Raw genomic sequence first — 57,671 nt, forward strand, 5'->3', positions numbered from 1 at the left:
TGGCGATGGCCGACCAGCTCTTGAAGGAACTCGGCATTGAGGGCGTGACGCTGCACCTCAACACGCTCGGCGACGGCGACAGCCGCGAAGCCTGGCGCGCCGCGCTGGTGGAGCATTTCCGTGCGGTGAAGGACGAGTTGAGCGAGGATTCGCAGGAGCGGCTCGAAAAGAACCCGCTGCGCATCCTCGACAGCAAGGATCGCCGCGATCGGCAATTCGTCGCCGATGCGCCGAAGATCGACCAGTTCCTGTCCGACGATGCGCGCGCCTTCTTCGACGCGGTCACCGCCGGGCTCGACGCGGCGGGCGTGAAGTGGACGCGCGCCGAAAGCCTCGTGCGCGGGCTCGATTATTACCGCCACACCGCGTTCGAATTCATTCCCGACGAGGGCAGCGAGGCGGCCGGAAGGCTCGGCAGCCAGAGCACGATCCTCGGCGGCGGTCGCTATGACGGGCTGATGGAAAGCCTCGGCGGCGCGCCAACGCCCGCGGTCGGCTGGGCCGCGGGGATCGAGCGATTGGCGATGCTGGTGGGGGAGAAGATCGAGCCCATGACGGATGCTATCGTCGTCGTGGAAAATGATGAGAAACTTGCGGAAGCCGTGAAGATGGTCGCCGCAATGAGAAAGGCACATTTCTCGGCAGAGCTATTTGCGGCGGGTTCGCCCAGGAAACGCTTTGACAAAGCCAAGAAACTTCCGTCGCACGCCTTGGTTTCTTTCACGGTGACTGAGGGCGGCTCGCCGGTGAGAATCATGGGTAACGGCAGCGAGCGGGCAACTGCCGTCGAGAACTTCGTTTTGTCGATTTGATGACCATCCCCGCCGAACGCCTCGACCAGATTGCCAATCGCTTCGCCGAGCTCGAAGCGCGGATGGCCTCGGGCACGCTCGAGGGCGAGGCTTTCGTGCAGGCGAGCCGCGACTATGCCGAGCTCGAACCGGTGGCCAAGATAGCCAACGAGGTAAAGGCGATGCGCGCCGAGATCGCCGAGCTGTCCGAGCTCGTCTCCGATCCCGAAATGAAGGCGCTCGCCGAAGAGGAGCTGGTCGAACTCAAGGCAAAGCTGCCCGAGGCCGAACGCCGGCTCGCCGCGGCCATGCTGCCGCGCGACAGCGCCGATGCGAAGCCCGCCATGCTCGAAATCCGCGCCGGGACGGGCGGCGACGAGGCCGCGCTGTTCGCGGGCGATCTCTACCGCATGTACGAAGGCTATGCCGCCGAACGCGGCTGGAAGGTCGAGCCGGTCTCGATCAGCGCGTCGGACGTCGGCGGCTACAAGGAAATCATCGCCAACGTGAAGGGCACCGGCGTTTTCGCCAAGCTCAAGTTCGAGAGCGGCGTGCACCGGGTCCAGCGCGTGCCGGTGACCGAGAGCGGCGGGCGCATCCACACCTCCGCGGCGACCGTCGCGGTGCTGCCCGAGGCCGACGACGTCGACGTGCAGATCGACCCGACCGACCTCAAGATCGATACCTATCGCGCCAGCGGCGCGGGCGGCCAGCACGTCAACACCACCGACAGCGCAATCCGGATCACCCACCTGCCCACCGATACGGTGGTGACCTGCCAGGACGGGCGCAGCCAGCACAAGAATCGCGAGAAGGCGATGCAGGTCCTGCGCGCGCGGCTGTTCGAGAAGCAGCGCGATGCGCTCGAGGGGGCCGAGGCCGAGGCGCGCAAGGCGATGGTCGGCTCGGGCGACCGCTCCGAACGCATCCGCACCTACAATTTCCCGCAGGGCCGCGTGACCGATCACCGCATCGGGCTGACGCTGCAGAAGCTGCCGCAGATCCTCGAAGGGCCCGGGCTCGGCGAAGTGATCGACACCCTGATCGCCGAGGACGAAGCCAAGCGCCTCGCCGCGATGGAGGAATGACCGTCGGCGAAGCCCTGCGCGCCGCGGCGGATCACCTGTCCGCCACTAGCGACAGCGCGCGGCTCGACGCCGAATTGCTGATGGCGCATGCGCTCGATTGCTCGCGCTCGGACATGCTGCTCCGGCATCAGCGCGATCCGGCACCGGTGGGCTTCGAGGCGCTGGTCGATCGCCGCGCCCGGCACGAGCCGATCGCCTACATTACCGGCGAGCAGGAATTCTACGGGCGTTGCTTCGCGGTACGACCGGGCGTTCTGATCCCTCGCGGCGACAGCGAAACGCTGGTGCGCGCCGCACTTGAATCCTGTTCGTCGCTGCGCCGGGTGCTCGACCTCGGAACGGGCAGCGGTGCGCTCTTGCTGACCCTGCTTTCGGAGCGCCCCGCGGCAGCGGGCGTCGGGATCGATGCTTCGTCCCGGGCGATCGAAACCGCGACCGAGAATGCACGGGCGCTCGATCTGGCGAACGACTGGCGGTTCGAACGGCGCAGCTGGCTCGACCACGGCTGGCAAGACGATCTCGGGCGGTTCGACCTGGTGGTGTGCAACCCGCCCTATGTCGAGGCCGATGCCTTGCTCGATGCCGATGTGCACGATTACGAGCCCGGCGAGGCGCTGTTCGCCGGCCCCGAAGGCCTCGATGACTACCGCGTCTTGATCCCGAAATTGCCCGAACTGCTTGCCGAAAACGGTGTCGCAATCTTCGAAATCGGCCACCAACAGGCCGAATCGGTGGCGCAGATCGCCTCCGAGGCCGGGTTCTCGAGCGAATTGCGGCGTGATCTCGCGGGGCGGCCACGCGCACTTATCCTTCGCCCGAAACCATAGGGGGCTTGGCAAGGCGTCCTACAACCGCTACCTCTGGAGTTGCTCCGGCGGGAACCAGAGGGTTCGCCGGAGACAAGTCCCAGACCAGACCGGATACCAGCGCGCCGCTCGTCGACGTGCAGGAACCGGAAAGGATACCGGGATTGGCCCCGCGCGAAGAGCGTGCGGAGGAGGGATACCGCCGCGTATGACGGCGTCACAAAGGAACACGAATCCTTGAGCAACAATCGTGGTAACAACCGTCGTCGCGGTCGCGGCGGCAACAACCGGTCGCAGGGCAATCAGTTTCCGAACCGGATCGACAGTCGCGCGCGCGGCAACGCACCCCAGCTTCTCGACAAGTACAAGAAGCTGGCGAACGACGCGCAGATGAACGGCGATCGGGTGCAGGCGGAATACTACCTGCAATTCGCCGATCACTATTTCCGCGTCATCGCCGACAACAAGGCCCGGCAGGACGAACAACGCGCCAAGCGCGACGACAATCGCGGTGGCAAGCACGGCTCCGACGATGACGACGACGATCGCCGGGACGATCACGACAACGACGGTCGCGACGATCGCCCGAAGAAGCCGCGCCGCTCGCGCAAGAACGAAGGGCAGGAAGCCACCCAGGGGCGCGAACAGAACGAAGGTTCCGATGCCGACGGCGAGGAAAACCCCTTCGTGACCAAGCGCAAGCCGGCCAAGGCGAAGGCCAACGGCAAGGCGAAGCCGGCCAAGGACAACGGCCCCCACGGGCTCGATCCCAGCGCGCTGCCGCCCGCTATCGGCGACGACGCGGACGAGGCGCCCAAGCCGCGTCGCCGAACCCGTCGCGCCGCCAGCGAAGACGGCGAAGAAGCCGCTGCCTAGGAATTGACGGGTGGGCTCGCTCGACAGGCGCGCCCGCACCGGCGCGAACGCGATCGGTCGCTGGCTCGTCGCTCACCCGCGATTGAGCGCGCTGGCGGCCGGGCCGCTCGCCGCGCTCGGCTTCTCCCCTTACAATTTGTGGCCGCTGGCGCTCGCGGCGCTGGCGCTGTTCGTGGCGCTGGTCGCCCACGCACCGAACGGGAAGTCCGCCGCCTGGCGTGGCTGGATGTTCGGGTTCGGCCATTTCACGCTCGGCAATAGCTGGATCGCGGTCGCCTTCGGCTACCAGGCGAACATGCCTGCCTGGCTCGGCTCGATCGCGGTTTTGCTACTCGCGGTTTATCTCGCCGTATTTCCTGCGCTTGCCGCGCTTGCCGGCTGGTGGCTGGCGGGCCGGGCGCGCACCGGCTGGGTGATGGTTCCCGCATTGGCGGGAGGCTGGATCGTCGCCGAATGGCTGCGCAGCTGGGCTTTTACCGGCTATGCCTGGAACCCGCTCGCGATGATCGCACTCGGGCCGTTCGAACGACCGGGGCTCGCCGCGATCGCGCAGTTCACCGGGACCTATGCGCTGTCGGGCATGGTGATCGGATTGGGCGGTTGCTGGTGGCTGGCGGCGCGCTGGCGCGAACGGCGCGGACTCGCGATAGCGCTCGCGCTGCTGCCGGTGTTGGCGCTGCTCGTCCCGCGCCCGTTGGGAGAGCCGCGCGAAGGGACGCTGCGTTACACGCTCGTCCAGCCCGATATCCGCCAGGAAAAGCTCAACGAGCGCGAGTATTTCGAAGAGAATTTCGCGCGCACCGCGGCGCTTTCGCGCCCGCGCGACGATGAGCCGCGGCTGGTGCTGTGGCCCGAATCGGGCATCCAGGACTTCCTGCGCGAAGGCTATCCCTTCCGCTACTACCTGCGCTTCAACTACCTCGCCGACCCGCTCGCCTCGAAGCGCCGGATCGCACGCACGATCGGCGCCAACGCGCTGTTGCTGAGCGGTACGCAGGATCTCGAATTCGAGGATGGCGCGCTCGCCGGGGCGCGCAATTCCGTTACCGCGATCGACGGCAGCGGGCAGATCCGCGCGAGCTACAACAAGGCGCACCTCGTCCCCTACGGCGAATACCTTCCGATGCGCGACGTGCTGGAGCCGCTCGGGCTCTCGCGGCTGGTGCCGGGCGCGGTGGACTTTTTCCCCGGACCGGGGCCGCGCACGCTCGAGCTCGGCGAATACGGTCGCGCGGGCGTGCAGGTCTGCTACGAGATCGTGTTCAGCGGACAGGTGGTCGATCGTTCGGACCGGCCCGATTACATCTTCAACCCTTCGAACGACGGCTGGTTCGGCCCATCGGGACCGCCGCAGCATCTCGCGCAGGCGCGGATGCGCGCGATCGAGGAAGGCCTGCCGGTGCTGCGCTCGACGACCACCGGGATCAGCGCGGTGATCGACGCGCGGGGCGTGGTGCGCGAATACATCCCGCGCCACAGCGCGGAGCGGCGCGATGGGTTCGTCCCACCCGCCCACGCGCCGACCTTGTTCGCGCGGCTGGGGAATTGGCTGGCGATGGTGTGGGCGGTGCTATTTTGCGTGATTGCGCTGGTTGCCAGCCGCCGCGCGCGGGGCTAACACGCGCCCCACACATAAAGCTTTCTTTATATGAGGCTCAAATGCGCTCCGACTACCTGTTTACCTCCGAAAGCGTGTCCGAAGGCCATCCCGACAAGGTGTCGGACCAGATTTCGGATGCGATCGTCGACCTGTTCCTCGCGAAGGATCCCGAGGCACGGGTCGCCTGCGAGACGATGACGACCACCCAGCGGGTGATCCTGTCGGGCGAGATTCGCGGCCAGGGCATCATGGACGCCGATGGAAACTGGGCGCCCGGTGTCGAACAGGAGATCGAGGAAACCGTGCGGGGCGTCGTGCGCGAGATCGGCTACGAACAGGACGGCTTCCACTGGCAGACGCTGGTGTTCGAAAACCACCTGCACGGACAGAGCGTCCACATCGCACAGGGCGTCGATGCGAGCGGCAACAAGGACGAAGGCGCGGGCGACCAGGGCATCATGTTCGGCTTCGCCTGCGACGAGACGCCCGACCTGATGCCGGCACCGATCGATTACAGCCACAAGATCCTCCACCGACTGGCCGAGGACCGCAAGAGCGGCGTCGCGCCGTTCCTCGAGCCCGACAGCAAGAGCCAGGTCACGCTGCGCTACAAGGATGGCAAGCCCGTCGCCTGCACCGCGGTGGTGGTCAGCACCCAGCACGCGCCGGGCTATGACGAGGGCGAGAAGGAAGCCGAGCTCCACGCCTACGTGAAGGGCGTGGTGACCGAGATCCTGCCCGACGGCTTCGTCTCGGACGACACCGTGTGGCACATCAACCCGACCGGCACCTTCGAGATCGGCGGACCGGACGGCGATGCGGGCCTCACCGGTCGCAAGATCATCGTCGACACCTATGGCGGCGCGGCCCCGCATGGCGGCGGCGCGTTCAGCGGCAAGGATCCGACCAAGGTCGATCGCAGCGCGGCCTATATCACCCGTTACCTCGCCAAGAACATCGTTGCAGCGGGTCTCGCCTCGCGCGTCACGATCCAGCTCGCCTATGCGATCGGCGTGTCCGAACCGCTGTCGCTCTATGTCGACACGCACGGCACCGGGACGGTCGACGACGCGGCGATCGAAGACGCGATCCGCGGCATCGCCAAGCTCGGCGGCCTGACCCCGCGCGGCATCCGCACGCATCTGGGTCTCAACAAGCCGATCTACCGCAAGAGCGCCGCCTACGGCCATTTCGGCCGCGACGTCGACGGCGATCACTTCCCGTGGGAACGGACCGACCTGGTCGACGATCTCAAGGCCGCGCTGGCGTAAGCTTCAGTCTCACGCATACGAAGAGGGCGGCCCCGGCCGTGAGCCGCCCTTTTTCGTTTCAGTCGCCGTGCTCGCCCTGGCGCGGCGAGGGCTGGTCGAGCGCCAGCTCGGCATCGGAGAAGCGGAACGGGCTGCGCAGGCCGGGCACCCCGTCGCAATCGAGCTTCATGCCGCGCGCGATCACCTGCGGGTCGGCGAAGACCTCGTCGAGATCGTTGATCGGGCCGGCGGGGATTCCGGCCTCGGCACAATGGTGCAGCAGGTCGTCCCGGTTCCAAGATGTGGTCTCGACCGCGATCAGCGCGTCGAGTTCGTCGCGGTTGGCGAGGCGATCGGCGTTGGTGGCGAAGCGTCGTTCCTCGAGCAGGTCGTGGCGGTCGAGCACTTCGAGCAGCTTGCGGAACAGCTTGTCGTTGGCGGGGGCGAGCACCACCGGTCCGTCTTGGGTCGGGAACACGCCATAGGCGCTGACCTGCGCGTGACTGTTGCCCATGCGCGGCGGGTTCCGCCCGGTCGCGAACAGGCTCATCGCCTGGTTGGCGAGCAGCGAGACCGAGCAATCGAGCAGCGCCATGTCGATCCACTGACCCATCCCCGTGCGTTCGCGCATCAGCAGTGCCGACTGGATCGCGATCACCGACCACAGCGCGCAGGACAGGTCCGAGATCGAGACCCCCGCCTTCATCGGTTCGCCGTCGGGCTCGCCGGTCAGCCCCATGAACCCGCTCATCGCCTGGATCATGAAATCGTAGCCCGGCTCGTCGCGTCGCGGCCCGTCCTGCCCGAAGCCGGTGATCGAGCAATAGACTAGCGACGGATTGGCGTTCGAGAGCGCGGCGTAGTCGAGCCCGAATTTCGCCAACGCATCCGGTTTGAAGTTCTCGAGCACGACGTCCGCGTCCGCGGCGAGCTCGCGCACGCGAGCAAGGTCGCCCTCGTCGCGAAAATCGGCAACGATCCCGCGCTTGCCGCGATTGCAGGCATGGTAATAGGCGGCGGTGGTCTCGCCTTCGCGCTCGACGAAGGGCGGCCCCCACTGGCGCGTCGTATCGCCTTCGGGGCTTTCGACCTTGATCACGTCCGCGCCGAGGTCCGCGAGAATCTGTCCGGCGAACGGCCCGGCCAGAACCCGCGACAGGTCGAGCACCTTCACCCCCGCGAGCGGGGCGTTCGGCTTGCGCGGATTATCGAGCCACATGGCCGGTCAGCCCTACAATATCAGCCGAGAGCGACCTCGTACTCGGCGGTGGTCGCCGCGGCGATCTCCTCCTCGGTCACGCCGGGCGCGAGTTCGATCAGCTGGAACTTGCTGTCGTGATCCTTGCGACGGAACACGCCCATATTGGTCACGATCATGTCGACCACGTTGGTGCCGGTGAGCGGCAGCGTGCATTCGGGGATAAACTTGGGCGAACCGTCCTTGGCGGTGTGATCCATCACCACGATGATCTTCTTGACGCCCGCGACGAGGTCCATCGCCCCGCCCATGCCCTTGATCATCTTGCCCGGGATCATCCAGTTGGCGATGTCGCCGTTTTCGGCGACTTCCATCGCGCCGAGCACGGTCAGGTCGATATGCCCGCCGCGGATCATCGCGAAGCTCTGCGCACTGTCGAAATAGGCGCTGTGCTCCAGTTCGCTGATGGTCTGCTTGCCGGCATTGATCAGGTCGGCATCCTCCTCGCCCTCATAGGGGAAGGGGCCGATGCCGAGCATGCCGTTCTCGCTCTGCAGCGTTACGTGCATCCCTTCGGGTATGTGGTTGGCGACCAGCGTGGGGATGCCGATGCCGAGATTGACGTAATAGCCGTCTTCGAGCTCCTGCGCGGCGCGCGCGGCCATTTGATTGCGATCCCAGGGCATGAATTACTCTCCGCTCATGTCAGTCGGCAGCGCGCGGCCGGGGCCGGTCGCCTGCCAGAAAATCGATTGTACCTTCCAAATCCCGTCGATGCGGGCGAACTGGAAGGAATTGATCCCGCGCACGCTGCCAGGCGTGCCGTCGGGATTGGTGAATGTGCCTTCGTAGGACGACCATGCATGGGCGAGGTCGCCCCATACCTCGATTCGCCGCGAAAGCTGGCGTTCGGTGAAGCCGCGCTCGACGAGGAACGGGCCGCTGCGCGCGATGTAATCGTCGACCGTCCCGCCCGAAACGCCATCGGGCCCGATCGAGGAGAGACGCGCATCGGCGGTGAACAGCGAGCGCATCCGGTCGAATTCGCGCGATTGGCCGACGGGGCCGCTGATGACGCCGTAGACATCTTCGAGCAGCGCATCGATCGCTGCGACGTCGGCCGCGGGCGCTTCGGTGCGGGGCGTAGCCGGTGCCGCCTCGTAGGTGTTGTATGTGCTGGTCGAGCACGCCGCCAGCGGCAGCATTGCAATGGCGAGGATCAGATATCGCATGTCAGTCTCCCTCCGCGAGCACCGGGGGAACTAGGAACCACCCTTGGCCGATCAGCGGTTCGAGTGCGAATGCCGCGCTTTCGTCGCGCAGAAAACCGTAAAGCTCGTCGAAATCGGCGCGTCGGTCGCCCGCGATCGCCTCGATGCAGAATTCCTCGCCGAGACGGCGGCGAAGGCCCTGCTTGCGTTCGCTCGGCGCGGGCAATGCGAGCACGTCGCGCCCTGCCGGATCGAGCATGGTGCGCGCGAGCAGCTGGCGGATCGCCTCGGTCCGGCTGCGGTCGGCACCGCTCAGCCACACGATCGTCAGCCCCTTGGCGCGCAGTCGCGACAGCGCGGGCGCAAGCTCGACCGCGATTTTCGCCACCGCATCCGGATCGAGCACCTCGTCCTGCGGATCGAGATCGATCATCACGGCGGGGGCCTGGTCGGCGCAGGCGCGCGTCTCGGGCGAAAGCGCGTCGGGATTCGCCAGCACGGTCGAGCGGCGGGTCTCGTTGGGCAAGTAGGCACGCGCCTCGGCCAGCGCGTAGGCCACGAACGCGTCGTAGGGCGTCGGCCCCGACAGCGCAGCCTGTAGCGGGAGGGGTGTCGACGCCTCGAGGCCGGTCGCGGCGCGAGTGGCCGTCGTGTCGGGGGGCGTCGGTCGCGTGGCAACCGTCTCGGGTGCTGTCTTCGCGGTGCCGCCGCGCGCGGTGGACCCGGCGATCGCGCCGCCGGCCAGCACCGGGATCGCCGCCGCGACGCAGCCCGACAGGGCGGCCCCCAGCAGCGTCGCCAGACCGAGGCGGCCCGCGCGGATCAAGCCTCGGCGCGCTCGCGCGTGGTGCGGAACTCGATCTTCTTGTCGTAAGGCGCGCCGACGATCATCCGCTGGACGTAGACGCCCGGCAGGTGGATGCAGTCGGGATCGAGTTCGCCCGCGGACACCACTTCCTCGACCTCGACCACGCAGACCTTGCCGCAGGTCGCGGCCGGCTGGTTGAAATTGCGTGCGGTCTTGCGGAACACGAGGTTGCCGGTCTCGTCGGCCTTCCATGCCTTCACCAGTGCGAGATCGGCGAAGATGCCCCGCTCCATCACATAGTCCTCGCCGTCGAAGCTGCGAACTTCCTTGCCCTCGGCGACCTGCGTTCCGACCCCGGTCTTGGTGAAGAAGGCGGGGATGCCCGCGCCCCCGGCGCGCATGCGCTCGGCGAGCGTTCCCTGCGGACAGAATTCGACTTCGAGTTCGCCGGCGAGAAACTGGCGTTCGAACTCCTTGTTCTCGCCGACATAGGAGGAGATCATCTTCCTGACCTGCTTGGTGCGCAGCAGCTTGCCGATGCCTTCATTGTCGATTCCGGCATTGTTGCTGGCGAAGGTCAGGTCCTTGACCCCGCTGTCGCGCACCGCGTCGAGGAGGCGTTCGGGAATGCCGCACAGGCCGAAGCCCCCGGCGGCGATGATCAGGCCGTCTTCGAGCAATCCTTCGAGGGCGGCGGCGGCATCGGGATAGAGTTTCTGCATGCCGCGCGGATTAAGCGGCACGAACGCGATTGTCACGGGTCGAATTGTGGGCATTCCGCGGCGGAGTGTTGCGCAAGACGCAACACGCGGCCCGCATTTCGCACTTGCACAAATTTGCTGCACCGCACATAAAGACTGCGCCTATTAGGCATCCTCTCCCAAAACTTCCCAGCCCGGGAGCTTCGGCTCCCGGGCTTTTTTCTTGCTCGCTCGCTGGAACTGCAGGGCCCCCAAGGCACCTTTGCCTGGCTCGTTCATTTGCATTGGAGGGAGGGCGTTCCTAGCTCTCCCCGGCAAACGAGAACGATAACGGAGCGGGCTTTCCATGGCGGATGCGAAGAGGGCGGTCGAAGAGAAGACCGTCAAACTACAGGTCGCGAACGCCAAGCAGGAGGAAAGCGGCAGCGGCATGGCCCGCATCGCGCGCTCGGCGATGAGCGCGCTCGGAGTCACCGAAGGCGACGTGATCGAGATCGAGGGCAAGGATACTACCGTCGCACGCGTGCTTGCGCCCTATGCCGACGACGAGGGGCTCGAAGTGATCCGGCTCGATGGTCTCCAGCGCTCGAATGCCGAGGCGCGTGCGGGCGACCACGTCACCATCCGCAAGGTCGAATCGCGTCCCGCCAAGCGGGTGATCTTCGCTCCCGCCCAGCGCGAGATGAAGCTCCAGGGGCCAGGCGAGGCATTGAAACGCAATTTCTTCGGTCGTCCCTTGCTGACCGGCGATTTGGTCGCGACGCGTGGCCGCCAGCCGGTGCAGAACATGCCCCCCGAACTCGCGCGGATGGTCAACGCGCCGGCCTTCGCGCTGACCGAGATCCGCCTGTCCGTGGTGTCGACCGCACCGCGCGGCGTGGTCCATATCGACGAGACGACCGAAGTCGAATTGCGAACAGAGTTCGCCGAAGCGCAGGGCCCCGGCGCGGCGGTCAATTACGACGATGTGGGCGGGATGGAGGAGACCATCCAGCAATTGCGCGAGATGGTCGAACTCCCGCTGCGTTATCCCGAGCTGTTCACCCGGCTCGGCGTGGATCCGCCCAAGGGTGTGCTGCTCCACGGTCCGCCGGGAACCGGCAAGACCCGGCTCGCGCAGGCGGTCGCGAACGAGAGTGAAGCGGCGTTCTTCACCATCAACGGTCCCGAAATCATGGGCTCGGCCTATGGCGAGAGCGAAAAGCGCCTGCGCGACGTGTTCGAGGAGGCGGCGCGCAGCCAGCCCGCCATCGTCTTCATCGACGAGATCGATTCGATCGCCCCCAAGCGCGACCAAGTGCAGGGCGAAGCCGAAAAGCGCCTCGTCGCCCAGTTGCTGACGCTGATGGACGGGTTGTCGAACCGCGCCAACGTCGTGGTGATCGCAGCCACAAACCGCCCCGATGCGGTCGACGAGGCGCTGCGGCGACCCGGCCGCTTCGATCGCGAGATCGTTATCGGTGTGCCCGACGAGAACGGGCGCCGCGAAATCCTCGCGATCCACACCCGCGGCATGCCACTCGGCGACGAAGTCGATCTCGACGAGCTGGCGCGCGGGACGCATGGTTTCGTTGGCGCCGACCTTGCCGCGCTCGCGCGCGAGGCGGCGATCGAAGCGGTCCGCCGGATCATGCCCGAGCTCGATCTCGAGGCGCAGGCGATCCCCGAGGACGTCCTCGAGAAGCTGCAGGTCGAGCGCGACGATTTCCTCGAGGCGCTGAAGCGCGTCAGCCCCTCGGCGATGCGTGAGGTGATGGTCCAGGTCCCGCAGGTCGGCTGGAAGGATGTCGGCGGGGTCGACGAGGCGGCCGACCGCTTGCGCGAGACCGTCGAACTGCCGCTCAAGGATCCCGAGAGCTTCCACCGGCTCGGCATCCGTCCGGCCAAGGGCGTGCTGCTCTACGGCCCGCCCGGCACCGGCAAGACCCTGCTGGCGAAGGCCGCGGCGCGCGAGGCGCAGGCCAATTTCATCTCGATGAAGAGCTCGGACCTGCTCAGCAAGTGGTACGGCGAGAGCGAGCAGCAGATCGCCCGCATGTTCGCCCGTGCCCGCGCGGTGGCGCCCTGCATCGTCTTTATCGACGAGATCGACAGCCTCGTGCCCGCGCGCGGCAGCGGGAGCGGCGAACCGCAGGTCACTGCGCGCGTGGTCAACACGCTGCTCGCCGAGATGGACGGGATGGAGGAATTGCAGTCGGTGGTGGTGGTCGGCGCGACCAATCGCCCGACGCTGGTCGATCCCGCGCTGCTGCGCCCCGGGCGCTTCGACGAGCTGGTCTATGTCGGCCCGCCCGACCTCGAGGGACGCGAGCACATTCTCAGGATCCACACCAAGAAGATGCCTCTCGCCAAGGATGTGGATCTTGCCGCGATCGCCAGGAAGACCGCGCGCTTCACCGGGGCCGATCTCGAAGACGTGGTCCGCCGCGCCGGCCTGATCGCGATCCGCAAGGAAGGCTCGGAGGTGAATGAGGTGACCGCGGAGAACTTCGCCGAGGCGCTCGAGGATTCGCGCGCCACCGTCACCGCGCAGATGGAGAAGGAATATTCGAAGATGAAGGGCGAACTGAAGAAGCGCGCCAACGCGGTGCGTCCGATCGGCTTCGTCTGGCCCGACACGCTCGAACCCGAACGCGACGAGAAGCATCCGAACCCGACCCCGCCCGGGATCGAATAGCGCGTTCTGGTGCGGTTAGCGGTTCGCCAGCCGCCAGCTGGCCTCGACCCGAAGCAGGAAGGCAGGACGTGCGCTTTCGAGGCTCCGGCGCGCGAGCGCGTCGGCCGCACCGGTCATCGCCATTGCCTCGAGTGCGGCTTGCTGCGCCGACATCAACAGGCTCCGCGCGAGTGGCAACGCGCGCTGTTCGCGCACCAGCGGCGCGGCATCGAGCCGATAGAGCAAGGTCCGCAATTCCGCCGGAAACGATTGCGGGGCGCTCGCCAAGAGCGCGCGATTGCGGGCGAAGAGTTCGTCGGCCTCCGCCTCCTTTCCGCGCAGCGAAAGCACGCGCGCGGCCTGCGCGCGGGCGAGCAGCGAATTCACGTGTTCGGGCCCCATTAGCTCGTCGTGCGCGTCGGTTGCGATCCGCAAGACGCCTTCGGCCCGCTCGAGGTCACCGATCTCGATCAACGACTGCCCCCAGGCGAGCGAGCAGGTCGCGACGCCCCAGGTTTCGCCCATCGTCCGGTACATCGCCACGCAGGTGTCGGCATAGAGTGACGCTGCCTCGTCATGGTCGCCGCGCGCGGCGGCGAGCGCGGCTTCGGTGCTCCTGACCGAGATCGCGAACGGGTTCTGCCGCCATTCGCCGTCCGCGATGAAGGCGAGCACCGGGGCTAAATAGGCCTCGGCCTCGTCGAGCCGGCCCAGGCCGAGCATCAGCACAGCAAGGTGGCCGAGCGCGCTCATCTCGATCATCGCGTCGAGCCCGGCAGAGCGCTCGACCACGAGCCGCAGGCGATCCTCCGCCGCCTTCGCCCGACCGATCCGCGCGAGGTAGAGCCCGTAGGTGCGGTGAAGGTGGATCGGGGTCTCGGCGACAGGCCCATGCTTCGCTTCGGCAACCGCGATCGCGCGCTCATATCGCGCGCCGACCTGTTCTGCATCGAGCAGCGCCTCGCCCGAGAGGGCGGCGGACAGGTTGAACGGTTCCTCGCATACCGTCTTGTCGGCCTCGATCCGCTCGCAGCGTTCGGCTTCGGCGTCGATCCGCGCGAGTAGCGCACGCAGCGTAGCGAGGTCGGGGGACTCGCCGGCCTCATCGATCGCGGCATATATCTCGGGCGGCATTTCCCAGCGCGCGACTTGGCCGGGCGTACCCGACGCGAGGGCCAGCGCGGCGAGCATCCCGATCACCGTGCGCCCGGGCCTTTCGCCAATCGCCAGTCTGCTGCGACGGTCGCGAGAAAGGCCGGCTGCGCCTTCTGCATGACCTTGCGCGCCTCGCCATCATATTCGGGGAAGCCGGCCATCGCAGTGAGGAATTCCTCGGTCGACCGGCGCAGCAGCGTGCGGGCTCGCGCCAGCTGCTTCGCATGGCGGAGGTAATGTGCCCCCTCCTCGAAATAGATCGGACCTCGCTGCGAGGCAGGCGTCGTCGGCGGGGCATCGGCCAGCGCGGCCCGGTTGTCGCTGAACAGGGCTTCCGCGCGCTGCTCGTCGCCCTCAATGCTCGCCGCCTTGGCGGCCATGCTGCGCGCATTAAGCGTCCAGAGATTCTTTGCCCCGAGTACGGCGGTGGACCGGGCGAGCGCGACCTCGAAAAGCTTTCGGGCATCCGCGATCGTGCGGTACTCCATCGTCAGGATCCCGATGTCGAGCCAGCAGGTGAGTTCGGCCGTGCTGCCGGTCAGTTCGCGAACGAGAATTGGGCAGGCCTGTTCGTAGAGGCGGTCGGCCGTCGCGAAGTTGCCCGCCCGGTATTCGAGTTGGGCAAGATTGGCCAGGCCGACAACATAATTGAGTCGTTCGCCGGGGCCCGCGGCCAGTGCGAGTTCGTTCGATCGTTCGAGCAGCGCGCGCGCCTCCCTGTATTTTCCCCTGCGCATCAGGAGTGATCCCAGATCGCCCGTCGCCGCGATGAGATGCGGGCTGCGGATGCGCTCGCGGCGTTCGAGGACCAAGCGCTCGAGTGGTTCGGCCAGGTCGTCGCGTCCGATCGACTGGTAGTGCGTTGCCAAATGATCGATCAATTCGATCGTGAACTCGTCGCTGAGTGGGCCGTACAGGCGCTCTGCCAGCACGATCGCCCGCTGGAAGCGCCGCTGGATTTGCGCCGGTGTCTCCAGTGTCCGCGCCGAAAGGGCTGCGGCATAGAAGATCAGGTCCTGGCACGGTTCGAGATCGCGATGACGCGCCGAACACTTGGCAATCTCGCTGTCGACATCGGCGAGCAGCACGGTGAGTTCGGCCAGCATGTAGGTGTCCGACATCACCAGGATCCGCTGCGAGAGCGCGCGGTCGATCGGCCATCGATCCTTCGCCACCGCCGACGTCGGCGCGGAGAGCAACGAGAACAGGAGGAAGAGGCCGCACAGGAGCGTTCGGACGGTCGTCGCACCGCCTCTCTGGAAGGGTCCTCCGGTGCTCCGGATCAGGGCTCTCCGGCCTTGGGGTGGCCGCGCGGCACTTCGAGCCGATGGCGGATCAGCGCGTCGGGCTGGTTGTTGCGGATCCAGTCGAGCATGTGCTCGCGCACCGCGCAACGCAGGTTCCAAAGATCGCCAATGGTCGCCGCGCTGACGGCGATGCGCAATTCGATGCTTTCGGGATAAGCCTCGGTCATCAGCATGGCGGCGGTACGACCGTCCCACAGCTCGTGGCCTTCGACATAGCGCTCGAGCTCCGCGCGGATCGGGTCGACCTCGCTCGCCGGGTCGAGATGCAGGTAAACCGGCCCGGTCAGCATCTCGCTGCCGCGCGACCAGTTCTCGAAGCTCTGGTCGAAGAACTGAGCGGTCGGGACTACGATCAGCCGTTCGTCCCAAGTGCGTACGAGCACGAAGTTCATGCGGATCTCCTCGACCCGCCCGACATGTCCGTCGACCTTGACCATGTCGCCGATCCGGATCGGTTCGGTCAGCACCATCTGGATCCCCGCGATCAGCGATTTGAGCGCGGGCTGCGCGGCGGCGCCGACTGCGAGGGCGGCGAGACCGGCCGAGGCCATCAGCGTGATGCCGATATCGCGCACCCCCGGGATCGACAGCAGCATCAGCCCGACGGTGATGAAGATGATGATTGCCGAGACCAGCCGCGAGATGATCGTCAGCCGGGTCCGGCGGCGGCGTGCCGCAATATCGAAGGCAATGTCGCCCCCGCCGCGCTCCTCGGCCGCATGGATCAGCGCGCGGAACACCGCGAGCACCATCCAGCCTACGATCAGCGGCATCACGAAGCCGGCGATCTTGTCCCACACCGTCTCGAGCATCGGCACTTCGCGCGCGACCAGTACCAGCGCCAGCGCGACCATCGCATAGCGCGATGGACGGGCGATGTTGCGCACCAGCACGTCGTCGCTCTCGCTTTCGCTCTGTTCGACGATCTTGCGCAGTCCCTTGAGGAGGATGCGATGGATGACCAGGGCGAGCAGGACCGCCAGCCCCGCCGCCAGCGCGGCCACGAGCCAGTCCTGGGTCTGGTCGGGCAGGAGCTCGAGCTGTTGGCGGATCGTCTGCATCATGCCCGGGACCTAACGCGCAGGCCCGGCAATGCAACAGTCGGAACCTGTCGCGTCAATGCGCGTCGTCCCAGCTCGGCCCGATGCCGACCTCGATATCGAGCGGAACGTCGAGCGTGACGGCGGGCTCGGCGGCAGAGGACATGACGCGCGCTATGACCTTGCCCGCTTCCTCGGCCTGCGCCTCGGGGCATTCGAACACCAGTTCGTCGTGCACCTGCAACAGCATGCGCGTGTCGTGGAGGCCGGCCTCGCGCAGGGCCGGTACCATCCGCACCATAGCGCGCTTTATGATGTCGGCGCTGGTGCCCTGAATCGGCGCGTTGACCGCGGCGCGCTCGGACCCGGCGCGTTCGTTCGGGTTCTTCGCATTGATCCGCGGGAACCACGTCTTGCGACCGAACAGGGTCTCCGAATAGCCATTCTCGCGCACGCTCTCGAGGGTGCGGACGATGAACTTCTGGATGCCCGGGAAGCGCGCGAAATAGGTGTCGATCAGCGCCTGTGCCTCGTCGGCCTCGATCTTGAGGCGACCTGCCAGGCCCCAGCGCGAGATGCCGTAGAGGATCGCGAAATTGATCGTCTTGGCCTTGGCGCGGTTGTCGCGATCGACGTTGCCGAACATTTCCTCGGCGGTGCGATTGTGGATGTCCTCGCCCGCCCGGAAGGCTTCCTTGAGCGGCGCGACGTCGGCCATGTGCGCGGCGAGCCGCAATTCGATCTGCGAATAGTCGGCGGCGAGGATGACATTGCCCTTTTCAGGCACGAAGGCGCGGCGGATCTGGCGCCCGATCTCGGTGCGGATCGGAATGTTCTGGAGGTTCGGATCGGTCGACGACAGGCGCCCGGTCTGCGCGCCGACGAGGCTGTAGCTCGTGTGCACCCGACCGGTATCGGGATTGATCGCCTCCTGCAGCGCGTCGGTGTAGGTCGATTTGAGCTTGGTCAGCTGGCGCCATTCGAGCACCTTGTCGGCGATGTCCGCACCTTCGTTCGAGAGCCGTTCGAGGATCGTCTGATCGGTCGAATACTGCCCGCTCTTGCCCTTGCGCCCACCCTTGTAGCCGAGCTTGTCGAACAGCACGTCGCCCAGCTGCTTGGGGCTGCCGACGGTGAACTCCCCGCCCGCGAGCCGATGGATTTCCTTTTCGAGCCCGGCGACGGTCTCGGCGAAGCTTTTCGACAGCTCGGCGAGCCGTTCGCGATCGACCCTGATGCCCTCGCGCTCCATGCCCGCGACCACCGGGATCAGCGGGCGATCGACGCGTTCGTAGATCCGCGTGCCGCCTTCCTCTGAGAGGCGTGGCTTGAGCAAGTGGTGGAGGCGCCAAGTCACGTCGGCATCCTCGGCGGCGTATTCGGTCGCCTTGTCGAGCGCGACCTCGCCGAAGGGGATGGCCTTCTTGCCCGTCCCGCAGACCTGCTTGTACGGAATGCATTCGTGGCCGAGATGGCGCTGCGCGAGCTCGTCCATCCCGTGTCCGCCGCCGATCCCTTCGCTCGCGCGCCCGGCGTCGAGATCGAAGCTGATCACCATCGTGTCGTCGAGCGGCGTGACATGGATGTCGTGCCGCGCGAGCACGTTGAGATCGTATTTCCCGTTATGCGCGATCTTGAGGACGGCATCGTCCTCGAGCAGCGGCTTCAACAGCGCGATCGCCTCGTCCATCGGGACTTGCTCGGGTTTTTCGTCGAACATGTCCGAACCGCCATGCGCGAGCGGGATGTAGCACGCCTCGTTGGGCCCGGTCGCGAGACTCACCCCGACCAGGTCGGCGCGCATCGCGTCGAGGCTCGAGGTCTCGGTGTCGAAGGCGACGAGGCGGGCGGATCGCGCGCGCGCGATCCATCGCTCGAGCGCTTCGATCGTCTGGACCGTTTCGAATTTCGACCGGTTGCATGCGGGCAGTTCGGGGAGCGGCTGGCGATCGCCCTCGCTCTCTTCGTTTGCCTGCGCGACCTCGCCCTGCGTCGCGGGCGCGGTTTCGAGCCGTTTGCGTAGCGAAGAAAAGCCGTGCGTCTCGAGGAATTCGCCGAGCGGTTCGGGCGGAATGCCGTCGAGCTTCATCTCGTCGAGCGGCTGGGGGAGGTCGCAATCCTCCTTGAGCGTGACCAGGACGCGGCTCAGCTCGGCCATGTCGCGCCCCTCGAGCAGGCGCTCCTTAAGCTTGGACTTTTTCATTTCGGGTGCCGCGTCGAGCGCCCCGGCGAGCGAGCCGTGCTCGGCGATCAGCTTCGATGCGGTCTTGGGCCCGATCCCGTAGATTCCGGGAATGTTGTCGACGCTGTCGCCCATGAGTGCGAGCACGTCGCCGACCTTTCCGGGCGGGACGCCGAATTTTTCCTCGACCTCCGCGGGGCCGATTCGCGCGTTCTTCATCGTGTCGAGCATGTCGATCGTGCCGCCGTGCTCGTCGCCGACCAACTGCATCAGGTCCTTGTCCGAACTGACGATGGTGACGTTCCAGCCCTGTTTCGCGGCGGCCACGGCATAGCTCGCGATGAGGTCGTCTGCCTCGAGGCCCTGCTCCTCGATGCAGGGCAGCGAAAAGGCCCGCGTGGCATCGCGAATCAACGGGAATTGCGGGCGCAGGTCCTCGGGCGGTTCGGGCCGGTTGGCCTTGTATTCGGCGTAGATCTCGTTGCGGAAGCTCTGCGAATCCTTGTCGAGGATCACCGCGAGATGCGTCGGACCGTCTTCCTTGTCGAGCTGGTCGGCGAGCTTCCACAGCATCGTCGTGTATCCGTAGACCGCGCCCACCGGCGTGCCCTCCGGATTGGTCAGCGGCGGAAGGCGATGATAGGCGCGAAAGATGTAGGACGAGCCGTCCACGAGATAGAGGTGCTGCTGCGCTTGATCACTGTCTGGCATGCGGGCAGTGCTAGCAGCGGTCGCGCGGTTCGTCGCGCGCGAAATGTGGCCTGTCCGCAGCCGCTTTGCGAAGGTTGCGCCCGCTCGCCAGACGCCGCAATTTTGCAAGGCTCCATCCGTATCGGGCGACCGATGTCGCAATTATGACGAAAATAGGGCTTGCGTCGCCACATTCCCGCCACTATTTAAGACCGCGAAGCCGCTGCCCGATCGGCGCGGCCTCCCATTGGGGGCTGACCCTCGATGGAAGTCCACAGACTGCAAGGAATATCATTATGCGTAAGCTCGTTCTCGTCGCCGCCGCCGGCGCCGCTCTCTCGCTCGCCGCTTGCTCGGAGCAGACCGAAGACGCCGCCGCGACCACCGCTGACGAAGCCGCCGAAGACACCGCCGAAAACCTCGACGCGACCGGCGAAGCCATCGAAGCCGGTGCCGAAGAAGTCGCCGCCGAAACCGACGAAGCTGCCGCTGAAGTCGAAGCCGAAGTCGAAGGCGAAACCGAAGCCGAAGCTCAGGCCGACTAAGCTTCGTTTCGATACGAACAGAGAAGGGCGCGCCATTGCGGCGCGCCCTTTTTTGTGTGCGAAATGCCGGTGGGCCGGTTCGATCAGGCGGCGGCGATCGCCTGCGCGATGCGATCCGCCGGTTCGCCGGTCATGGTCTTGGCAATCTCGCCAACGAGGCGTTTTTCCAGTTCGCTGTGATAATGCCTTCGCATCTCGCCCAGGGTCTTGGGATCGGCGATCACGAGCAGGTCCTCGATCTCGTTCCCGATCGCCTTCTGGTTGAGGCATTCGGCTGCGGCCGCGCCGTGCGCGAGTTCGTTGAGGTCGGTCCGGCCCATCCGCTGGCCCGCCTCGTCCTGGTGCTTGACCCCGGCGCTGAAATTGGTCGCGCGGACGTCGATTTCCTCGGCTTGGCCGAGCTTGGGTTCGAGCGGTGCGCCGTCATTGCGCAGCAGCACGAAACGGGTGCCGTCGACCACGGCGACATGGGCGTTCTTGGGTAATCTCATAGGGTACTCCTTCGTATCACTTCACCAACGGGCGAAGCGGCGAAGGGTTCACCGGGTTGTCGCTGAAATCGGTCGCCGTATCAGCCGCCGTAAGCGGCGTGGCTGACCTCCTCGTAGCCGTCGAGCAGTTCGCGCGCGATCTCGGCGATGCGACGCTCGCGGTTCGAACGGCTGCCTTGCCCGGTGACGTAGATCGCCACTGCATAGGTGTGGCCGTCGGGCGCGGTGATGAAGCCGATATCGCTCGAGGTGTTGTTGAGCGAGCCGGTCTTGTGCGCGACCGTGGCGCCGGCGGGCATCAGCGCGGGAATCCGCCGTGTGCCGGTGCGACAGCGTTCCATCGCGCCGAGGATCACGCGGCGATGGACGGGGGTGAGCACGTCGCCATTGTGAAGCATGGCCAGCAGCTTGATCATTGCGCGCGGGGTGGCGGCGTCGCGCCGGTCGACCTTGATCGCCGGATCGTATTCACCGTCGTCGCGCACGAGCGTCGCGATGTCGCGATCGATGCTGAATTCCGAAATCCCGTTGCGGCGCATCCAGGCGTTGACCGCATCGGGGCCGCCGACCACGCGCAGCAGGGCGTCGGTGGCCGGATTGCTCGACCGGGTGATCATCAATTCGATCAGCTCGCTCGCGGGGAGGTACTTGCCCTCGCGGACCGGGGCGACGCGGGTCGAAAAGGCCTTGGAACGCAGCGGCCAGAGCAGCGGGAATTCGCTGGTCAGGCTCCATTTGCCCTGCTCGACCCCTTCGAGGAAGGTCGCCGCGACGGCGATCTTGCTGGTCGAGGCGAGCGGGAAGAACTGGTCGTCGAGCACGCCGAGCGTCTGCCCCGTCGTCAGGTCCATCGCCGCGACGCCGATGCGACCGCGCGAACCGTCCGCGATTGCGGCGATGCGGGCACCCAGATTGCTGTCGAAATCGACCGGTGCGAGCGCTTCGGTGCCGAACACGTCGTCGAAGCGCGTGTCGATCTGCGTCTGTGCTGCCGAAGGCGCCGAAACCAGCGCCGCGAATGCCGCCGCGAGGGCGGTTACCGTCTTACCCCAAGTCATACGAACCGTTTACCACCTTCCGGCTGGCAAATTGCTTAACAAGGCAGCTCGGAAGAACGCGACTGCGACGAGGCGATTCTTTCCTGCGACGAAATGCAAAAAGGCCCGGCGGATCGCTCCGCCGGGCCCCTTCATGTTCGCGATTCGGCGCGGAAGGCTTAGAAGCCGCCCATGCCTCCCATGCCGCCCATATCGGGCATGGAGGGAGCCGAGCCCTTGTCTTCGGGAATGTCGCAGACCGCCGCTTCGGTGGTGATCAGCAAGCCGGCCACCGATGCCGCATCCTGCAGCGCGGTGCGAACGACCTTGGTCGGGTCGATCACGCCAGCCTGAACAAGGTTTTCGTAGGTGTCGGTCGCAGCATTGAAGCCGAGCGTGGCGTCGTTGCCGTCGATCAGCTTGCCCGCGACGACCGCGCCGTCATGGCCGGCGTTCTGGGCGATCTGGCGGACCGGTGCCTGCAGCGCCCGGCGGACGATGTCGATGCCGCGCGTCTGGTCGTCATTTTCACCGGCCAGGCCTTCGAGCGCCGAGGTGGCGTAGAGCAGCGCGGTACCGCCGCCCGGGACGATGCCTTCCTCGACCGCGGCGCGGGTCGCGTGGAGCGCGTCGTCGACGCGGTCCTTGCGTTCCTTCACCTCGACTTCGGTCGCACCGCCGACCTTGATGACGGCGACGCCGCCGGCCAACTTGGCGAGGCGTTCCTGCAGCTTTTCCTTGTCGTAGTCGGACGAGGTCGTCTCGATCTGCGAGCGGATCTGCTCGACGCGGCTCTTGATCTCGTCTTCCGAGCCCGCACCGTCGACGATGGTCGTGTTGTCCTTGTCGATGGTGACGCGCTTGGCTTCACCGAGCATGCCGAGCGTGACGTTCTCGAGCTTGATGCCGAGGTCCTCGCTGATCATCTCGCCCTTGGTCAGGATCGAGATGTCCTGCAGCATCGCCTTGCGACGATCGCCGAAGCCCGGCGCCTTGACCGCCGCGACCTTCAGGCCGCCGCGCAGCTTGTTGACCACGAGGGTGGCCAGCGCTTCGCCTTCGATGTCTTCGGCGATGATCAGCAGCGGACGGCCCGACTGGACCGCGGCTTCGAGCACCGGCAGCATCGACTGGAGGTTCGAGAGCTTCTTCTCGTGGATCAGGATGTACGGGTTTTCGAGTTCGACCGTCATCTTGTCCGGGTTGGTGATGAAGTACGGCGACAGGTAGCCGCGATCGAACTGCATGCCTTCGACGGTTTCGAGCTCGAATTCGAGACCCTTGCTCTCGTCGACGGTGATCACGCCTTCCTTGCCGACCTTTTCCATCGCTTCGGCGATCTTCTCGCCGACTTCGCGGTCGCCATTGGCCGAAATGATGCCGACCTGCGCGATTTCCTCGCTGCCCGAAACGTCCTTCGAGCGGCTCTTGAGGTCTTCGACGACCTTGGAGACGGCGATGTCGATGCCGCGCTTCAGATCCATCGGGTTCATGCCCGCGGCAACCGACTTCATGCCTTCGGTCACGATCGACTGGGCGAGCACGGTGGCGGTGGTGGTGCCGTCACCGGCGGCGTCGTTCGCCTTCGATGCGACTTCCTTGATCATCTGCGCGCCCATGTTCTCGAACTTGTCCTTGAGTTCGATTTCCTTGGCGACGGTAACGCCGTCCTTGGTGATGCGGGGGGCGCCGAAGCTCTTGTCGAGTACGACGTTGCGGCCCTTGGGGCCGAGCGTGACCTTGACGGCGTTGGCGAGCGTATCGACGCCCTTGAGGATGCCTTCGCGCGCGTTGCGCCCGAATTTCACGTCCTTTGCCATGAGATTATCTCCTGGAATTGAATTGGGTTGTTTCGAAAAGCGGTCGGATCGTCAGGAGACGATGCCCATGATGTCGCTTTCCTTCATGATCAGCAGGTCTTCCCCGTCGATCTTGACTTCGGTGCCGCCCCATTTGCCGAACAGGACGCGGTCGCCTTCCTTGACGTCGAGCGGGGTCACCTTGCCGTCTTCGCCCTTGGCCCCCGGACCGACGGCGACGACTTCGCCTTCGCTCGGCTTTTCCTGGGCGCTGTCGGGAATGATGATGCCACCGGCGGTCTTCTCGTCGGCTTCGATGCGACGGACCAGAACGCGGTCATGCAGCGGACGAAATGCCATTGCTTGTACCTCTCGTATGAGTGAATTTCTCTGTTGGCACTTCCAGGCGGAGAGTGCCAGCGAGCCGCATTTGGTAACGCGCGATCGGTGAGTCAACTGGGGTTCATGCAAATTTTTTCGTGCCGTCGGGCGAACGGTGGCGTGGGGTGGCCAGGGCGTGGTCGAGACCCTATTGGGCCGCCGTCACCGTCACTCGAACTCAAAGGGCCGCCGCATGAACCCGACCCCGACCGTCTCCTCAGAAACCGTCGCCGAGATGAGCGTTCCCGAGCAGGCCATGCTGTGGCTCAAGCTCAACATGATCGACATTGCGGGTGCCTTCGCCGTGCTCGTGATCGGCCTGCTTGTGGCGCGCCTGGTGTCGCGCTGGGTCCACCGCGCGCTGACCAACTCGCCGAGGTTCGAGCCGACCGTCGCCAATTTCCTCTCGAACCTCGTCAAATACGCGCTGTGGGCGCTCGTCCTCGTGACCGTGCTGTCGCAATTCGGGGTCGAGACCACCAGCATCCTCGCCGCGCTGGGCGGCATGGCGCTCGCGATCGGGCTGGCGCTGCAGGGCACGCTCAGCAACGTCGCCTCGGGGGTGATGATCCTCGTGCAAAAGCCGTTCAAGGTCGGCGAGGGAATCAGCGCTGGCTCGGTGACCGGCACGGTCCAGCAGATCGGCCTGTTCACCACCGAGGTCAGGCAGTTCGACGGATTGTTCGTGATGGTTCCCAATTCCGAGCTCTGGAACCAGGCGATCGTGAATTTCAATCGCCACCCCACCCGCCGTTTCGAACTGGTCGTGGGGATCGGCTACCAAGACAGCATGACGCAAGCGCGCGAGGAACTCATGGCTCTGGCACGGGCAGACGAGCGCGTGCTCGAGGATCCGGCGCCGGTGACCTTCGTCAATTCGCTCGACGACAGCTCGGTCGGGATCGGGTTGCGCGTGTGGTGCGAGACCCCGAACTATCTCGGCCTGTCCTGGGATCTGACCGAGAAGGCCAAGGCGCGCTTCGACGACGTCGGTATCTCGATCCCGTACCCGCAGCGCGAGGTCACGCAGCGCGCCGCGTAGGACGGGCTAGGCCACGCCGCGCTCGGTCAGCCCCAGCGCATCTCGTCGCGCCCAGCGCCAGGTTAGCAGGACCGCCGCGAACACCAGCCCGGTGGCGAGCCCGATCCACACGCCCACGCCTTCAAGCGCGGTCCCGAGACCGAGTCCTGTGGCCAGCCCAAAGCCCGGGACCCAGTATGAGAAGATCGCGATCCACATCGGCACCCGGGTGTCCTGCAGACCACGCAGCGCGCCCTGTCCGACCGCCTGCACCCCGTCGACCAGCTGGAATGCGGCGGCGACCAGCAGGAATGGCACGGCATAGGCGACCAGCGCGGCGTTTTCGGATGCCCAGGGATCGAGATAGATCGCCAGCAACGGCTCGGGCGCGACAATCATCGCCAGCGCCGTGGTCGACATGAAGGCTGCAGCCATGCCGATCCCGGTCCAGCCCGCGCGGCCCATCCCGGCGGGATTGCGCGCGCCGTAGAAATAGCCGACCCGGATCGTCGCGGCCTGCCCGATCCCGAACGGGATCTGGAAGGCGAGCGCGGCGATCTGCAACGCGATCGTGTGCGCGGCGAGCTGGGTCGCGTCGATACGCCCCATCAGGAACGCCGCCGCGCCGAATATTCCGGCTTCGGCGAGGATCGTGAACATGATCGGCGTGCCGACCGCGACGATTTGCCGCAGCCGCTGCCAGTCGGGCCGCCAGAAGAAGCCGAACACGTGGTAGCGATGGAGCCGCGGATCGAGCCGGATCGCGACGATATAGGCGGCGAGGACGAGCAGCGCGGTGATATTGGTCGCGATCGCCGCCCCCTCGAGCCCGAGTGCGGGCGCGCCCAGATTGCCGAATACGAGGGCGTAGTTGGCGAGCGCGTTGACCCCGATCCCGGCGGCGGTGATCGCTGTTGCGAAGATCGGGCGGCCGAGCGCCGAGACGTAGGCGCGAAGTACCTGCGCCGCGATCATCGGGATCAGCGACCACAAGAGGAGCGCCATATACTCGTCCGCCAAAGCGATGATGCCCTGCTGCTGGCCGGTGACCTGCATCAGCGGGACCAGCAGCGCGCAAACGCCCATGCCGATGATCCCGGTGCCCACGCACAGCCACAGGGCCATGCGGGTCGCGCGCCGCACCGGGCGTAGCGCCGGCGCGCGCGCACCCAGTTCCTCGGCGATGATCGGTGCGCAGGCGGTGGTCAGTCCCATCAGGCCCCACACCACGAGGCCGAACAGCGAGACCGCGAGCGAGGAGGCGGCGAGCGGCTCCTCGCCCAACCGTGCTATGAACACCACGTCGATCGCGTAGGTCAGCATCTGCAGCAGGTTGGCGAGCGCCAGCGGCCAGGCGAGACGGAAGGTCTCGCGCAGCTCGGTGCGCCACGGCTTCGTGCCGGGATCGAGATGCGTGATGTCGTTCATGCAGCCGGCCCGGTTAAGCCAGCACCCAGTCTCAGCAAAGCGTGTTTCCGATGCGCCCAGCAAATCGGCTTCAGCTTGCGGCAAGGCGGCAACACGCACAGTGTGGCGATTCCAACATCGACGGACCATGACCTATGCGATCATTCTGGCTCGCCATCGCGGCGCTCGGCACCTGCACCACCACTCCGGCTTTCGCGCAGGAAGTCTTCGGCGGTGTCTACGCGCACGAAGTCGAAACGCCGTTCACCTTCGCTGTCGACGAGAGCGGCACCGATGTGATGCTCGGCTATCGGTTCGGCGAAGCCGAAGGGCTCTCCTTCCTCGGCAAGCCGCAGCCTTACCTGGTCGCCTCGCTCAATACCGCGGGCGATACCAGTTTTGCGGGCGCGGGGCTGAGCTGGCGGATCGAGGCGGGGCCAGTGTTCGTGCGTCCGGGCATCGGCCTGGTCGTGCATGACGGGCCCGACCTCAAGATCGATCCGGTCACCGGCGAGCATCGCGAGCTCGGCAGCCGGGTCCTGTTCGAACCCGAGATCGCCGTCGGGGTCCAGTTGAGCGAACGCGTCGCCGCCGAGGCGAGCTGGGTTCACATCAGCCATGCCCGCCTGTTCAACTGGGAGCAGAATCCCGGGATCGACATGATGGGTGTACGGCTGTCTTATCGCTTCGACTGATCGGCCGCTTCGATTGACCTAGCGCGGCATGGCGCGGCTGGCTAAGCCCGTTCGCAACAGGCGGAGAGCGGCGGCATGCATGAATCCCATCTGATGCGCGACGGGCTGGTCCTAATCGGATCGGCGCTCTTCTTCGTGCTGCTGTTCCGGCGCCTCGGGCTGGGTGCGACGCTGGGTTATCTCGTCGCGGGTGCGGTCGTCGGGCCGCAGGTGCTCGGACTCGCGGGGAATGCCGACGAGTTCATCGGGTTCGCCGAGATCGGCATCATCCTGCTGCTGTTCATCGTAGGGCTCGAACTGAACCCGGCGCGGTTGTGGCGGTTGCGGCGAGCGATCTTCGGGGTCGGGCTGGCGCAGGTCGTGGTCTGCGGGCTCGCGGTGAGTGCGATCATCTGGTTCGCCACGCCCTATTCCTGGGCCGTAGTCCTCGCGCTCGGCCTGCCGCTCGGGCTGTCCTCGACCGCGCAGGTGCTGCCGATGCTGCAGAGCGGGGGCAAGCTCAACACGCCGTTCGGCGAACGCGCCTTCTCGATCCTGCTGTTCCAGGACCTCTCGATCATCGCGCTGATCACGATCGTCGTAGCCCTGAGCGTCAGCGTCGGCGGGCAGGCCGATACCGGCCCATCGGGCTGGGCGCTGGCCGGGTTGACCGTTGCCGCGAGCCTTGGGCTGGTTGCGGCGGGCCGGTTCCTGGTCCGGCCGCTGTTCAACATGATCGGGGGCTTGCGCGAGCGCGAGATGTTCGTGGTCGCAGGCCTCGCCGTGGTGACCGGTTCCGCCGCGCTGATGGAATGGCTCGGCCTGTCGACCGCATTGGGCGCCTTCATCGCGGGCGTGATGCTCGCCGACACACCTTACCGCCACGAACTCGAAGCCGATATCGAGCCGTTCCGCTCGATCCTGCTCGGGCTATTTTTCCTCGGCGTCGGCATGATGCTCGATCTCGGCGCGATCGCCGAGCGGCCGTTCTTCGTCGCGGGCATGGCGCTGGCGCTGATCGCGGTGAAGACCGCGCTGATCTTCGGCATCGGGCGCTTGATCGGCATGGGCTGGCGCAGCGCGCTCGCGCTCGGCCTGCTGCTGAGCCAGGGTGGTGAATTCGCCTTCGTGCTTTACACCCAGGCGCAGGCGGGGAACCTGATCGACGGCGACATTGCCAGCCTGTTCGGCGCGATCGTGACACTGTCGATGGTCGCGACCCCGTTCCTGATGAGGATCGAACAGTCCTTGCGCCCCTCGGACGACGATCGCACCCGCGAGGAGCCGCACGAAGAGGGCAGCCATGCAATCGTGATCGGTTATGGCCGATTCGGGCAAACGGTCGCGCAGATGCTCATCGGCGCGCAGGTGCGGGTCACGCTGATAGACCGGAAGGTCGACCAGATCGATATAGCCGAGGAGTTCGGCTTCAAGGTCTATTACGGTGACGGAACGCGGATGGACATCCTGCGCCAGGCGGGCGGGGCCAATACCAAGCTCATCGCCTTCTGCATGGATGGCGAAAAGGTGACCCCGGAACTCGTGGCGAGCGTGCGAGAGGCCTTTCCCCAGGCGCAATTGATGGTTCGCGCCTTCGACCGCCGCACCGTCATGACGCTGGGCAAGAGCGACGTCGACTACATGGTCCGCGAGCTGTTCGAATCCGCCATTGCGATGGGGCGCGAGGCGCTCGACTTCCTCGGGATGGAGCCCGAATTCGTCGACGAGCTCGAAGAGAGCTACCGGGACCGGGACCGCGACCGGCTCGAAGCGCAGACCGCAAGCGGCGACCTGCGTGCGAAGAAGGACACGATCATGTCCCAACGCGACGCCCGTCGCGACTAAAGCGCGGGGGCCCGCGCGGCGTGGGCAGCCTTAAACATCCGTCTCGGACCCGATCCGGCTTCTTTCGAATCGGCCGCGAGGCGATGTCCTTGGGTACTTCACGAACGCAAGGAGGCCGTGATGACCGAAGAGATGCTGCAATCGCCGGAGGAGCAACTGCGCCGTTTCGTCGAGACGGTGGGGGGCGGGATCGTCGAATCCACGTTCTACGCAAAGACCACTTCTGGGCCGTCAAAGCTGTACAATGTGCGAGGCAGCACGCCCGATCCCTATCCGCAAAAGCCGACCAAGGTGACCGGCTGGAAAAGCCTGCTGCTGAGCCAAGGCATCGGCGCGCCTTGCTATGCCAGCGCCCCGCTGCCTGCTCCGGGCAAGGGCAAGTCGCATCCGGGCTTCGACGTGGGCGGGCACATGACTACGGCTGCGGACGGTTCGGTCGCGACAGGGGGCAGTTGCTATCTGGTACCGCTGTGTTCGTGGCACAACGGACGGTACAACACGGCCCAGTTCACCATGCGCAGCACGACTATGCTGGTGCTGTCCGGATACATGCAGGCCGATACCAGCGCGACCTTCCTCGCCCGGCTCGGCGGCTTGGCGGAACATGCCGTCGTCTACGTGTCGGACGACGGCCCGGCCTACGAATATCTGGCCGAATCCCCGCTTGAGGCGGACCATGCGCCGCTGTTGCACGGCTGCAAAAGCGAGGGGCTGCCTGCCCACCATGTCGTGTTCCGGCGGGAAGAGTTCGAAGGACGCATGGTATACCGCATTGCACACGCCGCCACAGGCTAGGCACGCGCGGCATCGGCAAGCAAAAAGGGCGGCGCCTCGCGGCACCGCCCTTTCATTATCTCGCAAGCGAGAAAGAAGCTTACTTGAGCTCGACGGTACCGCCGGCAGCTTCGATCTTGCCCTTGATTTCTTCGGCTTCGGCCTTGTTGACGCCTTCCTTGAGCGGCTTCGGCGCGCCTTCGACGAGCGCCTTGGCTTCGCCCAGGCCGAGACCCGTGATGCCACGGACTTCCTTGATGACCTGGATCTTCTTGCCACCGTCGCCGGTGAGGATCACGTCGAATTCGTCCTTTTCTTCCGCGGCCGGGGCGTCGCCACCGGCAGCCGGACCGGCAACCGCGACGGCGGCTGCGGCGCTCACGCCCCACTCTTCTTCGAGCGCAGTCGCCAGTTCGGCGGCTTCGAGGACGGTCAGTTTCGAAAGTTCTTCAACAAGCTTGGCGATGTCAGCCATGATATTTCACTCCGATAGATTGCTTGGCACCGGCGGCGATCTGCGCGCCGGCGATAATGTCGCTGCGAAAACGTCTTATGCCGCTTCCTTGGCGCCATAGGCACCGAAGACGCGAGCGAGCTTGTTTGCCGGGGCGTTGACGACCTGCGCGATCTTCGTCGCGGGGGCGTTGACCAGGCCAACGAGCTTGCCACGCAGTTCGTCGAGGCTCGGCATCGAGGCGAGAGACCTCACACCGGCTTCGTCGAGAAGCTGCGAGCCCATCGAGCCGCCGACCACTTCGAGGCGGTCGTTGCTCTTGGCGAACTCCACCACGGCCTTGGCCGCGGCGACCGGGTCTTCGCTGTATGCGAGGGCGGTCGGACCGGTCAGGTATTCGTCGATACCTGCATAGTCGGTGTCCTTGAGGGCGATCTTGGCAAGACGGTTCTTCGCAACCTTGTAGGTCGCGCCGGCTTCCCGCATCTTCGCGCGCAGGTCGGTGGATTCCGCCACCGTCAGGCCGAGGTTGCGGGTGACGACCACCACGCCCGCCTCGTTGAAGACTTGGTTCAGCTGAGCGACCGCATCGGTTTTCTGCGAACGATCCATGCTTACTCCTTCACAAATGGCCGCGAGGGGCGAACCCTTGCGCGACCGGCTCAAAAGTTCCGCGCACGCCGAGGCGCCCGCGGGACGAGTCCGTTTGTCGAAGGGAAGGAGGCGGTGCCGGGCACCGGTAGCAGCGACGCATGCAATTGCGGGCTGCGATAATCTCGTTTCCCATCTCGGCTGCAGATTAAGCGGATGAATCCGCGGCAGCTGTCTCGGACGGATGAATGCCGGACACAAAAAGGCCCGCCATTCGGTGGCGGGCCTCTAAGGATTTCTCGCCGCCTGTCAAGCGCGACGATGGTTCGTGGGGGCGATCAGCCCGGCGCGTTGGTCGGCACGGCTTCCGGCGTTTCGGCCGTTTCCGGCGTGTCGGTGGCCGTTTCGTCCGCGGTTTCCGAAGTCATCGGGTCGGCGGCGACGGGGTCGCTCGACACGGTGTCGACCGGAGCGGCTTCGATTGCAGCCGCGGTTTCCTCGACCGCCGGCTCTTCGGCTGCTTCGTTGCAGGCCGCGAGCGCGAAGGGGAGGAGGGCGATAAGGGCAATCTTCTTCATGATAGTCTTTTTCCTGTGCCACAATTGGCCGCCACATTATCGCCTTATTCCTGATTCGCGCCAAGCGGATTTTGCATCCGTTCGGCGCAAATCGCCGGTCGCAAACCGTCAGCCTTCGTATCCCAGCAGGTCGCCCGGCTGGCATTCGAGTTCGCGGCAGATTGCGGCGAGGGTCGAGAAGCGGATCGCCTTGGCCTTGCCGGTCTTGAGGATCGACAGGTTGGCGAGGGTCAGGCCCACGCGATCGGCGAGTTCGGTCAGTGTCATGCGGCGCGCGTGGAGCAGGTCGTCGAGCTTGACCGTGATCGTTCCTTCGGTGTCGTCTGCAGGCATCATACGGTCCCTTCGAGGTCTTCGCGCATCGCGGCGCCGTGGCGAAACACGCGGGCGAGGATGAAGAGCGTGATCGCCAGCACGATCCCGCCGAGGTCGATATCGGTGTCGAAGGTCGCATTGGTCTCCTCGAACGCGTCCTGCACCCGGACGATGAAGGGAACGACGGCAATCGAGAGCAACTGGGTTGCGACCATCATCCAGCCCATCGCGGTCAGGCGGTCGGCGTTGACGGGGACGAACGGATCGCCCTCGCCGACGGTATCGACAATCGCGCGGAGCTTGCCGAGGAACAGGAAGGCCAGCACCACGACCGCCAGCGCGATGGCGAGGACGGGCAACAAGTCCCAGACGGGGAAGGTCGCGGCGGCGTTCCCGGTTTCCTCACGGATTTCGGCGAGGATGAAATCGCGACCGAAGATCACGACGGGGATGACGAGGGTCACGATGATCGCGGCGAGGCCGAGGATCGCTTGGAAAACCAGGATAACGATGCGCGCGCTCGCGAGCAGGGGGTCGTTGGGTCGGATGGGCATGGAATTTCCTCTGGTCTTTGCGGCTGCGATTCGGTCAGGCGAGGATCGGTGCCGCGGCGATCGCCCCGGCCGCGGTATCGGCGGGCACGGTCACCACGGGAATCGCGGTCCCGAGGACTATGAAGAGAGCCGCGATGGCGGCGGCGAAACGGTTGGCGGTATGGGTCATTTATCGATCTCCAGTTCAGGTGATATCGATATTCAATAATTCGAGCCCCACTTATTGTCAATCGATAATATCGAAAAACGATATGTTGCCTATCGTAATGCGATAAGTGCGGTTTCTGACGTCGCCAGTGTCCCTTCCTTGCTTGACCCGCAGGGGCGCAGATCCTACATGCTTCCCGACCGCTCGCTTCGAGCAAGACCGATTCATGCGCGGGAATCGTGTCAGGGATGGAAGCGGGCTTTCCATATCGCGACGCTTGTAAGCTGCAGCTGGCCACCGGGATCGGTGCGGCCTTCGCTGCGGCCTTTTCGCGTCCCGGTATCGCTCACGCGCATGAGTAGATGAATTCGCGCCGCACCCACGACGGCGCAAAATGAAAAGGCGTTACCTTTATGGCGACCAAGGCGAAGTCCGACAGCAAGACCGCGAAGCCCGCGCGCAACACGCGCACCGGCACCGCGAAACGGCGTATCCGCAAGATCTTCGGCGACATCCACGAAGCGGTGGAAATGCCGAACCTGATCGAAGTCCAGCGCGAGAGCTACGAACAGTTCCTGCGCTCCGAACCGGAAAAGGACTACGTCTCGGGCCTCGAGAAGACGCTGCGCTCGGTCTTCCCGATCCGCGATTTCGCCGGCACCGCCGAATTGGACTTCGTCCATTACGAACTCGAACCGCCGAAATACGACACCACCGAATGCCGCCAGCGCGGCATCACCTACGCGGCCCCGATGAAGGTCACGCTGCGCCTGATCGTGTTCGAGGTCGACCAGGAAACCGAGACCCGCTCCGTGCTCGATATCAAGGAGCAGGACGTCTATATGGGCGACATGCCGTTGATGACCGACAACGGCACCTTCATCATCAACGGGACCGAGCGCGTCATCGTCTCGCAGATGCACCGTTCGCCGGGTGTGCTGTTCGACCATGACCGCGGCAAGACCCACGCTTCGGGCAAGTACCTGTTTGCCGCGCGCGTGATTCCGTATCGTGGTTCGTGGCTCGATTTCGAATTCGACGCCAAGGACATCGTCAACGTCCGCATCGACCGCAAGCGCAAGCAGCCCGTGACGTCGCTGCTTTACGGGCTCGGCCTCGATAGCGAGGAAATCCTCCACCACTTCTACAAGCTGATGACCTGGGACCGCGTTTCCGGGAAGGCCGGCGACGGCTGGAAGATCGGCTTCGAACCCGAACAGTGGCGCGGCCAGAAGCCCGCCTTCGCGCTGGTCGATGCCAAGACCGGCGAGGAAGTGTTCCCCGCCAACCAGAAGATCAGCCCCCGCGCCGCCAACAAGGCGGCCAAGGATGGCCTCAAGGAGCTCCTGCTGCCGACCGAGGAAGTGTTCGGCCGTTTCGCTGCGCGCGACCTGATCGACGAGAAGACCGGCCGCATCTACATCGAGGCGGGCGACGAAGTGACGCCCGACAATCTCGAGGCGATGGACGGCGCCGGTATCGACCAGCTCGAGCTGCTCGACATCGACTACGTCAACACCGGCCCGTGGATCCGCAACACGCTCAAGGCCGACAAGGCCGAGAACCGCGAAGAGGGCCTCGAGGCCATCTACAAGGTCATGCGTCCGGGCGAACCGCCGACCCTCGAAACCGCCGAAGCGCTGTTCGAAGGCCTGTTCTTCGACGGCGAGCGCTACGATCTGTCGGCCGTCGGCCGCGTCAAGCTCAACATGCGCCTCGATCTCGACGCCGAAGACACCGTCACCACGCTGCGCAAGGAAGACATCCTCGCCGTGGTCAAGGAACTGGTCGACCTCAAGGACGGCAAGGGCGAAGTCGACGACATCGACAACCTCGGCAACCGCCGTGTGCGTTCGGTCGGCGAACTGCTCGAAAACCAGTACCGTGTCGGCCTGCTGCGCATGGAACGCGCGGTGAAGGAGCGCATGAGCTCGGTCGACGTGTCGACCGTGATGCCGAACGACCTGATCAACGCCAAGCCCGCCGTGGCCGCGGTGCGCGAGTTCTTCGGTTCGTCGCAGCTCTCGCAGTTCATGGACCAGACCAATCCGCTTTCGGAAGTCACCCACAAGCGCCGCGTTTCGGCGCTCGGTCCGGGCGGCCTCACGCGCGAGCGCGCCGGCTTTGAAGTCCGCGACGTCCACCCGACGCACTATGGTCGCATCTGTCCGATCGAGACGCCGGAAGGCCCGAACATCGGCCTGATCAACTCGCTCTCGACCTTCGCCCGCGTCAACAAGTACGGCTTCATCGAGACGCCGTACCGCAAGGTCGAGAACATGAAGGTCACCGACGAGGTGATCTACCTGTCGGCGATGGAAGAGCAGAAGCACACCGTGGCGCAGGCTTCGGCCTCGCTCGACGACAATAACACCTTCACCGAAGAGCTGATCTCGTCGCGCCAGAACGGCGACAACCTGATGGCCCCGTCCGACAGCATCACGCTGATGGACGTCAGCCCCAAGCAGCTGGTCTCGGTTGCCGCATCGCTCATTCCGTTCCTGGAAAACGATGACGCCAACCGCGCGCTGATGGGCTCGAACATGCAGCGCCAGGCCGTTCCGCTCGTGAAGGCGGAAGCGCCATGGGTCGGCACCGGCATGGAAGAAACCGTGGCCCGCGATTCGGGCGCGGCGATCACTGCCAAGCGCGGGGGCATTGTCGACCAGGTCGACGCCACGCGTATCGTTATCCGTGCGCAGGGCGACGTCGAACCCGGCCAGTCGGGCGTCGACATCTACACGCTGCAGAAGTTCCAGCGCTCGAACCAGTCGACCTGCATCAACCAGCGTCCGCTGGTGAAGGTCGGCGAACCGGTCGAGCCGGGCGACGTCATCGCCGACGGTCCCTCGACCGATCTCGGCGAGCTCGCGCTGGGCAAGAACAGCCTCGTCGCGTTCATGCCGTGGAACGGGTACAACTACGAGGATAGTATCCTCATCTCCGAGCGCATCGTGAAGGACGACGTCTTCACCTCGATCCACATCGAGGAATTCGAAGTCATGGCCCGCGACACGAAGCTCGGCCCGGAAGACATCACCCGCGACATCCCGAATGTGGGCGAGGAATCGCTCCGCAACCTCGACGAGGCGGGCATCGTCTATATCGGTGCCGAAGTGCACCCGGGCGATATCCTGGTCGGCAAGATCACGCCCAAGGGCGAAAGCCCGATGACGCCGGAAGAAAAGCTCCTCCGCGCGATCTTCGGCGAGAAGGCCAGCGACGTTCGCGACACTTCGCTCAAGCTGCCCCCGGGCACCTCGGGCACGGTCGTCGAAGTCCGCGTGTTCAACCGCCACGGCGTCGAAATCGACGACCGTACGCGCGCGATCCTCAACGAGGAAATCGAGCGCCTGGCGAAGGACCGCGAGGACGAGCGCGCCATCCTCAACCGGGCGAACTACAACCGCCTCGAGGAAATGCTGCTCGGCCAGACCGCTTCGGCCACGCCGAAGGGCGTCAAGAAGGGCATCGAGATCACGGCCGACGTCCTCGAAGGAGTCGACAAGCACCTGTGGTGGAAGTTCGCCGTCGCCGACGACGGGCGCCAGGCGCAGCTCGAGGCGGTCAAGAGCCAGTACGACGAGAGCGTCAAGGCGATCGACGCCAAGTTCGAGGACCGCAAGGAAAAGCTCGAACGCGGTGACGAACTCGCCCCGGGCGTGCTCAAGATGGTCAAGGTCTTCGTCGCGGTGAAGCGCAAGCTGCAGCCGGGCGACAAGATGGCCGGCCGCCACGGCAACAAGGGTGTCATTTCGCGCATCCTGCCGGCCGAAGACATGCCGTTCCTCGAGGACGGGACGCCGGTCGATATCGTGCTCAACCCGCTGGGCGTGCCCAGCCGCATGAACGTCGGGCAGATCTTCGAGACGCATCTCGGCTTTGCCGCGCGTTCGCTCGGCCACCAGATCGGCGAGCAGCTCGAAGAGTGGAAGGCCGCGAACCCCGACCCCAAGCCGGGCAAGCCACCTGCCGCGCTCGTCGACAAGCTCAAGGACGTCTACGGCGAACAGTATCACGCCGATATCGAGAGCCGTTCGGGCGAAGAGTTGTTCGAACTCGCCTCGAACCTGACCGCGGGCGTCCCGATGGGCACCCCGGTGTTCGACGGCGCACGCGAAGGCGACGTCACGACCGAACTCGTAAAGGCCGGGCTCGATTCCTCGGGCCAGTCGGTGCTGTTCGACGGTCGCACGGGCGAGGCGTTCGACCGCAAGGTGACGGTGGGCATCATCTACATGCTCAAGCTGCACCACTTGGTCGACGACAAGATCCACGCGCGTTCGATCGGGCCCTACTCGCTCGTCACCCAGCAGCCGCTGGGCGGTAAGGCGCAGTTCGGCGGTCAGCGCTTCGGCGAAATGGAGGTCTGGGCGCTCCAGGCCTACGGTGCGGCCTACACGCTGCAGGAAATGCTGACGGTGAAATCGGACGACGTGATCGGCCGCACCAAGGTCTATGAAAGCATCGTCAAGGGCGACGACGCGTTCGAGGCCGGCATTCCCGAAAGCTTCAACGTGCTCGTCAAGGAAATGCGCAGCCTCGGCCTCAACGTCGACCTGTCGTCGCTCAGCGACGGCGAGGACGACGAGGACGGCGACGGCCTGCAGATCGCGGCGGAGTAGGGGGCTTCGGCTCCCTCCCGCTTCCGCCCCGAGAAATTACCCTGAATGGGATTTAAGTCATGAACGAACTGACCAAATTCACCAACCAGCTGGCCAAGCCGGAAACCTTCGACCAGATCCAGATCGGCCTGGCGTCGCCCGAGCGCATCCGCTCGTGGTCCTTCGGCGAGATCAAGAAGCCGGAAACGATCAACTACCGCACGTTCAAGCCCGAGCGTGACGGCCTGTTCTGCGCGCGCATCTTCGGTCCGGTGAAGGACTACGAATGCCTGTGCGGCAAGTACAAGCGGATGAAGTACAAGGGCGTCGTCTGCGAGAAGTGCGGCGTCGAAGTGACCGTGACCAAGGTGCGCCGTGAGCGCATGGGCCACATCGAACTGGCCGCGCCGGTCGCGCATATCTGGTTCCTGAAGTCGCTGCCCTCGCGCATCGGCCTGCTGCTCGACATGCAGCTCAAGCAGCTCGAGCGCGTGCTGTATTTCGAAAGCTACATCGTCACCGAACCGGGCCTTACGCCGCTGGAGAAATTCCAGCTGCTGACCGAGGACGAGCTCTACGAATACCAGGACGAGTATGGCGAAGACGCCTTCACCGCCGGGATCGGCGCGGAAGCGGTCAAGATCATGCTGATGGACCTCGACCTGCAGCAGGAAAAGGAAGACCTGCTCAAGGAGCTCGAGGAGACCAAGTCCAAGCTCAAGCCCGCCAAGATCATCAAGCGGCTGAAAGTCGTCGAGAGCTTCATCGATTCGGGCAATCGTCCCGAATGGATGATCCTCGAAGTCGTGCCGGTCATCCCGCCGGAACTGCGTCCGCTCGTCCCGCTCGACGGCGGCCGCTTCGCGACCTCGGACCTCAACGATCTCTATCGTCGCGTGATCAACCGCAACAACCGTTTGAAGCGCCTGATCGAGCTGCGTGCGCCGGACATCATCGTCCGCAACGAAAAGCGCATGCTGCAGGAATCGGTCGACGCGCTGTTCGACAACGGCCGTCGCGGCCGCGTGATCACCGGCGCCAACAAGCGTCCGCTCAAGTCGCTGTCCGACATGCTCAAGGGCAAGCAGGGCCGCTTCCGCCAGAACCTTCTGGGTAAGCGCGTCGACTATTCGGGCCGTTCGGTCATCGTGACCGGCCCCGAGCTCAAGCTGCACCAGTGCGGCCTGCCGAAGAAGATGGCGCTCGAACTGTTCAAGCCGTTCATCTACGCCCGCCTCGACGCCAAGGGTCTGTCGATGACCCTCAAGCAGGCCAAGAAGTGGGTCGAGAAGGAGCGCAAGGAAGTCTGGGACATCCTCGACGAAGTCATTCGCGAGCACCCGGTCCTCCTGAACCGCGCTCCGACGCTCCACCGCCTCGGCATCCAGGCGTTCGAGCCGGTGCTGATCGAGGGCAAGGCGATCCAGCTGCACCCGCTGGTCTGCTCGGCCTTCAACGCCGACTTCGACGGTGACCAGATGGCCGTCCACGTGCCGCTGTCGCTCGAAGCACAGCTCGAGGCCCGCGTGCTCATGATGAGCACCAACAACATCCTCTCGCCCGCCAACGGCAAGCCGATCATCGTGCCCTCGCAGGACATGGTGCTGGGTCTCTATTACCTGTCGATGGACCGCGAAGGCGAGCCGGGCGAAGGCCGCGTGCTGTCCGACATCGCCGAGGTGCACCAGGCGCTCGAGGTCGGTGCGGTCACCCTGCACTCCAAGATCACCACTCGCGTCCCGCAGACGGACGAGAAGGGCAAGGAGTACATGATGCGCGTCGAGACGACGCCGGGCCGCATGCTGATCGGCGAATGCCTGCCGAAGAAGCACACCGTGCCGTTCGACGTCATCAACCGCCTCCTCACCAAGAAGGAAATCGGCGACGTCATCGACCAGGTCTATCGCCACACCGGCCAGAAGGACACGGTGCTGTTCGCCGACGCCATCATGACGCTGGGCTTCCGCCACGCGTTCAAGGCGGGCATCTCGTTCGGCAAGGACGATATGATCATCCCCGAGGAGAAGATCGAACTCGTCGAGGCGACCAAGTCGCTCGTCGCCGATTACGAGCAGCAGTACCAGGACGGCCTGATCACCCAGCAGGAAAAATACAACAAGGTGATCGACGCGTGGTCGCGTTGCGGCGACCAGGTCGCCGACGCCATGATGGAAAAGATCAAGGCGCGTCCGAAGGACAAGGACGGTCGCGAGGCCGAGATCAACTCGATCTACATGATGAGCCATTCGGGCGCGCGTGGTAGCCCCGCGCAGATGAAGCAGCTCGCCGGCATGCGCGGCCTGATGGCCAAGCCGTCGGGCGAGATCATCGAGAACCCGATCATCTCGAACTTCAAGGAAGGCCTCAACGTCCTCGAATACTTCAACTCGACCCACGGCGCCCGCAAGGGCCTCGCGGACACCGCGTTGAAGACGGCGAACTCGGGTTACCTGACCCGTCGTCTCGTCGACGTGTCGCAGGACTGCGTGATCGTGGTCGAGGACTGCAAGACCTCGAACGCGCTCGAAATGCGTGCCATCGTGCAGGGCGGCTCGGTGATCGCCTCGCTCGGCGAGCGCATCCTCGGCCGCACCGTCGCCGAAGACATCGTCCACGCCGCCACCGACGAGGTGATCGTCAAGGCCGGCACCATGATCGACGAAGCGATGGTCAAGGAAATCGAGGACGCCGAGGTCCAGGTCGCCAAGATCCGCTCGCCGCTGGTCTGCGAAGCCGAACAGGGCGTCTGCGGCAAGTGCTACGGGCGTGACCTCGCCCGCGGTACGCCGGTGAATATCGGCGAAGCCGTCGGCGTCATCGCCGCCCAGTCGATCGGTGAACCCGGCACGCAGCTGACGATGCGGACCTTCCACATCGGCGGTGCGGCGCAGGTCAACGAGACTTCGCACCTCGAAAGCATCAGCGACGGCAAGGTCGTCTATCGCGACATGCCGACCATCACCGACAAGAAAGGCCGCCGCCTGTCGCTGGCCCGCAACGGCGAGATGGTGGTTGTCGATGCCGAGGGCCGCGAACGCGCGATCCACAAGGTCCCTTACGGTACCGTCCTGATGTTCAAGGACGGCGCCAAGGTGAAGGAAGGCGATCGCCTCGCCGAGTGGGATCCGTTCACCCTGCCGATCATCACCGAGCAGTCGGGCGTGGTCCGCTACCAGGACCTGGTCGAAGGCAAGACGATGGAAGAACGCGTCGACGATGCCACCGGCATCGCCCAGCGTGTCGTCACCGAGTATCGCCAGACCGGACGCAAGAAGGAAGACCTTCGCCCGCGCATGACCCTGCTCGGCGAAGAGTCCGATGCGAAGAAGGGCGAGGAAACCGAGGCCGCGCGTTACATGCTGGCTCCGGGCACCACGCTCTCGGTCCAGGATGGCCAGGAAGTTGCGGAAGGCGACATCCTCGCCCGTGCCTCGCGCGAAGCCGCCAAGACCCGCGACATCACCGGCGGTCTGCCGCGTGTTGCCGAGCTGTTCGAGGCGCGTATCCCCAAGGACAATTCGATCATCGCCAAGATTTCGGGCAAGATCGAATTCGTTCGCGAATACAAGGCCAAGCGCAAGATCGCGATCGTTCCGGAAGAGGGCGAACCGGTCGAGTACCTGATCCCCAAGACCAAGGTGATCGACGTGCAGGAAGGCGACTTCGTGAAGAAGGGTGATACCCTGATTTCCGGCTCGCCCAACCCCCACGACATCCTCGAGGTGATGGGCGTGGAGGCGCTGGCCGAGTATCTCTGCACCGAGATCCAGGAAGTCTACCGACTGCAGGGCGTGAAGATCAACGACAAGCATATCGAGGTGATCGTTCGCCAGATGTTGCAGAAGGTCGAGATCACCTTCGGTGGCGACACCACCCTGCTGCCGGGCGAACAGGTCGACCGCGAGGAAATGGACGAGGCCAACGCCAAGCTTGCCCCGCGCAAGAAGAAGGCGACCGGCAAGCCGGTGCTGCTCGGTATCACCAAGGCCTCGCTGCAGACGCGTTCGTTCATCTCGGCCGCCTCGTTCCAGGAGACCACGCGCGTGCTCACGCAGGCCGCGGTCGAGGGCAAGAAGGACACGCTGATCGGTCTCAAGGAGAACGTGATCGTGGGCCGCCTCATCCCGGCCGGTACCGGTGCGGGCATGAACCGCCTGCGCGTCACCGCCTCGAGCCGCGACGCCGCGATCCGCGCCCAGTGGAAGAAGGCGCAGGAAGCGATCGTCGCCGCGCAGACCGCCGAGGAAGAGCACGAAGCCGAGCTCGAGCAGGGCCCCGAAGCGGCGACCGGCGATACGCCGATCGGCGACGCGATGGGCGACACCTCGGGCGAAACGACCGAGGCTCCGGCCGAAGACAAGAAGGATGGTGGCGAGGAAGAATAAGCCTCGCCCCACCAGGCAAACGAAAAGGCACGGCGGATCATCTCCGCCGGGCCTTTTTCTTTGTTATTGCGCGTGCTGCGCCGGCGCTATCAGCGCCGCCGCCTTTTCTTGCTGTCCGGGTCGGGGATGATCTGGCCGAGCTCGGCGATCACGCGGTCGGCATCAACGAACAGGCTTTCGGGGATGCCTTCGTCGCCAGGCTTGCCGAACCGAACGAAGCCCACCGGGCCCGAGGGAATGAGCATGAACTGGAAGCCCGGCTGCTTCTGTTTCTTCGCCTCGATCGCCGCATGCAGCAGGATCGCATCGGGTCGGACCAGCACATCGTCGTCCGAATAGATGGTGTAGAGCCCGCTCTTGCCCGAGGGTTTCTCGCTCATCATCTTCGATTTCTTCTGGCGCCAGACGTCACCCGACGCGCGGTTGAACTTGCGCGTCTCGGCGTAACCCGAGATTCCCGAGAAGAGCGAGGCATTGTCCTTGTCGCGGGCGAGGTCGGCGGCGCGCGTATCGTCGCGGCGTTGCTCCCACATCGCTTCTGGCGTCAATTCGAGCGCGCCGAACATGTCGTCCGATTCCGCTCCTTCGCGCAGCAGCGCATTGGCCGCCATCACCGCGCCGAAGCTCGGCGACAGCCATCGCGAACGCGAGGCGAAGCTGCGCCGCGCCTTGGCCTCCTCGCCCGTGCTGGCGAGCCGCAACACTTCGAACAGGTCGAGTACCTCGACCGTTTCGGTCTGGCCTTCGGTGTCGCCATTGTTGCGGTTGATCCGGAGAATCTGGTCGGCCTCGTCGGCCAGCGCCTGCGCGGTCTCGAAATTGCCGGCGAGCGCGTGGCTCACCGCGCTGTGGGCGTACATCTGCGCCGAACGCTTGGTCGGCTGCATCGCCTCGATCACGGCGCGCCAGTCGTCTCGAGCCTTGGCTGCGTCGGCGTAACGCCCGACTTCCTCGAGCCGCGAGGCGTAGGCATTGAGCCCGCCCGGCCACACGCGCGCGAGGCGGAGCCGGTATTGCTCCTCCTCTTCGCTCATTTCCGGAAGGTATTCGGAGAACGTGTCGACCGCGACCAGCGGCATGATCGAGAACGGGCGGTCGACCGTCCCGCGCAGCGCGACGCGCTGGGCTTCCTCGGGCTGGCCCCGGCGCAGCAGCGCCACCGATTCGAGCCGGTCGAAATGGAGGCCCATCGAACGTTCGAAATAGGGGTTGCCGACCAGCTGGGCCTCGGCGGCCTGGGCGCGGGCCAGGCCGACATCTTCGATCGCCCCGTCATAGTCGGCGATTTCGATCCGGTGCGCGGCGCGCGCGAGGAACAGCGGGATCCGGCGCAGCTGGTTGTCTTCGCGATCTGCCGAATCGAGCAGGTCGGTGCACACCGCGACCCCGGCCTCGCCGAATTCGCGCGCCGAGGGGTTGGGCGATTCTTTGGCCGGGGCGAACAGCCCCAGCAGCGTGATCGCACCCAGGAAACGCGCGAAATCTTCCATTCCGGTGACGTTATTCGGCTGGCCGTCGCAGCGCAGGTAGCGCGACGGACCGTCGGCGGCTACTGCGATTTGCGGCAGGACGAGGCTGGCGGCCGCGACGGCCCCCAACAGCGATTTCTTCATTCTGGTATTCCCCCTTGCGATCCACGGCAGGGTGCCGTCGGCAGGCAATTCTGCCGAGAACTTCGGGGCTGGCAAGTCCCATTCCACCGCCCTGCGCGACTTTTGCGCCGCTGTGTCCGTTCGGACGCGCTTCCCAAGCGCGCGTGGTTTGCCTAAGCGCGCAGCCATGGTCGATACGCTCAAGATCCGCCTCGTCCAGTCGACCCAGTGGGTCGGCGACATTCGTCGCAATGTCGAAGCGATGCGCGAGGCGCGGTCGCGGGCATCCGATTGCGACCTGGTACTCTATCCCGAGATGCAGCTGATCGGCTACCCGCCCGAGGATCTGGTATTGAAGCCGGCGCTGATCGAACGCGCGGCACGCGCGATGCAGGAGCTCGCTTCCGAAACCGCCGATGGCGGTCCGGCGATGCTGGTCGGCAGCGTCTTCCTCGACGACGGGCTGCTCTATAACGGCGTCGCGCTGCTCTGCGACGGCAAGGTCGCGGCGGTCAGCTACAAGCACGAATTGCCCAATTACGGCACCTTCGACGAACGCCGCCACTTTGCAGCCGGGCCGCTGCCCGAACCGGTCGAGTTCAAGGGCGTGAAGCTCGGCCTGCCGATCTGCGAGGACATCTGGCACCCGAAGGTCTGCGCCCACCTGAAAGCGCGCGGCGCCGAGATTCTCCTATCGCCCAATGGCAGTCCCTATGAGATCGAGAAGGACACGCTGCGGCTCGAGAATGTCTGCGTGCGCCGGGCGGAGGAAACCGGCCTCCCGCTCGCCTATGTCAATCGCGTCGGCGGACAGGACGAGCTGGTGTTCGACGGGGCGAGCTTCGTCGTCAACGGCGACGGCGCGCTCGCGCTCCAGATGCGCGACTGGAGCGAGGAAGAGGTCACCACGATTTGGAGACGCGGTCAGGGCGGCTGGGCCTGCGAAGAGGGCGAGCGGCACGAACTCGCCGACCACCCCGAGGATGCGTGGTGCGCGATGATGATCGCCACCCGTGATTATATCGAGCGCAACAACATGCCGGGCGTGATCATCGGCCTGTCGGGCGGGATCGACAGCGCGGTGGTCGCCGCGCTGGCGGTCGACGCGCTGGGGCCCGAGCGGGTGTGGTGCGTGATGCTGCCGTCGCGCTACACCGCCGATCTCAGCCTGACACTGGCCGAGGAATGCGCCGATGCGCTCGGCGTGCGGCACTCGGTGATCCCGATCCAGCCCGCGGTCGACGGTTTCGACGAAATGCTGTCGAGCGATTTCGCCGATACCGAGGTCGACCTGACCGAGGAAAACATCCAGTCGCGCATCCGCGGGGTGACGCTGATGGCGCTGTCGAACAAGTTCGGCCAGATGGTCCTGACCACCGGCAACAAGAGCGAGATGAGTGTCGGCTACGCCACGATCTACGGCGACATGGCGGGCGGCTACAATCCGCTGAAGGATGCCTACAAGACCACCGTGTTCCGCGCCGCCGCCTGGCGCAACACGACGGTACCGCGCCTCGCCAAGGGGCCGCCGGGCGAAGTGATCCCGCAGGGGATCATCAACCGTCCGCCCAGCGCCGAACTGCGGCACGACCAGAAGGACGAGGATTCGCTCCCCCCCTACGACGTGCTCGACGCAATCCTGCTCGGCCTCGTCGAACACGAACAGGGGGTCGACAAGCTGGTCGCGCAGGGTTTCGACCGCGAGACCGTGATCCATGTCGAGAACCTGCTCCACCGCGCCGAGTACAAGCGCCGCCAGAGTGCGCCGGGGGTGAAGCTCGGGACCAAGAATTTCGGCCGCGACCGGCGCTATCCGATCACCCACGGCTTCCGGACGGGCCGGTGAGGGGCTGGATGCTCCTGCCGCTGGCCGCGCTGGCGGCCTGTTCGCAGAGCAACGAGCCTGCGGCACCGGAGCCGGAACTTACGACCGCTTCCGGCGAGGGCACCGAGCGCCCGCTCTTCCCCGCGCCCGCATCCATCATCGGCGAATATCGTGTCGCGGGAATCGATGGCGAAGCCTGGGACCAGCCCTACGGCGTCGCGCTGTCGATCACCGAGAGCGAGATCTCGTTCGAGCCCAGATGCGCGGGGTTCGTCTGGACCTACACCTATGCGCCGGACGGGACGCTGACCACCGAGCGCCACCCGGAATATGGCGGAGAAGTGTCACCCGACGGCTCGGTGGTGGCCTGTGCCGTGGGCCTGCGGCCGACCGAGATCGCGCTGGGCAAGGCGATCGATGCGGTCGAGCGCGCCGGTCGGACGCCTGCCAACGCAATCGAACTGTCGGGCGGCGGGCATACGGTCACTGTCTTCTCGCAATAATCGCGCCCCCGCGCTAATTGCGAGGGCATGACCACGATCACGCGCTTCGCCCCGTCCCCCACCGGACTGCTCCATGTGGGCAATTTGCGCACCGCGCTGCACAACTGGTTGCTGGCGAAGAAACAGGACGGGAAATTCCTGCTGCGGATCGACGACACCGATCGCGAGCGTTCCGAGGAAGCCTTCGTCGAGGCCGCGCGTGAAGACCTCGCCTGGCTTGGGATCGTGCCCGATAGCGAGGAGCGCCAGTCCGAGCGGTTCGCTCTTTACGAGGCAGCGTTCGACAAGCTGCGCGAGGCTGGCCGGGTCTATCCCTGTTATGAGACCGCACAGGAGCTCGAACTCAAGCGCAAGGTCCAGCTGGGTCGCGGCCTGCCCCCGATCTACGATCGCGGCGCGCTCGCGCTCTCGGAGGACGAGCGCGCGGCCAAGGAAGCGCAGGGCATCGACCCGCATTGGCGTTTCAAGCTCGATCACGATGAGCCGATCGGCTGGAATGACGGCATTCGCGGCCCGGTGAAGTTCGACCCGGCGCAATTGTCCGATCCCGTAATCCGCCGCGGCGATGGCTCGTGGCTCTACATGCTGCCTTCTGCGGTCGACGATATCGAGATGGGCGTCACCGACGTGCTGCGCGGCGAGGACCATGTCTCGAATACGGCGGCGCAGGTGCAGATGTTCGCGGCGCTCGGGGCAAGCGCCCCGCGTTTCGCGCACGAAGCGCTGCTGGTGGGCAAGGAAGGCAAGCTGTCGAAACGGCTCGGATCGCTTTCGGCGCGCGCGCTGCGCGAACGAGGGCTCGAACCCGAGGCGCTGCTGTCGCTGCTCGCGCGGCTCGGCACTTCGATGCCGGTCGAGGCGATCGTCCGCCGCGAGGTGCTGGTCGAAAGCTTCGATCTCTCCACGTTTGGACGCGCGCCGGCGAAGTTCGACGAGGACGAGCTCGTTCGGCTCAATGCCCAGATCGTCCACCGTCTGCCCTTCGCGCAGGTGGCGGAGCGTGTGCCCGAAGGGATGGACCAGGCCGGCTGGGAGGCGATCCGGCCCAACCTGACGCGGGTCGACGAGGCCGGCGAGTGGTGGGCGGTGGTGACCGGTTCGGTCGTGCCGCCGACGATGGATCCCGAAGAGCGCGAATACCTGACGCAGGCAGTATCTGTCGCCGAGGGAATTTCGTGGGACGAGAATGCATGGCACGCGCTGACCGCCGCTTTGAAGGAGCAGACCGGCCGCAAGGGGCGCGCGCTGTTCCTGCCCCTGCGGCAGTCGCTGACCGGGCGGGATGCCGGGCCGGACATGGGTGCGCTGCTGCCGCTGATCGGGCGCGACACCGCGCTCGAGCGCCTGCGGGCTGCGGCGGGGGGCTAGGCCGCTTCGAGTTCCTTCGGCTTGCTGGCAGTCAGCAGAGCCTTCTGGATGTCCTTGAGGCGGGCCTTGTCCTTGACCTTCGCACCGTCGGGATCGGTGACGTAGAATACGTCGGCGGCGCGCTCGCCATAGGTCGCGACATGGGCGGAATGGACCACCAGCTTCGCCCGAAAGAGGGCGCGGCCGAGGCGATAGAGCAGCGCGGGCCGGTCGCGCGCGACCACTTCGACAACGGTGAAGCGCTTCGAGGCGGAGTTGTCGAACAATACGCGCGGCCGCACGTCGAAGGCTTCGGCGCGCCATTGGGTCTGCGGCTTGCGCGCCAGTTGCGGTTCGAGCGGGTCGCCCTCGGGCGATAGTGCATCCTCGATATTCTCGCGCAGCCGCTCGAGCTGTTCGGGCTCGTCCATCGGCTGCTCGTTGGGATCCTGGATCAGGAAATTGTCGAGCGCGACGCCCTTGTCGGTGGTGTGGATGCGCGCATCGATGATGTTGCCGCCCGATACGTTGATGCCGCCGGCGATGCGGTAGAACAGCCCGGGATTGTCGGGTGCGATGACGGTGGCGAGCGTCGCCCCGCGCTCGGGATCGGGCCGGCACGAGATCGCGATCGCGCCGAGATCGGAGGCCGCCAGCGCGCGGAGGTTGTCGGCGATGACGTCGGCCGGTTCGGCGATCCAGTAGCTGTCGGGCAGCGTCTCGCCCGGATATTCGACCAGCGGGTGCTGCGGGCCGAGCAGTTCGCCGACCCGGCTCTTCTGGCGGGCGACCGATTGGCGCCGCCCTTGCCGCTGATGGCCGAGCCGCATGCGCTGTTCGGACAGGTCGTAGAGCGATCCGATCAGCTGGCGCTTCCAGTCGTTCCAGGTGCCCGGCCCGACCGCGCGGATATCGACCATGGTCAGGATCGTGAGCAGCCTCAGCCGTTCGAGCGACAGCACCTCGCCGACGAATTGTTCGACCGTGCGCGGGTCGGCGAGGTCGCGCTTGAAGGCGGTACGGCTCATCAGCAGGTGCTCGCGCACCAGCCAGGCGACGAGTTCGGTCTCCTCCTCGTCGAGCCCGAAGCGCGGGCAGAGCTCTTCGGCGATCTCGGCTCCGAGCTCGGAATGATCGCCTCCCCGCCCCTTGGCGATATCGTGCAGCAGCACTGCGACATAGAGCGCGCGACGATGCTTGAGCTCGTGGATCAGGTCCGAGGCGCGCGGATGGTCGCGCCGCAGCTCGCCGCGCTCGATCTTCGCGAGCAGGCCGATCGCGCGGATGGTGTGCTCATCGACCGTGTAATGGTGGTACATGTCGAACTGCATCTGCGCGTTGACCTTGCCGAAATCGGGCACGAAGCGACCGAAGACGCCGGCCTCGTTCATCCACCGCAGGGCGGTTTCGGGCCCTTCGCGATGGGTCAGGATATCGAGGAAGGTCGCGTTCGCTTTCGGATCGTCACGCAGGTCGCGCGCCAGTGCGGCATCGCGGGCGGCGCGGCGCATCGCGGCGGGGTGGACCTCGAGGTTCTGGTCGAGCGCGAGCTGGAAGATCTCGAGCAGGCGGTGCGGGTCCTGCCTGAACCAGTCGTCGGTCGGGGCGTCGATCTTGCCGCCGTAGATCACGAAACCGTGGAGGATGCGCTTGCGCGCGCGGAAATTGGCCAGCAGCCCGCGTCGCGGCGGTTCGTTGAACTGCTCGTCGAGCTGCGCGAGGAAGGTCCCGGTGAGCGCGCCGACCCGCTTCGCCTGCAGGAAGTAGTATTGCATGAAGCGCTCGACCGCGCTCTTGCCGGGGCGATCGGCGAAATGCATCCGCGCGGCGACTTCGCGCTGGACGTCGAAGGTCAGCCGGTCCTCATTGCGCCTGGTGATCGTGTGGAGATGGCTGCGCACCGCCCAGAAGAAGTTTTCGGCGCGGCGGAACTGGCGGTATTCGGAGGGCCGGAAGAGGCCCGATTCGACCAGGTCTGCACCATGCCGCACGCGGTGGATGTACTTGCCGATCCAGTACAGCGTCTGGAGGTCGCGCAGGCCCCCCTTGCCCTCCTTGACGTTGGGTTCGACGACATAGCGACTGTCGCCCATCCGCTCGTGCCGCGCATTGCGTTCGGCGAGCTTCTCGGCGACGTAATCCTTCTCGGTCCCGTGGACGACCTCGGCCCAGAAGCGCCGCCGCGTCTCTTCGTATAATGCGCGTTCGCCCCAGACGAAGCGCGCCTCGAGCAGCGCGGTGCGGATGGTGAGGTCTTCGGCCGCGAGCGCCACCGTCTCGCCCGGCGTGCGGATCGACTGGCCAACGGTCAGCCCGAGGTCCCACAGGAAATAGAGGATCGCCTCGATCGCCTTCGCGCACCATTCGCACTCGGCGGTCGGTACGATGAATGCGATGTCGACATCCGAATGCGGTGCCATCTCGGCGCGCCCGTAGCCGCCCACGGCCATGATCGTGAAGCGATCGTCGGCTTCGCGCTCACCGGGATAGAGATCGTGCGCGACGTGATCGTGCACGATCCGCAACAGCTGGTCGATCAGGTATGCATTGTCGTTGGCGATCGCGTGCCCGGCGCCCGGATTGGCCTCGAGCCGCTGGGCGAGCTCGGCCTGCCCGGCGGCGAGCGCGTCCTTGAGCGAGGACACGATGGCGGGCCGCGCGTCCTGCGCGCCGTCGCGCGCGACCAGCTCGCCGATGCGGGCGGTCAACGCACGACGATCGACGATCGCCCGGGGGGATTCCGGGCGCGGATCGCTCATTCGGGCAGAACTTCCTTGGCGTATTGATCACGCAGCACGCGGCGATCGATCTTGGCGGTGCCGAGGCGCGGAAGGCTTTGCTTCTCCTCGAAGAAGCGTACCGGCACCTTGAACTTGGCGATCCGCCCTTCGACGTATTCGCGCAGCTCTTCCTCGCTCAGGCTCTTGCCGTCCTTGGCAAGGTAGACCGCATAGGGCAGCTCACCATAGCGATCGTCGGGCAGGCCGAAGCAGCTGCACTCGGCGATGTCGTCGTGCCCGTAGATCGCCTGTTCGACCTCGAGGCACGAGATGTTCTCGCCGCCGCGGATGATGATGTCCTTCTTGCGATCGACGATGAAGAGGTAGTCGTCCTCGTCGAGGTAACCGAGGTCGCCGGTGCGGAAATACCCGTCCGGCATGATCGCCTCTTTCGTGGCCTTCTCGTTGTTCCAGTAGCCGAGGAAATTGCAGATCGAGCGGATCGAGATCTCGCCCATCTCGCCCTGCGGCAGCGGATTGCCGTCGTCGTCGAGGATCGCGAGGTCGACCAGCGGACGCGAGGGGCGCCCCGTCGACCCGGGTTTGGCGAGGTAGTTCTCGTTGAAATTGCCGCAGCCCACCCCATTGGTCTCGGTCAGGCCGTAGCCCAGCAGCGGGAAGCCGTCGGGCATCTTTTCCTTGATCTTGGTGACGTGATCGACCGGGCGCGGCGCGCCGCCGGCGGCGAAACCCTGGCAGCTCGAGAGGTCGTATTTGTCGCGATCGGGATGCGTCGCCATCTCGTAGCTCATCAGCGGCACGCCGACGAAATAGGTGATCTTCTCGTCCTGGATCAGGCGCATCGCCTCGACCGGGTCCCATTTCGGGGTCAGGACCAGCTTGCGCCCGATCGCGAAGCTCTGGAGGAACAGCGGCACTTCGCCGGTGACGTGGAACAGCGGCACGTTGACGAGCGCGCTCGGCTGGACGCCGGTCGCCTGGCCGGTGCTTTCGAAATGCTGCAGCACCATCAGCGATTGCGCAGCATAGCTGAGTGTCCCGTGGACAACCGCGCGATGATCCGAATAGGCCCCTTTCGACTTGCCGGTCGAACCCGAGGTGTAGAGCACGGTCGCCAGGTCGTCGGGCCCGATCTCGGGCAGGGTGGCATCGGCCGCGCCTTCGACATCGAGTACCGGGCCGAGGCCCTGCTGCCAGGCGGTGTCGTGATCGAACAGCAGGACTTCGGCACCGTGGTCGATCCCGTCGAGCCGCGCGGCGCGCTGACGGTCGGCGATCAGGAGCTTGCATTCCACGAGGTCGATGCCTTCGGCGAGCTCCTCGCCCGACCACCAGCCGTTGAGCAGCGTGGCACAACCCCCGGCGCTGATGATGCCCATGTAAGCGATGATCCAGTTAGCCGAATTGCGTGCCGCCAGGCCGACGCGGTCGCCCTTGTTCACACCGCGGGCGACGAGCGCCTTGGCCACCGCCATCGCGGCCTGGAAGGTCTCGCCGAAGGTCATGCGGACATCCCCGTCGACGAGGAATTCCTTGTCCTTATGCTCGTTGCAGTAATGCGCCATCAGGTGGAACATCGAAGGCGGCGCGGCCTTCAGGGTCGTCAGCTCGACTCCGTAACGTTCGTAAGTGCCGGTTTCCAGCGGAGCGCCGGGCGCGGTCAGCGCGTCCATGATTGCTGCCAGCTTGTCGTCGAGTGCCGTTGCCATTCCTGTCGCTCTCCTGTTCGATCCCGCCCGGTCCGTGTCTGTCGCGCCTTTCGCTTACCTTCCCGATATGCCATGGGCCGTGGCGAGAAGGGGCGGGGCGCCGCCGGACTTTAAAGCATGATTCCCCTTGGGGTTTAGGGAGTTCGAATGGACCTGTCACCCGTCCTTGCACCGTCGTTTTTCGCCGCGGCTGGCGAGCCGATCCAGTGGGTCGATCTCGGCCTGCGCGAAGGGATCGACGTCTTCGGCCTGTTCATGCTGCGCTATTATTCGCTCGCCTACCTGCTCGGCATCTTCTTCGCCTATTGGCACACGCTCAAGGCGATCAAGCAGCCCGGCGCGCCGATGGCGCAGCGGCACGTCGACGACCTGCTGTTCTATGGCATGCTCGGCGTGATCCTCGGCGGACGACTGGGCTATGCGATCTTCTACCAGCCCGAACTGTTCACCACCTTCACACCCGATACCTTCGTCAGCTGGAACCTTCTGCGCCTTTGGGACGGCGGGATGAGCTTCCATGGCGGGCTGGTCGGCGTGTTGCTGGCGATCGTGTTCGTCGCCCGGCGTGGCGGACTCTCCTTTCTGCGGGTGTGCGACTACATCGCGGTCGGCGTACCGATGGGCATGCTGCTCGGCCGTCTCGCCAATTTCGTGAACGGCGAATTGTGGGGCCGCGTGGCCGATCCCTCGCTGGCTTGGGCGATGGTGTTCCCAGGTGCCGGCAACGAGGCGCGCCACCCGAGCCAGCTCTACCAGGCGGCGAGCGAGGGTCTGATCCTGCTGCTCGTGATGCTAGGCCTCTTCTGGCTGACGAAGGCGCGCTGGCGCCCGGGGCTGCTGGTCGGCGTGTTCGCCGCGGGTATCGCGACCTCGCGATTCGTGATGGAATTCTTCCGCCAGCCCGACGCGCAGCTGACCGAGTTCGCCGAAAGCACCGGGCTGTCGATGGGCCAGTGGCTGACGATCCCGCTGTTCTTCGTCGGCGTGTTCTTCGTGATCCGCGCGCTGCGCAAGCCGCCGATCGACGGGTTGCAGGCGAAGCTGCCCAAGGGCGCGGACAAGGCCGATAGCGGCGCGAAGAAACCCGCCGCCGGGGCGTGACCGATTACGCCGCCAGCCTGAGGCGGCTGATCCGCGCCACCGGGCCGGTCCCGGTCGCGCGCTACATGGCGGAAAGCAACGCGCATTATTACGCCACCCGCGATCCGCTGGGGCGCAACCCATCGGGGCATGGCGGCGACTTCACCACCGCGCCCGAAATCAGTCAGATGTTCGGCGAAATGCTGGGGCTTTGGCTCGCCGATCGCTGGAAGAAGGCCGGCGCTCCGACCGATGCGGTCTATGTCGAGCTGGGGCCGGGGCGCGGGACGCTTGCCGCCGATGCACTGCGCGCGATGTCGGCGGCGGGGCTGGAGCCGGAGGTTCATTTCGTCGAGGGGTCGCCGGTGCTGCGCAAAGCACAAGGGTCGGCGGTGCCCGACGCGACCTTCCACGAAGACCTCACCGGCCTGCCCGAAGATCGCCCGCTGATTGTCGTCGCCAACGAGTATTTCGATGCGCTGCCGGTGCGGCAGCTGGTCGCCACCGACGATGGATGGCGCGAGCGGATGGTCGGGCTCGAGGGCGAGCGGCTGGTCCCGGTCGCCGGATCGCAGCCGATGGATTCGGCGCTGCCGCAGGAGCGCCGTGACGCCCCGGTGGGAACGGTGATCGAAACCGCGCCCGCACAGGTCGCGCAGATGCGCGAACTGGCGACGCGTCTGGCGCGGCAGGGCGGCGCGGCGCTGGTGGTGGATTACGGCTATGCGCGACCACACACCGGCTCGACCCTCCAGGCGGTGCGCGTGCATGAAAAGGTCGATCCCTTCGCCCATCCCGGCGAGGCGGATTTGACCGCGCATGTCGATTTCCTCGCGCTGGCCGACACCGCGATCGAAGCTCGCGCGCAGGTGCTGGGAATCGCGACCCAGGGCGATTTGCTGCGCGCGATCGGCATCGAACGCCGCGCCGAAGCGCTCGCGCAGGCTGCACCCGATCGCGCCGATGAAATCGCCGCCGGGCTCGAGCGACTGGTCGCGGAGGATCAGATGGGGCGGCTGTTCAAGGCGCTCCTGATCGCGGGCAAGGGTTGGGGCGACTAGGGGTTGGGGCGACTAGAGCCCGATCCGCTCGGTCAGCATTCGCGCGGCTTCGGCCGGGGTGCGCTTGTTCTCTTCGCGATCGACCGCGTAATTGGCCTCGCGCATCGCCTCGACCGGGATTGCACCGACCAGCGGCCGGAGCGCCGCGATCAACCGCTCGTCCTGCGCCGCCTCGGGCGACAGCAGTATGATAGCGTCATAGCTCGGGAAGGCACCGCGCGGATCATCGAGCACCTGCAGGTCGTCCGCCGCGATCCGCCCGTCTGAGGTATAGGCGCTGATCACGTCGGCCTCGCCCGATTGCAGCGCATTGTACATGAAGGTCGGCGAGAAATTGCGCGTCTCGCCGAAGCGCAGGCCATAGGCGTCACGCACTGCGATCCATTCGGGGCGCTCGAAGAATTCGGGGTCGCCGCCGATCGTCAGCCGCGGCGCGACCCGCGCGAGATCGGCGATGCTTGCAAGACCCAGCTCTTGGGCGCGATCGGCGCGCATCGCGAGCCCGTAATTGTTCTCGAAGCCGAGCCGGCCGAGGATCAGCGTGCCGGTCTGCTCGCGTTCCCATTCGACGAGGCGACGATAGATTTCCGCGCGCCCGGGATTGTCCTCGCGCTTCAATTGGTTGGTCCACAGCGTCCCGGTATAGTCGATCGAGATGTCGATCGCGCCGGTGGTCACCGCGCTGTGCACCACCGCCGACCCCAGGCCCTCGCGATATTCGACCGCGTAGCCGGCTGCCTCAAGCCGCTCGCCGATCAGGCGGCCGAGGATGTATTGTTCGGAAAAGCTCTTCGCCCCGATCACGACCGTCTCGTCATCATCCGGTGCGTATAGCGCGAGGGCGGACGCCGCGATCCCGGCCAGGGCTACCGCGAGGCCGCCCCACAGCAGTGCGGGCCTGCGGCTGGCAAAGCCACGTTCGACCGCGCCGAGCAGCGTATCCGCGACCAGCGCAAGCCCGGCCGAGGCGATGCAACCGGCCAACACCAGTGACCAGTTCTGCGTCTGCAACCCGGCGAAGATCGGATCGCCGAGGCTCGGCTGGCCGATCGTCGTCGAAAGCGTGGCCGCGCCGATCGTCCACACCGCGGCGGTGCGGATCCCGGCCATGATATAGGGCGCCGCGAGCGGGGCTTCGACCAGCCGCAGTTTCTGGCCCGGGGTCATCCCGACGCCGTCGGCGGCTTCGAGCACGCCCGGCGCCATCTGCTCGCGCGCGGTCACGGCGTTGCGCAGGATCGGCAGCAACGCGTAGAGCGCCAGCGCCAGCAGCGCGGGCAGGAAGCCGAGCGTCGGCAACCCTTCGCCGAACACCGCGCGCAAGCTCAACAGGATCGGAAAGAACAGCGCGAGCAAGGCGAGCGCGGGGATCGTCTGCACGAGACTGGCGAAGCCCAATGCGATCCGCGAGACGGTTGCCGAACGGCTTGCCCAGACCGCGAGAGGCAGCGCCACCGCGATGCCCAGCGCCAGCGCGGCGGCGGCGAGCAGGACGTGCGCGGCGAGCTTGTCTCCGAGACCGAGCAGGGCGTCCCACACCGCGCTCAACGGTCGATCCTCGCCAGCCTTTCGGCCTGCGCGCGGGGCACCGCGACCAGCGCCTGCGCTTCTTCGCCGCCGGCTCCGGAGAGCAGCCCGGCGGGCGTTTCGTCGGCCACGATCCGACCTTCGCTCATCACCAGCACGCGATCGGCCAGCAGCATTGCTTCGGCCATGTCGTGGGTTACCATCACCGTCGTGAGGCCGAGGCGCTTATGCAGTTCGCGCACGCGCTCGCCGAGGCTGTCGCGCGTGACGGGGTCGAGCGCGCCAAATGGTTCGTCCATCAGCAGCAGGTCGGGCTGTGGCGCGAGCGCGCGGGCAACCCCGACGCGCTGGCGTTGCCCGCCCGACAGTTCGGACGGCATCCGCGACGCCATGGCCGGATCGAGTTCGACCAGTTCCAGCATTTCGGCGATCCGCGCCGCGCGGTTGCGCTCGCCCGCGAGCTTCAATCCGATGCCGACATTCTCGCCGACGCTCATGTGCGGGAACAGGCCGATCGCCTGGAAGACGTAGCCGATCCTCCGGCGCAACGCCGGTCCCGGGAGCGCGGCGACGTCCTCGCCCTCGAACGAGACGCTGCCCGTGCCCGGGACGACCAGGGCGTTGACGGTCTTGAGGAGCGTCGATTTGCCCGATCCCGACGCGCCGACCAGCGCGACGAAACTCCCTTCCGCAACGTCGAGCGACACGCCGCGCAGCGCCTCGACCGCGCCATAGGATTTGGCGAGATCGCGCAGTTCGAGGATCGGTTCGGGCAAGGGCCCTCCGGTCTTGGGGTTCTAGAGCGAGCTTTCTGGCACGGTCAGCCGGGCATGCAACCCGCTGTCACGCCATTCGCGGTCGAGCTTGCCGTTGAGCTGGCTGTCCACCGTCATCGTGATCAGGCGGGTGCCGAAACCTTCCTGCTCCGCTTCTTGTGCGGGCGGGCCGCCCTGTTCGACCCAATCGATGGAGACGCCGTCATCGCCCCGGGCCACGGTTACTTCGACTTTCCCGTCGGGGTCGGACAGCGCGCCGTATTTCGCCGCATTGGTGGCCAGCTCGTGGAACACCAGCGCGAACGGCGTGCTGACCTGGGCGGTGACCGGAACGTCGTCGCCCGCGATGGTGACGCGATCGCCATCCTTGTCGTCGTAGGGGGCGAGCAACTCTTTCAACAGGTCGCGCAGGCCGCCCTTGCCGCCGGGCATGTGGCCGGGCCGGATGAAATCGTGCGCGCGGCCCAGTGCCTGGATCGTCTGGCCGAGTTCGATCGCATAATCTTCCGCCTCGGGAAATTCGCGCGCCTTCAACGCCACCAGGCCCGAGACGAGCGCGAAGATGTTCTTGATCCGGTGCGACAGCTCGCGGGCGAGGATCTCGCGGCCCTCGGCCTCGCGATGCGCGCTGTCGATATCGGTGATCGTCCCGAACCAGCGCAGGATGCTGCCATCGGCATCTTCGACCGGCATCGCGCGACCGAGCATCCAGCGATAGCTCCCATCGCGATGCCGCAGGCGATATTGCGCTTCGTAGGGGGTGCCCGCTTTCACCGCCTCGTCCCACTTGCGGTAGGTCTCGTCGCGGTCGTCGGGATGGATCAGGTGGCCGTCACCGCCATCCTTCGTACCGGTGAACTCGTGCCACCTCTTGTTGAAATAGTCGCGCTTGCCGCTTGCATCGGCCGACCAGGCGAGGTCGGGGATCGAATTGGCAAGCATGCGGAACATCGCTTCGCCGCGTTCGCGCGCGACCTTGCCGGCAAGCGTCTTGCGATGCGATTCGAGCCGCCGCATCACCGCCCTGGCAAGCAACTCCATGCCTTCGCGCTGGAACGTGTCGAGCCCGTCGGGCCGCGCCTCGCGATCGAGCACGCACAGCGTACCGAGGATGTCGCCGCGCTGGCTGACCAGCGGTACCCCGGCATAATAGCGGACGTGCTCCTCTCCGGTGACGAAAGGGTTGTCGCGAAAACGCTCGTCCACCGTGGTGTCGCGCACCTCCATCATTTCCGTGCTCTGGATGGCATAGGTACAGAATGAGACGTCGCGCGGCGTCTCGTTCGCCTCGATGCCGGTCTTGGCGAGGAAATGCTGCGTCGAGCCGTCGAGCGTGGTGACCAGGCTTACGGGCGCCCCGCACAGCTTCCCGGCGAATTCCACGATCGAGGAAAGTTCCGCATCGTCGGCGAGGTCGTCCAGCCCGAAGGCGGACAGCGCCCGCTCGCGACGTGTATCCTTGCCGATCGCGGTCGGAGGCGGCGGTGGGGCGATCGTCTCGCTCTCGAGATGTGGATTGTCTGCGATCCCACTCCCATAGCGCAAGGGTTTTGCGACGCAACACATGGAAATGACACTCGCGGCGTTACCGCACCATTTGCGCGATCCGGCGCGGTTGCTATGGCGCCTGCCAAGGAGAGACAACGACCATGCGTGCCACCCCCGATTTCGACTTCCAGCTCGGCGAGACCGCCGAGATGATCCGCGAGACCACCGCCCGCTTCGCCGACGAACAGATCGCCCCGCTGGCCGATCGCGTCGACCGCGAGGACTGGTTCCCGCGCGACGAATTGTGGACCGCGATGGGCGAGCTCGGCCTGCACGGCATCACCGTGGCGGAAGAGGATGGCGGATTGGGCCTCGGCTATCTCGAACATGTGATCGCGGTCGAGGAAGTGAGCCGCGCGAGCGCCTCGGTCGGGCTCTCCTACGGCGCGCATTCGAACCTCTGTATCAACCAGATCGCGCGCTGGGGGAATGACGAGCAGAAGGCCAAGTACCTGCCCAAGCTGATCAGCGGCGAGCATGTCGGCAGCCTCGCGATGAGCGAAGCCAATGCGGGCTCGGACGTCGTCTCGATGAAGCTGAAGGCCGAAAGCGTGCAGGGCGGATATGTGCTCAATGGCACCAAGTTCTGGATCACCAACGCGCCCTATGCCGACACGCTGGTGGTCTATGCCAAGACAACGCCAGACGCCGCGAGCCGCGGCATCACCTCTTTCCTGGTCGAGAAGGACGACGAAGGCTTTTCGATAGGGCAGAAGATCGAGAAGGTCGGGATGAAGGGCTCGCCCACCGCCGAGCTGGTGTTCGACGATTGCCATATCCCCGAAGAGCGCGTGATGGGGCCGGTGAACGGCGGCGTCGGCGTGCTGATGAGCGGGCTCGATTACGAGCGCGTGGTGCTCGCCGGCTTGCAGCTCGGCGTGATGCAGGCCTGCCTCGACACGGTCATTCCCTACCTTCGCGAACGCAAGCAGTTCGGAAAGCCGATCGGATCGTTCCAGCTGATGCAGGCCAAGGTTGCCGACATGTATGTCGCGCTGCA

The 57,671-nt window shown here is 65.7% G+C and carries 46 protein-coding genes (2 of these 46 only partly in view); 20 read left to right on the top strand and 26 right to left on the bottom strand.

Annotated elements, in window-relative coordinates:
* The 6 genes from hisS to metK form a co-directional block, all read left to right on the top strand.
* A protein-coding gene (gene hisS / locus IEW49_RS00815; RefSeq protein ID WP_188640898.1) for a histidine--tRNA ligase crosses the window boundary here: on the top strand, positions 1-812 show its 3' portion. It extends 433 nt beyond the left edge of the window; the window shows 812 of its 1,245 coding nt (coding positions 434-1,245); its start codon lies beyond the left edge, outside the window; its stop codon occupies positions 810-812.
* Positions 812-1,879 carry a peptide chain release factor 1 gene (prfA, locus tag IEW49_RS00820; protein WP_188640899.1) on the top strand — a complete coding sequence of 356 codons (1,068 nt, stop codon included), beginning with the start codon at positions 812-814 and terminating at the stop codon, positions 1,877-1,879. The genes hisS and prfA overlap by 1 nt, the downstream gene beginning before the upstream one ends.
* Positions 1,876-2,706: a peptide chain release factor N(5)-glutamine methyltransferase gene (gene prmC, locus IEW49_RS00825; RefSeq protein ID WP_188640900.1), complete on the top strand. Its 831-nt coding sequence runs from the start codon at positions 1,876-1,878 to the stop codon at positions 2,704-2,706. Before prfA ends, prmC begins: the two co-directional genes overlap by 4 nt.
* A gap of 216 nt (positions 2,707-2,922) precedes the next feature.
* Entirely contained in the window at positions 2,923-3,561 is a 639-nt protein-coding gene (locus IEW49_RS00830) for a DUF4167 domain-containing protein (protein WP_188640901.1), read from the top strand.
* A 10-nt stretch (positions 3,562-3,571) separates the two neighbouring features.
* Positions 3,572-5,179: an apolipoprotein N-acyltransferase gene (gene lnt, locus IEW49_RS00835; protein WP_229658022.1), complete on the top strand. Its 1,608-nt coding sequence runs from the start codon at positions 3,572-3,574 to the stop codon at positions 5,177-5,179.
* A gap of 41 nt (positions 5,180-5,220) precedes the next feature.
* Positions 5,221-6,432 carry a methionine adenosyltransferase gene (gene metK, locus IEW49_RS00840; protein ID WP_188640902.1) on the top strand — a complete coding sequence of 404 codons (1,212 nt, stop codon included), beginning with the start codon at positions 5,221-5,223 and terminating at the stop codon, positions 6,430-6,432.
* 58 nt (positions 6,433-6,490) lie between these two features.
* On the opposite strand, the gene IEW49_RS00845 is transcribed toward metK, so the two are convergent.
* The 5 genes from IEW49_RS00845 to IEW49_RS00865 are packed head-to-tail and all read right to left on the bottom strand — an operon-like array spanning position 6,491 to position 10,350.
* Positions 6,491-7,630, bottom strand: a complete 1,140-nt coding sequence (locus IEW49_RS00845) for a CaiB/BaiF CoA transferase family protein (protein WP_188640903.1) — start codon at positions 7,628-7,630, stop codon at positions 6,491-6,493.
* Positions 7,631-7,650: 20 nt separating this feature from the next.
* Positions 7,651-8,295, bottom strand: coding sequence for a CoA transferase subunit B (locus tag IEW49_RS00850; protein WP_188640904.1), 645 nt, complete (start codon positions 8,293-8,295; stop codon positions 7,651-7,653).
* A 3-nt stretch (positions 8,296-8,298) separates the two neighbouring features.
* Complete coding sequence (locus IEW49_RS00855; RefSeq protein WP_188640905.1) at positions 8,299-8,841, bottom strand: nuclear transport factor 2 family protein; 543 nt, start codon at positions 8,839-8,841, stop codon at positions 8,299-8,301.
* A gap of 1 nt (position 8,842) precedes the next feature.
* Positions 8,843-9,646, bottom strand: a complete 804-nt coding sequence (locus IEW49_RS00860; protein ID WP_188640906.1) for a hypothetical protein — start codon at positions 9,644-9,646, stop codon at positions 8,843-8,845.
* Positions 9,643-10,350 carry a CoA transferase subunit A gene (locus IEW49_RS00865; protein ID WP_188640907.1) on the bottom strand — a complete coding sequence of 236 codons (708 nt, stop codon included), beginning with the start codon at positions 10,348-10,350 and terminating at the stop codon, positions 9,643-9,645. Before IEW49_RS00865 ends, IEW49_RS00860 begins: the two co-directional genes overlap by 4 nt.
* Before the next feature lie 325 nt (positions 10,351-10,675).
* Here IEW49_RS00865 and IEW49_RS00870 point away from each other — a divergent pair, with 325 nt between their 5' ends.
* On the top strand, positions 10,676-13,006 hold the full coding sequence (locus tag IEW49_RS00870; RefSeq protein ID WP_188640908.1) for a CDC48 family AAA ATPase: 2,331 nt from the start codon (positions 10,676-10,678) through the stop codon (positions 13,004-13,006).
* A 15-nt stretch (positions 13,007-13,021) separates the two neighbouring features.
* Here IEW49_RS00870 and IEW49_RS00875 read toward each other — a convergent pair whose 3' ends face one another.
* The 4 genes from IEW49_RS00875 to polA all read right to left on the bottom strand — a co-directional run bounded on the left by IEW49_RS00875 (position 13,022) and on the right by polA (position 19,380).
* On the bottom strand, positions 13,022-14,185 hold the full coding sequence (locus tag IEW49_RS00875; protein ID WP_188640909.1) for a tetratricopeptide repeat protein: 1,164 nt from the start codon (positions 14,183-14,185) through the stop codon (positions 13,022-13,024).
* Positions 14,182-15,315: a tetratricopeptide repeat protein gene (locus tag IEW49_RS00880; protein ID WP_188640910.1), complete on the bottom strand. Its 1,134-nt coding sequence runs from the start codon at positions 15,313-15,315 to the stop codon at positions 14,182-14,184. The genes IEW49_RS00875 and IEW49_RS00880 overlap by 4 nt, the downstream gene beginning before the upstream one ends.
* 107 nt (positions 15,316-15,422) lie before the next feature.
* Complete coding sequence (locus tag IEW49_RS00885; RefSeq protein ID WP_229658023.1) at positions 15,423-16,511, bottom strand: mechanosensitive ion channel family protein; 1,089 nt, start codon at positions 16,509-16,511, stop codon at positions 15,423-15,425.
* 52 nt (positions 16,512-16,563) lie between these two features.
* Positions 16,564-19,380, bottom strand: a complete 2,817-nt coding sequence (polA, locus tag IEW49_RS00890; protein WP_188640911.1) for a DNA polymerase I — start codon at positions 19,378-19,380, stop codon at positions 16,564-16,566.
* Positions 19,381-19,655: 275 nt separating this feature from the next.
* On the opposite strand from polA, the gene IEW49_RS00895 reads away from it, so the two are divergent.
* Entirely contained in the window at positions 19,656-19,904 is a 249-nt protein-coding gene (locus tag IEW49_RS00895) for a hypothetical protein (protein ID WP_188640912.1), read from the top strand.
* Positions 19,905-19,987: 83 nt separating this feature from the next.
* Here the strand turns inward: IEW49_RS00895 and IEW49_RS00900 are convergent, their stop codons facing one another.
* The 4 genes from IEW49_RS00900 to groES all read right to left on the bottom strand — a co-directional run bounded on the left by IEW49_RS00900 (position 19,988) and on the right by groES (position 23,591).
* On the bottom strand, positions 19,988-20,395 hold the full coding sequence (locus IEW49_RS00900; protein ID WP_188640913.1) for a baeRF12 domain-containing protein: 408 nt from the start codon (positions 20,393-20,395) through the stop codon (positions 19,988-19,990).
* Between the two features lie 80 nt (positions 20,396-20,475).
* On the bottom strand, positions 20,476-21,453 hold the full coding sequence (locus IEW49_RS00905) for a serine hydrolase (protein ID WP_188640914.1): 978 nt from the start codon (positions 21,451-21,453) through the stop codon (positions 20,476-20,478).
* A gap of 158 nt (positions 21,454-21,611) precedes the next feature.
* Positions 21,612-23,252: a chaperonin GroEL gene (groL, locus tag IEW49_RS00910; RefSeq protein ID WP_188640915.1), complete on the bottom strand. Its 1,641-nt coding sequence runs from the start codon at positions 23,250-23,252 to the stop codon at positions 21,612-21,614.
* A gap of 51 nt (positions 23,253-23,303) precedes the next feature.
* On the bottom strand, positions 23,304-23,591 hold the full coding sequence (gene groES, locus IEW49_RS00915; protein ID WP_188640916.1) for a co-chaperone GroES: 288 nt from the start codon (positions 23,589-23,591) through the stop codon (positions 23,304-23,306).
* Between the two features lie 214 nt (positions 23,592-23,805).
* On the opposite strand from groES, the gene IEW49_RS00920 reads away from it, so the two are divergent.
* Positions 23,806-24,654, top strand: coding sequence for a mechanosensitive ion channel family protein (locus tag IEW49_RS00920; RefSeq protein WP_188640917.1), 849 nt, complete (start codon positions 23,806-23,808; stop codon positions 24,652-24,654).
* 6 nt (positions 24,655-24,660) lie between these two features.
* On the opposite strand, the gene IEW49_RS00925 is transcribed toward IEW49_RS00920, so the two are convergent.
* Complete coding sequence (locus IEW49_RS00925) at positions 24,661-26,061, bottom strand: MATE family efflux transporter (RefSeq protein ID WP_188640918.1); 1,401 nt, start codon at positions 26,059-26,061, stop codon at positions 24,661-24,663.
* 134 nt (positions 26,062-26,195) lie between these two features.
* Here IEW49_RS00925 and IEW49_RS00930 point away from each other — a divergent pair, with 134 nt between their 5' ends.
* The 3 genes from IEW49_RS00930 to IEW49_RS00940 all read left to right on the top strand — a co-directional run bounded on the left by IEW49_RS00930 (position 26,196) and on the right by IEW49_RS00940 (position 29,354).
* Complete coding sequence (locus tag IEW49_RS00930; RefSeq protein ID WP_188640919.1) at positions 26,196-26,735, top strand: acyloxyacyl hydrolase; 540 nt, start codon at positions 26,196-26,198, stop codon at positions 26,733-26,735.
* Positions 26,736-26,810: 75 nt separating this feature from the next.
* Positions 26,811-28,559: a cation:proton antiporter domain-containing protein gene (locus tag IEW49_RS00935; RefSeq protein ID WP_188640920.1), complete on the top strand. Its 1,749-nt coding sequence runs from the start codon at positions 26,811-26,813 to the stop codon at positions 28,557-28,559.
* A 120-nt stretch (positions 28,560-28,679) separates the two neighbouring features.
* On the top strand, positions 28,680-29,354 hold the full coding sequence (locus IEW49_RS00940) for a hypothetical protein (RefSeq protein ID WP_188640921.1): 675 nt from the start codon (positions 28,680-28,682) through the stop codon (positions 29,352-29,354).
* Between the two features lie 79 nt (positions 29,355-29,433).
* Here the strand turns inward: IEW49_RS00940 and rplL are convergent, their stop codons facing one another.
* The 6 genes from rplL to IEW49_RS13200 form a co-directional block, all read right to left on the bottom strand.
* A complete protein-coding gene (rplL, locus tag IEW49_RS00945; RefSeq protein ID WP_188640922.1) occupies positions 29,434-29,808 on the bottom strand; it encodes a 50S ribosomal protein L7/L12 in 375 nt (124 codons plus the stop codon).
* A gap of 75 nt (positions 29,809-29,883) precedes the next feature.
* Positions 29,884-30,399 (bottom strand): 50S ribosomal protein L10, encoded by a 516-nt coding sequence (gene rplJ, locus IEW49_RS00950; RefSeq protein ID WP_188640923.1) that lies wholly within the window; start codon positions 30,397-30,399, stop codon positions 29,884-29,886.
* Between the two features lie 317 nt (positions 30,400-30,716).
* Entirely contained in the window at positions 30,717-30,956 is a 240-nt protein-coding gene (locus IEW49_RS00955; protein WP_188640924.1) for a hypothetical protein, read from the bottom strand.
* A gap of 108 nt (positions 30,957-31,064) precedes the next feature.
* A complete protein-coding gene (locus IEW49_RS00960; RefSeq protein ID WP_188640925.1) occupies positions 31,065-31,289 on the bottom strand; it encodes a helix-turn-helix domain-containing protein in 225 nt (74 codons plus the stop codon).
* Entirely contained in the window at positions 31,289-31,825 is a 537-nt protein-coding gene (locus IEW49_RS00965; protein ID WP_188640926.1) for a DUF2975 domain-containing protein, read from the bottom strand. The genes IEW49_RS00960 and IEW49_RS00965 overlap by 1 nt, the downstream gene beginning before the upstream one ends.
* A gap of 34 nt (positions 31,826-31,859) precedes the next feature.
* On the bottom strand, positions 31,860-31,994 hold the full coding sequence (locus IEW49_RS13200) for a hypothetical protein (RefSeq protein ID WP_268235609.1): 135 nt from the start codon (positions 31,992-31,994) through the stop codon (positions 31,860-31,862).
* A gap of 392 nt (positions 31,995-32,386) precedes the next feature.
* On the opposite strand from IEW49_RS13200, the gene rpoB reads away from it, so the two are divergent.
* Together rpoB and rpoC are read left to right on the top strand one after the other, a co-directional pair.
* Positions 32,387-36,598 (top strand): DNA-directed RNA polymerase subunit beta, encoded by a 4,212-nt coding sequence (gene rpoB, locus IEW49_RS00970; protein ID WP_188640927.1) that lies wholly within the window; start codon positions 32,387-32,389, stop codon positions 36,596-36,598.
* A 59-nt stretch (positions 36,599-36,657) separates the two neighbouring features.
* The gene (gene rpoC / locus IEW49_RS00975) at positions 36,658-40,962 is read left to right on the top strand and encodes a DNA-directed RNA polymerase subunit beta' (protein WP_188640928.1); all 4,305 of its coding nucleotides are present in this window, start codon (positions 36,658-36,660) and stop codon (positions 40,960-40,962) included.
* Between the two features lie 89 nt (positions 40,963-41,051).
* Here rpoC and IEW49_RS00980 read toward each other — a convergent pair whose 3' ends face one another.
* Positions 41,052-42,575: a hypothetical protein gene (locus tag IEW49_RS00980; RefSeq protein WP_188640929.1), complete on the bottom strand. Its 1,524-nt coding sequence runs from the start codon at positions 42,573-42,575 to the stop codon at positions 41,052-41,054.
* Between the two features lie 166 nt (positions 42,576-42,741).
* On the opposite strand from IEW49_RS00980, the gene IEW49_RS00985 reads away from it, so the two are divergent.
* Genes IEW49_RS00985 through gltX form a run of 3 tightly spaced genes read left to right on the top strand, consistent with a single transcriptional unit; the run spans position 42,742 to position 46,250 of the window.
* The gene (locus IEW49_RS00985; RefSeq protein ID WP_188640930.1) at positions 42,742-44,400 is read left to right on the top strand and encodes an NAD+ synthase; all 1,659 of its coding nucleotides are present in this window, start codon (positions 42,742-42,744) and stop codon (positions 44,398-44,400) included.
* Complete coding sequence (locus IEW49_RS00990; protein ID WP_188640931.1) at positions 44,397-44,882, top strand: hypothetical protein; 486 nt, start codon at positions 44,397-44,399, stop codon at positions 44,880-44,882. The genes IEW49_RS00985 and IEW49_RS00990 overlap by 4 nt, the downstream gene beginning before the upstream one ends.
* A 27-nt stretch (positions 44,883-44,909) precedes the next feature.
* Positions 44,910-46,250, top strand: a complete 1,341-nt coding sequence (gene gltX, locus IEW49_RS00995; RefSeq protein ID WP_188640932.1) for a glutamate--tRNA ligase — start codon at positions 44,910-44,912, stop codon at positions 46,248-46,250.
* Here the strand turns inward: gltX and IEW49_RS01000 are convergent.
* Both IEW49_RS01000 and IEW49_RS01005 read right to left on the bottom strand, forming a co-directional pair.
* Positions 46,247-48,988: a [protein-PII] uridylyltransferase gene (locus tag IEW49_RS01000; RefSeq protein ID WP_188640933.1), complete on the bottom strand. Its 2,742-nt coding sequence runs from the start codon at positions 48,986-48,988 to the stop codon at positions 46,247-46,249. The genes gltX and IEW49_RS01000 overlap by 4 nt on opposite strands.
* A complete protein-coding gene (locus IEW49_RS01005) occupies positions 48,985-50,679 on the bottom strand; it encodes a class I adenylate-forming enzyme family protein (RefSeq protein ID WP_188640934.1) in 1,695 nt (564 codons plus the stop codon). Before IEW49_RS01005 ends, IEW49_RS01000 begins: the two co-directional genes overlap by 4 nt.
* A 147-nt stretch (positions 50,680-50,826) precedes the next feature.
* Between IEW49_RS01005 and lgt the strand changes: the two genes are divergently transcribed.
* A complete protein-coding gene (gene lgt, locus IEW49_RS01010; protein WP_188640935.1) occupies positions 50,827-51,780 on the top strand; it encodes a prolipoprotein diacylglyceryl transferase in 954 nt (317 codons plus the stop codon).
* On the top strand, positions 51,777-52,820 hold the full coding sequence (locus IEW49_RS01015) for a class I SAM-dependent methyltransferase (RefSeq protein ID WP_229658024.1): 1,044 nt from the start codon (positions 51,777-51,779) through the stop codon (positions 52,818-52,820). The genes lgt and IEW49_RS01015 overlap by 4 nt, the downstream gene beginning before the upstream one ends.
* Positions 52,821-52,832: 12 nt before the next feature.
* Here IEW49_RS01015 and IEW49_RS01020 read toward each other — a convergent pair whose 3' ends face one another.
* Genes IEW49_RS01020 through IEW49_RS01030 form a run of 3 tightly spaced genes read right to left on the bottom strand, consistent with a single transcriptional unit; the run spans position 52,833 to position 56,668 of the window.
* Positions 52,833-54,368 carry a glycine betaine ABC transporter substrate-binding protein gene (locus tag IEW49_RS01020; RefSeq protein WP_188640936.1) on the bottom strand — a complete coding sequence of 512 codons (1,536 nt, stop codon included), beginning with the start codon at positions 54,366-54,368 and terminating at the stop codon, positions 52,833-52,835.
* Positions 54,365-55,123 carry an ATP-binding cassette domain-containing protein gene (locus IEW49_RS01025; RefSeq protein ID WP_229658025.1) on the bottom strand — a complete coding sequence of 253 codons (759 nt, stop codon included), beginning with the start codon at positions 55,121-55,123 and terminating at the stop codon, positions 54,365-54,367. Before IEW49_RS01025 ends, IEW49_RS01020 begins: the two co-directional genes overlap by 4 nt.
* A gap of 21 nt (positions 55,124-55,144) precedes the next feature.
* The gene (locus tag IEW49_RS01030; RefSeq protein WP_188640937.1) at positions 55,145-56,668 is read right to left on the bottom strand and encodes a PAS domain-containing protein; all 1,524 of its coding nucleotides are present in this window, start codon (positions 56,666-56,668) and stop codon (positions 55,145-55,147) included.
* A gap of 104 nt (positions 56,669-56,772) precedes the next feature.
* On the opposite strand from IEW49_RS01030, the gene IEW49_RS01035 reads away from it, so the two are divergent.
* Positions 56,773-57,671, top strand: the 5' portion of a protein-coding gene (locus IEW49_RS01035) for an isovaleryl-CoA dehydrogenase (protein ID WP_188640938.1). The gene runs 268 nt beyond the window's last position; only the first 899 of its 1,167 coding nucleotides appear in the window; it begins with the start codon at positions 56,773-56,775; its stop codon lies beyond the right edge, outside the window.

The sequence above is a fragment of the Pseudoblastomonas marina genome (assembly GCF_014641655.1).
Taxonomy (GTDB): domain Bacteria; phylum Pseudomonadota; class Alphaproteobacteria; order Sphingomonadales; family Sphingomonadaceae; genus Alteriqipengyuania_A; species Alteriqipengyuania_A marina.

Bases quoted from the DNA above. Each gene is read 5' to 3' on its own strand.
- prfA (WP_188640899.1), top strand. From the start codon at position 812: ATGACCATCCCCGCCGAACGCCTCGACCAGATTGCCAATCGCTTCGCC.
- prmC (WP_188640900.1), top strand. From the start codon at position 1,876: ATGACCGTCGGCGAAGCCCTGCGCGCCGCGGCGGATCACCTGTCCGCC.
- metK (WP_188640902.1), top strand. From the start codon at position 5,221: ATGCGCTCCGACTACCTGTTTACCTCCGAAAGCGTGTCCGAAGGCCAT.
- IEW49_RS00845 (WP_188640903.1), bottom strand. From the start codon at position 7,630: ATGTGGCTCGATAATCCGCGCAAGCCGAACGCCCCGCTCGCGGGGGTG.
- IEW49_RS00850 (WP_188640904.1), bottom strand. From the start codon at position 8,295: ATGCCCTGGGATCGCAATCAAATGGCCGCGCGCGCCGCGCAGGAGCTC.
- IEW49_RS00855 (WP_188640905.1), bottom strand. From the start codon at position 8,841: ATGCGATATCTGATCCTCGCCATTGCAATGCTGCCGCTGGCGGCGTGC.
- IEW49_RS00865 (WP_188640907.1), bottom strand. From the start codon at position 10,350: ATGCAGAAACTCTATCCCGATGCCGCCGCCGCCCTCGAAGGATTGCTC.
- IEW49_RS00870 (WP_188640908.1), top strand. From the start codon at position 10,676: ATGGCGGATGCGAAGAGGGCGGTCGAAGAGAAGACCGTCAAACTACAG.
- IEW49_RS00885 (WP_229658023.1), bottom strand. From the start codon at position 16,511: ATGATGCAGACGATCCGCCAACAGCTCGAGCTCCTGCCCGACCAGACC.
- polA (WP_188640911.1), bottom strand. From the start codon at position 19,380: ATGCCAGACAGTGATCAAGCGCAGCAGCACCTCTATCTCGTGGACGGC.
- IEW49_RS00895 (WP_188640912.1), top strand. From the start codon at position 19,656: ATGCGTAAGCTCGTTCTCGTCGCCGCCGCCGGCGCCGCTCTCTCGCTC.
- IEW49_RS00900 (WP_188640913.1), bottom strand. From the start codon at position 20,395: ATGAGATTACCCAAGAACGCCCATGTCGCCGTGGTCGACGGCACCCGT.
- IEW49_RS00905 (WP_188640914.1), bottom strand. From the start codon at position 21,453: ATGACTTGGGGTAAGACGGTAACCGCCCTCGCGGCGGCATTCGCGGCG.
- groL (WP_188640915.1), bottom strand. From the start codon at position 23,252: ATGGCAAAGGACGTGAAATTCGGGCGCAACGCGCGCGAAGGCATCCTC.
- groES (WP_188640916.1), bottom strand. From the start codon at position 23,591: ATGGCATTTCGTCCGCTGCATGACCGCGTTCTGGTCCGTCGCATCGAA.
- IEW49_RS00920 (WP_188640917.1), top strand. From the start codon at position 23,806: ATGAACCCGACCCCGACCGTCTCCTCAGAAACCGTCGCCGAGATGAGC.
- IEW49_RS00925 (WP_188640918.1), bottom strand. From the start codon at position 26,061: ATGAACGACATCACGCATCTCGATCCCGGCACGAAGCCGTGGCGCACC.
- IEW49_RS00930 (WP_188640919.1), top strand. From the start codon at position 26,196: ATGCGATCATTCTGGCTCGCCATCGCGGCGCTCGGCACCTGCACCACC.
- IEW49_RS00935 (WP_188640920.1), top strand. From the start codon at position 26,811: ATGCATGAATCCCATCTGATGCGCGACGGGCTGGTCCTAATCGGATCG.
- IEW49_RS00940 (WP_188640921.1), top strand. From the start codon at position 28,680: ATGACCGAAGAGATGCTGCAATCGCCGGAGGAGCAACTGCGCCGTTTC.
- rplL (WP_188640922.1), bottom strand. From the start codon at position 29,808: ATGGCTGACATCGCCAAGCTTGTTGAAGAACTTTCGAAACTGACCGTC.
- rplJ (WP_188640923.1), bottom strand. From the start codon at position 30,399: ATGGATCGTTCGCAGAAAACCGATGCGGTCGCTCAGCTGAACCAAGTC.
- IEW49_RS00955 (WP_188640924.1), bottom strand. From the start codon at position 30,956: ATGAAGAAGATTGCCCTTATCGCCCTCCTCCCCTTCGCGCTCGCGGCC.
- IEW49_RS00960 (WP_188640925.1), bottom strand. From the start codon at position 31,289: ATGCCTGCAGACGACACCGAAGGAACGATCACGGTCAAGCTCGACGAC.
- IEW49_RS00965 (WP_188640926.1), bottom strand. From the start codon at position 31,825: ATGCCCATCCGACCCAACGACCCCCTGCTCGCGAGCGCGCGCATCGTT.
- IEW49_RS13200 (WP_268235609.1), bottom strand. From the start codon at position 31,994: ATGACCCATACCGCCAACCGTTTCGCCGCCGCCATCGCGGCTCTCTTC.
- rpoB (WP_188640927.1), top strand. From the start codon at position 32,387: ATGGCGACCAAGGCGAAGTCCGACAGCAAGACCGCGAAGCCCGCGCGC.
- rpoC (WP_188640928.1), top strand. From the start codon at position 36,658: ATGAACGAACTGACCAAATTCACCAACCAGCTGGCCAAGCCGGAAACC.
- IEW49_RS00980 (WP_188640929.1), bottom strand. From the start codon at position 42,575: ATGAAGAAATCGCTGTTGGGGGCCGTCGCGGCCGCCAGCCTCGTCCTG.
- IEW49_RS00985 (WP_188640930.1), top strand. From the start codon at position 42,742: ATGGTCGATACGCTCAAGATCCGCCTCGTCCAGTCGACCCAGTGGGTC.
- gltX (WP_188640932.1), top strand. From the start codon at position 44,910: ATGACCACGATCACGCGCTTCGCCCCGTCCCCCACCGGACTGCTCCAT.
- IEW49_RS01000 (WP_188640933.1), bottom strand. From the start codon at position 48,988: ATGAGCGATCCGCGCCCGGAATCCCCCCGGGCGATCGTCGATCGTCGT.
- IEW49_RS01005 (WP_188640934.1), bottom strand. From the start codon at position 50,679: ATGGCAACGGCACTCGACGACAAGCTGGCAGCAATCATGGACGCGCTG.
- lgt (WP_188640935.1), top strand. From the start codon at position 50,827: ATGGACCTGTCACCCGTCCTTGCACCGTCGTTTTTCGCCGCGGCTGGC.